This is a genomic window from Mesorhizobium waimense, from assembly GCF_003601975.1.
Classification (GTDB): Bacteria; Pseudomonadota; Alphaproteobacteria; order Rhizobiales; family Rhizobiaceae; genus Mesorhizobium; species Mesorhizobium waimense.
Map to the genome: position 1 here is coordinate 170,091 of NZ_QZWZ01000008.1, position 54,113 is coordinate 224,203.

A 54,113-nucleotide genomic window follows, 5' to 3' on the forward strand; every position below is an offset into this window, starting at 1 on the left:
CGAAGTGGAGAAGGTGCTGACCCATGTCGCCATGCCGCTGGAACTCGACCTCTCCCATAAGCCGCATGTTATCCTGGTCGTCGGCGTCAACGGCACCGGCAAGACCACGACCATCGGCAAGCTGGCGGCAAAACTCACAGATGGCGGCCTGTCGGTGATGCTCGCCGCCGGCGACACGTTTCGCGCCGCGGCGATCGAGCAGCTCAAGATCTGGGGCGAGCGGACGAAGTCGCCGGTCATCGCCTCGAAAATCGGCGCCGATGCCGCCGGCCTCGCCTACGACGCCTTCGAGAAGGCCAAGGAAGCCGGCTCCGACGTGCTGATCATCGACACCGCCGGCCGGCTGCAGAACAAGGCCGAGCTGATGGCGGAGCTGGAAAAGATCGTCCGCGTGCTCGGCAAGCTCGATCCGGAGGCGCCGCACACCGTGCTGCAGACGGTCGACGCCACCACCGGCCAGAATGCTCTCAACCAGGTCGAGATCTTCCGCAATGTCGCCGGCGTCAACGGCCTGGTCATGACCAAGCTGGACGGCACGGCGCGTGGCGGTATTCTGGTGGCGATCGCGGCGAAGCACAAACTGCCGGTCTATTTCATTGGCGTCGGCGAACAGGTCGACGACCTCGAACCTTTCTCGGCAAGCGAATTCGCGAGGGCGATCGCTGGAGTGGCCTAACAAGCGTGATCTCGAAAGGCGCAAGCTTTTTGGATTGGATCACGCGCAAGAAGGAAGCCTATGAACCCGCCCATCCTCGAGCGCGACCCGTCGGATCCGCAGAAACAAAAGAAAGAAGCCGTCAACCCGGTGCTCAAGCTGGCGCTCGAGCTCGGCCCGCTGCTGGTGTTCTTCTTCGCCAATGCGCGCAGCGGATGGCTGGTGCAGAAATTTCCCGTGCTGGCCGAATTCGGCGGCCCGATCTTCGTCGCCACCGGCCTGTTCATGGCCGCGACCGCGATCGCGCTGATCGCCTCCTGGCTGCTCACCCGCACCCTGCCGATCATGCCGATGGTGTCGGGTGTCGTCGTCTTCATTTTCGGCGCGCTGACGCTCTATCTGCAGGACGACGTTTTCATCAAGATGAAGCCCACCATCGTCAACACGCTGTTCGGCGGCGTGCTGCTCGGCGGCCTGTTCTTCGGCCGGTCGCTGCTCGGCTACGTCTTCGATTCCGCCTTCAGCCTCGATGCCGAAGGCTGGAAAAAGCTCACCTTCCGCTGGGGGCTGTTCTTCCTGTTCCTGGCCCTCGTCAACGAAGTGGTGTGGCGGAATTTTTCGACCGACGCCTGGGTTACCTTCAAGGTCTGGGGCATCATGCCGATCACGCTTCTGTTCACCTTCAGCCAGATGCCGCTGATCCTGCGTCATTCGCTTGAGGACAAGACCGAAGAGAAGGCCGGCAAGTAGGGAGACCGGAATGGACTTCGTCACCACGCGCGACGAGCTGAGGACGATCTACAAGACGCCCCGGCCGACCGACGGTTCGATCCGCAAGGAACTCAGAGCGCTCGACGGTCACTGCCGCTCTTTCATCGGCAGGAGCCCTTTCGTGCTGATCGGTTCCTCCGACGGCGACGGCAATGCCGATGTGACGCCGAAGGGCGACAGACCGGGCTTCACCGCCGTGCTCGACGACAGGACCATCGCCATCCCCGACCGGCCCGGCAACAACCGGCTGGACACGCTGGAAAACATCATCCGCAATCCGTCTATCGGGCTGCTCTTTCTCATCCCCGGCATGAACGAGACGCTACGACTTAATGGCGATGCCCGCATCACCGTCGATGCCGGCTTGCGCGAACGCCTCGCGATCGACGGCAAGGCGCCGCAAAGCGTCGTCGTGGTGGCGGTCAAGGCCGCCTACATGCATTGCGCCAAGGCTTTCATGCGCTCCGATTTGTGGAAGCCCGAAACCTGGTACGACCGCGCCACGCTGCCGACGCTCGGCCAGATCATGCGCGACCAGCTGGCGCTGGCCGACACCGCGGGTGATATCGACCGCGAGCTGGACGAGGATTACCGCAAGACCCTGTGGTAGCATTTTGGGAACGACTCACCGTTCACCCGGCTCGCATCTCTTTGATCGAAGTCCTTGCCATCTCCGGCAGCCTGCGCGCCGCCTCCACCAATTCGGCCTTGCTCGCGGCACTGGCCGCGAACGCGCCTTCGGATTGCCGCGTCAGCCCCTATGACGGGCTTGGCCGGTTGCCGATCTTCAACCCCGACGATGAGGGCGAGCGCACGCCGTCGGAAGCATCGAGGCTGATCGACGCCGTCACCCGCGCCGACGGCGTCATCGTCTCCTGTCCTGAATATGCCCATGGCGTGCCGGGCGGGCTGAAGAACGCGCTCGACTGGCTGGTGTCGCGCGATGCCGCGGTCGACAAGCCGGCCATGCTGGTGCACGCCTCGCCGCGCTCGCTGTTTGCCCGCGCGGCCCTCTCCGAGATCATGCGCACGATGTCGTTCGCGCTCTTTGAGGATACCGCGCTCGAAATCGTCCTGATCGGCAAGAAGCCGCCGGAGATGGAGCAGGTCCTGGCCGAGCCGGCAAGCCGGCTGGCCATGCGCGAGGCGGTTTCGGCCTTCGCCGGCTTCATCCGCGCCCGCTGAACGACATGAGGCTCAAAACGTCTTGGCGCCGTTGACCATCAGCCGGACCATGTAGAGCGAAGTGGTGCCGGCGATGTAGAGGCAGTTGCGCTTGTTGCCGCCGAACACGCAATTGGCGGTCACTTCGGGCACCTTGACCTTGCCGATCAGCGTCCCGTCCGGATCGTAGCAATGGATACCGTCGGCCGCACTCGTCCAGATGCGTCCGTCCTCGTCGAGCCGGAAGCCGTCGAACATGCCGGAGGTGCAGTCGGCGAACACCTTGTCGCCGGAGACCTTCTTGCCGCCCTTGCCGACATTGAACACGCGCATATGCGCGGGGTTCTTCGCGCCATGCGTACGGCCGGTGTCGACGACATAGAGCTTGCTCTCGTCGAGCGAGAAGGCCAGCCCGTTGGGCCTGACCATGTCGGTGATCACGGCTTCGATCTCGCCGCTGTCGGGATCGACCCGGTAGACATTGCAAGCGCCGATCTCGCTCTCGGCCTTGTCACCCTCATAGTCGGTGTCGATGCCGTAGGTCGGATCGGTGAACCAGATCGAGCCGTCGGACTTCACCACCGCATCATTGGGCGAGTTCAGCCGCTTGCCGCGCCATTTGTCGGCGATGGTCGTGATGGAGCCGTCATGTTCGGTGCGGCTGACGCGGCGGCCCGAATGCTCGCAGGTTACCAGCCGGCCCTGCCGGTCGACCGTGTTGCCGTTGGAATTGCCGGAGGGCTGGCGGAAAACGCTGACATTGCCGTCGGTCTCGTCGTAACGCAGCATGCGGTTGTTGGGGATATCGGACCACACGATATAGCGGCCGGCGGCGAACCAGGCCGGCCCTTCCGCCCACTGGCAGCCGGTGAACAGCTTCTCCACTTGCGCGTTGGAGTTGAACAGCCGCGCGAAACGCGGATCGAGAATTTCATAGTAGTCTGCGGCGGCCATGCTTTCCTCCCGGCACTTGAGATCGGGCGCGATCAAGCCAGCCGCCGGCCGATCTGGCAAGATCGATGATCGCTGCTTCACCGCATCTTGAGGCCTCGAAGCAGGCGTGGCGCACCACCGCCTCGCCAAAATTGCGGGTAATAGCCGGTTAACCGGCTATGCGCTGCGCGCAATGGTGCATTGCAACATCTTCTTTTTGCAACGCACCATTACTATGTCATGCTTCGTATCGATCAAGGGAGGAACAACTCGCCGCCAGAACGCGGCACAAAAGGAACCTTGCTATGATCATCGACAGCCTCATGACTCGCGCTCGCCAGAGCATTGCCAAGCGCAAGCACTACAACCGCCTCGTCGCCGAAATCGACAGCTTCACCGCCCGCGATCTGGCCGACATGCGCGCCGACCGCTCGGAAATGCTCTACCAGATCCACAAGCAGATCTACGGCTGAACTTAGCATCACCTTCGTCATCCTAGGGCGTAGCGACGCAAAGTGGAGCGCAGACCCTAGGATCCATGCCGTGACCTTCGAGCACCTGCAACGGTGCTGAATCTCTGTCCGGTGTCACTCAGCGGGCGATTATTTTGGCCCGCTGCATTGCTTAGCTGATGTAACGGCATGGATCGAAGCCTAGCGGACGCCTCAGCCCGGTACCGCCAGCGCCTTTTCTATCTGTGGCAACAAGAGATCCCTCGCCGACTCCGCCGTCAGCGGACCGACATGCTTGTAGGCGATCTTGCCGTCCTTGCCGACGACGAAGGTCTCCGGCACGCCATAGACGCCCCAATCGATCGCCGCGCGTCCGGCTTCGTCGACACCGATCGCCTGGAACGGATTGCCGAGCTCGCCAAGAAAGCGGCGGGCATTTTCCGGTTCGTCCTTGTAGTTCAGCGCCGCCGTAACGAAGCGCTTGTCCTGTGACAGCGCCAACAGCACCGGATGCTCCTCGCGGCACGGCGCGCACCACGACGCAAAGACATTGACCAGCGTCACCTTGCCGGCGAACTGTTTTGAGTCGAGCCCAGCCAGGTTGGTGCCTTCGAGCGCCGGCAGATTGGTCTGCGGCGCCGGCAGGCCGATCAGCGCCGACGGCACTTCCGAAACATCGCGGCCGGACAGAAGCTGCAACAGGAACAGCCCCGCCAGGCCGAGGAAAATCACCAGCGGCAACAGCACGATCAGGCGGCGACGGGCCGGCGCCGGCATCCCGGTCTCGCTGCTCATGACTTGGCGCCTTTTTCCCGGGCACTTTTGTCGCCGGCGCCGTTGTCGGAGCGGCGGCGCACGCCGGCGGCCTCCAGCTCGGCAAGGTCGCGCTTGCGCCCGCGCTGGTCGATCAGGATCCAGCCGATCAGCCCGGCCAGAACGATCGCCGTGATGGCATAGGCGGCAGTCACATAGAGCGCATGCGCGCTCATGTAAGCTGCTCCGCGCGGGCGTCCAACCCAATCATGTCGCCGTGTTCGATCATGCCTTCCCTTAGCCTTGCCGCCCGGGCTTCGCAATCGGCCGCCGCGCCGCAGCCGCCTGCAGCCAAATGCCTCAATCGGTCCCATGGCGCAGCGCCAGCGCCGCCGCCACCGGCCCGAGCACCGCAAGAAACAGGGTCAGCGCGGCGAGAATGAGGAAGGGCTGCAGGAACGGATCAGGCTCCGTCACCGCGCCATAGCTGGCCGAGACGCCGAAGATCAGCACCGGAATGGTCAGCGGCAGCACCAGCACCGAGATCAGCAACCCGCCGCGCGGCAAGGCCACCGCCACGGCGGCACCCGCTGCACCGATGAAGGTAATTGCCGGCGTGCCGACCAGAAGGGTCAGCGTCGTGGCGCCGATACCGATCGGCTCCATGTTCATGAACAGGCCGAGCAGGGGTGCGGCAACCACCAGCGGCAGCACGCTGCCAGCCCAGTGCGCCAGGCATTTCACCAGCACCGTCAGCGCCAGCATGTGCCGGTCGTGGCCCAGCACCAGAAGATCGAGCGAGTCGTCCTCGCGATCGGCCTGGAACAGGCGATCGAGGCCGAGCAGGCAGGCGAGCAGGGCTGCGATCCACAGGATCGCCGGGCCGATGCGGGCCAGAAGATTGAGGTCCGGCCCGACGCCGAAGGGGATCGTCGCGATAACGGCGAGGAAGAAGATGACGCCGGTCAACGCGCCGCCGCCAGCGCGGATGGAGAGGCGGATGTCGCGGAGGAAGAGGGCTAGCATGGGCAAGCCATCCCTGAGGACAGACCACCCTCTGTCCAAGGATGGCGTTTCTTCACACCCCCCTCTGTCCTGCCGGACATCTCCCCCGCAAAGGGGGAGATTGGCAGTTCCGTTGATGGTGCCTTTCCTTCGACGTTGATGTTTGGCGAAAGCCGTGGCGACATCCGATCTCCCCCCTTGCGGGGGAGATGTCCGGCAGGACAGAGGGGGGTGGGACGGAGTGCCAGCATCACCCAGCCATCCCCATCACCAGCGCCTTCGCCCCATCCAGCCCCAATGGCAAATGCGTTGCTGCTAAGATGATCCCCCCTTTCCGACAGTGATCCGTCATCACCCCGCCAAACCGCGCCTCCGAAGCCTTGTCCAGCCCCGCCGTCGGCTCGTCGAGCAACCACAGCGGCCGCCGGCTCACCAGAAGCTTCGCGATAGAAGCCCGCCGCCTTTGCCCGGTCGAGAGATAGCCGAACGGCAAATGGCCGATGCCGCCGAGCCCTACGGTCTCCAGCGCCTCCTCCACGGAAAGCAGCGGCGCGCCGCAGAAATCACGCCAGAAGCGCAAATTCTCCGCCACGCTGAGCACCGTCTTCATCGCGTTCTGATGGCCAAGATAGTGACAGGCCGAAGCAATCGACGGGAAATCCTCGCCACCGCCCTCGATTCGTACCCGGCCTCCCGCCACCGGCAGCAGCCCGGCGATGACCCGGAGCAGCGTCGACTTGCCGGCACCGTTCGGTCCGGTGACGACCAGCGCCTCGCCCTTTTCGACGACAAAGCCGATGCCGGAAAAGACGGTCGCGCCGCCGCGTTCGCCGCCCAGATTTTCGGCGATCAGCCGCATTCGTTCCCCTTCGCCGAAAATCCAAGCGCGGCTTCGGCGCGCCGCAGCAAAAATGGCGATTCCGTGTCTAGAACTATTCCAGGAAATTCTCTATATCCGGGTCATCCGTGCCAGCGGTCGGCACGGGAACAGAATTAGCGCCGAACCAGCGCACGCGCCGCCTTGAACGGCTCGGGTTGGCTGGGAACGGACAGCGGAAATGGCCGTACCCGCACCTTTGCGCGTGATTGCATGCCATCGGAGTCCGTTCCCTTTCAGGCTGAACAGACAAGGACGGATCGCACGTGTCAAAATCCCTCGACAGTTTCAATTGCCGCCGCACCCTGACCGCAGGCGGCGCGGACTATGTCTATTTCGACCTCATCGAGGCCGAAAAGAACGGCCTTACCGGCATCGCCCTGCTGCCCTATTCGATGAAGGTGCTGCTGGAGAACTTGCTTCGCAACGAGGACGGCCGCTCCGTCACCAAGGAAAGCATCCAGGCTGTCGCCGGCTGGTTGACCGACAAGGGCACCGCCGGCGTAGAGATCGCCTATCGCCCGGCCCGCGTGCTGATGCAGGATTTCACCGGCGTTCCGGCGGTGGTCGACCTTGCCGCGATGCGCGACGCCATGGCCTCGCTTGGTGGCGATCCGCAGAAGATCAACCCGCTGGTGCCGGTCGACCTCGTCATCGACCATTCGGTCATTGTCGACGAGTTCGGCACGCCGATGGCCTTTGCCCGCAATGTCGAGCTCGAATATGAGCGCAACGAGGAACGCTACAAGTTCTTGAAATGGGGCCAGCAGGCGTTCCGCAATTTCCGCGTCGTGCCGCCCGGCACCGGCATCTGCCACCAGGTCAATCTCGAATATCTTGGCCAGGTCGTCTGGACCAACGCCGAGAACGGCGAAACCACCGCCTATCCCGACACCTGCGTCGGCACCGATTCGCACACCACCATGATCAACGGTCTCGGCGTGCTCGGCTGGGGCGTCGGCGGCATCGAGGCAGAAGCGGCGATGCTCGGCCAGCCCGTCTCCATGCTTTTGCCTGAGGTCATCGGCTTCCGTCTCACCGGCAGACTGAAGGAAGGCGTCACCGCCACCGACCTCGTGCTCACCGTCACCCAGATGCTGCGCAAGAAGGGCGTCGTCGGCAAGTTCGTCGAGTTCTTCGGCCCCGGCCTGTCCAATATGACGCTGGCCGACCGCGCCACCATCGGCAACATGGCGCCGGAATATGGCGCCACCTGCGGCTTCTTCCCGGTCGACAGCGAAACCATCCGTTATCTCACCATGTCCGGCCGCGAGGAAAACCGCATCGCGCTGGTCGAGGCCTATTCCAAGGCGCAAGGCCTGTGGCGCGATAGCGGCTCGGCCGATCCGGTCTTCACCGACCTGCTCGAGCTCGACCTCGGCGAGGTCGTACCGTCAATGGCCGGCCCCAAGCGTCCGGAAGGCCGCGTCGCGCTCGAAGGCATTCCGGCCGGCTTCGCCAAGGCGATGGAGACCGAATACAAGAAGGCCGCCGAAATCTCCAAGCGCTATGCCGTCGAAGGCACTTCGCACGATCTCGGCCATGGCGACGTCGTCATCGCCGCCATCACCTCCTGCACCAACACCTCGAACCCGAGCGTGCTGATCGGCGCCGGTCTTCTGGCGCGCAACGCCAACCGGCTCGGCCTCAAGCAGAAGCCTTGGGTCAAGACCTCGCTGGCCCCCGGCAGCCAGGTGGTCGCCGAATATCTGGAAAAGTCCGGCCTGCAGAAGGAGCTCGACCAGATCGGCTTCAACCTTGTCGGCTTCGGCTGCACCACCTGCATCGGCAATTCCGGCCCGTTGCCGGCGCCGATCTCCAAGACCATCAACGACAAAGGCTTGATCGCTGCCGCGGTCCTGTCCGGCAACCGCAATTTCGAAGGCCGCGTCTCGCCCGATGTGCAGGCGAACTACCTGGCATCGCCGCCGCTGGTCGTTGCCCATGCGCTGGCCGGCACGGTGACCAAGGATCTGACCACCGAGCCGCTCGGCGAGGACAAGAACGGCGAGCCGGTCTATCTCAAGGACATCTGGCCGAGCTCGGCCGAGATCCAGGAGTTCATCGAAAAGAACGTCACGCGCGAGCTGTTCGCCCGCAAATATGCCGACGTCTTCAAGGGCGACGAGTACTGGCAGAAGGTCAAGGCGCCGGAAGGCCAGACCTATGCCTGGGACGACAATTCGACCTATGTGCAGAACCCGCCCTATTTCGCCGGCATGACGTCGGGCTTCGGCAAGATCGGCGACATCAAGGGCGCGCGCGTGCTTGGCCTGTTCGGCGACAAGATCACCACTGACCACATTTCGCCGGCAGGCTCCATCAAGGCGGCCTCGCCGGCGGGAAAATACCTGACCGACCATGGCGTCGGCGTTGCCGACTTCAACCAGTACGGCACGCGCCGCGGCAACCATGAGGTGATGATGCGCGGCACCTTCGCCAACATCCGCATCCGCAACCACATGCTGGGCGAGAACGGCCGCGAGGGCGGCTACACGATCCACTACCCGTCGAAGGAAGAGGCGTCGATCTACGACGCCGCGATGGAGTACAAGAAGGACGGCGTGCCGCTGGTCATCTTCGCCGGCGTCGAATACGGCAACGGTTCGTCGCGCGACTGGGCGGCCAAGGGAACGAACCTCCTTGGTGTCCGCGCGGTCATCGCCCAGTCCTTCGAGCGCATCCACCGCTCGAACCTTGTCGGCATGGGCGTCATCCCCTTCGTCTTCGAGGATGGCACGTCATGGGCCTCGCTCAACTTGAAGGGCGATGAGCTGGTCGAGATTGACGGCCTGGACGCCATCAAGCCGCGCCAGACGATGGTTGCCAAGGTCACCTATGGCGACGGCACGGTGAAGAACGTGCCGATCATCTGCCGCATCGATACGTTGGACGAACTCGACTATTTCAAGAACGGCGGCATCTTGCAGTACGTGCTGCGCGATCTCGCGGCATAGGAAGGGAATAAGGCAGTAGGCGGTAGGGAATAGAGCCCCCTACTGCCTACTGCCTACTGCCTACTGCCTACTGCCTACTGCCGTTACTGCCTACTGCACTCGGCGCGCCAAAGCGCGCCGTCGCGGCCAGAAGCACGCCGAGCATCAGGCCGTTCAGGATGTGCCAAAGGAAATGCGTGCCGAGCGGGAAGCTGCCGCAGACCAGCGGATCGGCCATCCGGCAGATAACCGAGACGACGAAGATCGCCAAGGCCGCCAGATTGTAGCGGCCGGCGCCGCTGCCGCTTAACGCTGTCCATGCGCCGAGGAAGGCTAGCGCCAGGAAGGGCGCCAGATAGCCGGTCGTGCCGTTAGACGCCTGCCGCAGCCAGTCCGGCACCGCCCATGTCAGCAGCCCGGCGACGGCGTAGAAGGCGACGAAGATGGCGATCGCCTTGCCCCATCTGATGCCGAGGAAGCGACGCAGCGTGAACAGCGTGTAAGCGAGCGTGAAACCGACGATCGGCAGCACGTCGGCCCAGATCGTGGCTCGGATGGCGAAGGTATGGAACAGCATCGAACCGATGCCGATCGCCACCACCCACCAGGCCAGCACTTCGGCGAAAGTGCCGGTGCCGTGCCGGCGCACCTCACGCACACCCCACAGACCGGCGGCGAGAAACGCAAGATTTGTCAAAGCATTGACCGGTTCGGCCCAAAGTTCCGGGCCTGTCCGTTCACAATAAAGATCGACCGGCGTCAGGAGAGTTTGCCACATGCTGATGCCGCCGCCTCCTATCGAACCGGGCCGCAAAGTGCAGACGCCTCTCCTATTGCGGGCTTGCCTTCGGTTGCAACCTTAAAAATTTCACCGCAACGTGACTTCCCGTTGACTGTCGCTTCTGCCACATATTTTAGCAATCACAACAAGGCCGGCGTCACCGGCGGGAAATTGGAACGGCCATGGCATTTCAAGGACCATTGCGGCTTGCGGCCCTGGCGCTGGCCCTGTCGGCGTTTGCCGGCAACGGGCTTGCGGAAGAGTCGGACAAGCCGCTCGGCGTGGTCGAGCTTTTCACCAGCCAGGGCTGCAACTCCTGTCCGCCGGCCGACGCGTTCTTCGCCGAACTCGCCGCCAAGGAAAACATCATCGCGCTCGCCTATCATGTCGACTACTGGGACTATCTCGGTTGGCAGGACACGCTGAGCCGCAAGGAGAACACCGAGCGGCAATATGACTATATGCGCGCCTTCGGCAGCCGTTCGGTCTACACGCCGCAAGCCGTCATCAACGGCCGCAGCCATGTCAATGGCGCCAGCCGCAAGGAAGTCGACGGCACGCTTGCCCGCCTGCAGAAGACCGGCGAAGGCATGCGGGTCGCCATCAAGGTCAGCCGCACCAGCGACCGCGTCATGATCGACACCGGCGACGCCGGCAGTGGCCCCACCGATGCCCATGTCGTCATCGTCTATTTCAATGCGCCTCAGACGATCGATATCGCCAAGGGCGAAAACGGCGGTCGCAGCATGACCTACTGGAACGCCGTCTCCGGCATCCAGACCGCCGGCATGTGGCACGGCAAGGCGCAACGCTACGAATTGCCGATGACCGAGATCTCCAAGAAAGGCGGCTGCGCGGTGCTGCTGCAGTCGGTCGGCAAGGACGGTACGCCCGGACCGATCCTGGGCGCGGCCTTCATCCGCAAGCCGTAACCGGCTGCAGAACCGGTCCTGGCTTCGTCATCCTGGGGCGAAGCAGGAGCGAAGCTCGGTCGCGGAGACCCCAGGATCCATGCCGTGACACCTGGCACGAAAGCGGTCCAGGATCGAGCGCTCGTCCTCTCAGGCTGATCCGCTTGAACAGGTGCAATCCCCGGGCAGTCCATCGGACGACTATTCTGACAGGCGGCGCCCTTCGGCAGCGTCCACGGCATGGATCCCAGGGTCTGCGCTTCGCTTCGCCCTGGGATGACAAAGGTATGGCAGTGCCATGATCCAACCAGCCAATAAAAAACCGGCGTCAGCTTGCTTCTGACGCCGGTCATTTAGGTTTTGGGATCGTCGCACCCGATTCTTCCGAGGGAAAAACCGAGGTTGGTTCGATCCGACGCAGACCCGTGGGCGGGGGGCTTGGGGTTTACGAGCCGGTGCCGGACCGAACCGTCTCAGGCAACGCCGGTAAACTCGTCGGACATTGGGGCATGAGCGCGGATAAAATAAGGCAGGAATGTGGCGAAGCATCACCAATTCCAACAGGCGTTTGACAAATGTGACTGGACGTGACGGAAACGGCTTGGCTCCGGCTTGCTTAGCCGGGGCCTTGCAATTCGGCAGCGAACACGCCAACTTCTGCAAGCAAAGATTCATTCGAAGGATCGAGGCATGACCGATCGGGGCGGCAGTGGGACGGAGGATGGGGACGCATCCGCAATATTGATCCCGCTGCATGAGGCAAGACGCGAACGCCTCGACCAGCCGGTGCGCTTCGACCGGCGCGAACTGGACCAGATCCTGAAGCTTTACGGGCGCATGGTCGCCGCCAATGAATGGCGCGACTACGCCATCGACCATCTCTCCGACCGCGCCGTCTTCTCCGTCTTCCGCCGCGCCAGCGAGGTGCCGCTGTTCCAGATCGTCAAGGATCCGAAGCTGGCGCGACGGCAGGGCGCGTTCGCCGTCATCGCCGCCGGCGGCCGCATCCTCAAGCGCAGCCAGGAACTCGGCCGCGTGCTCGGCGTCTTCGACAGCAAGCTGAGGGTGGTCGAAGCTTAACTATTTGATTTTTGCCGGAATTTCCGCTCCGGCAGCGAGGCCGGATCGGGCGGGAGCTGCGCTCCGCCATTCATCGACAGCTGCATGAACACCGTATCCAGCCAGCGTCCGTGCTTGTAGCCGGAGCCTTCCAGGCGGCCCGAATGGCGAAAGCTGAGCTTCTCATGCAGCCGTACCGAGGCGCTGTCGGCATGACCGTCGCCGATGACCGCGATGATCTGGCGAAACCCGGCAACGCGCGCCGCCTCGATCAGCGCTTCCATCAAGAGCCGCCCGACGCCCTGGCCCTTGGCCTCCGGAGCGACATAGACGGAATCCTCGACGACGAAGCGATAGGCCGGGCGCGGCCGGAACGGGCCGGCATAGGCATAGCCGAGCACGGCGCCGTTCCTTTCCGCCACCAGATAGGGAAAGCCGGCCGCCATCAGCGTGTCGAATCGGCTGCCCATTTCGGCGCGACCGGGTGGCTCCAGCTCGTAGCTCGCGGTGCCATGGGTCACCGCATCGGCGTAGATTTCCGTGATTCTGTCGAGGTCGGCCGAATTGGCGGCCCGTATCGTGATGCTGCTCATAATTTATGCAAATCGTTCATGTGCCTTCCTTTAAGCAAAGGCCGACACAAAAGAAAAGGGCGGCCGTTGGGCCGCCCTACCGAACTCGCTGGTCCAGTCAGACCATGATCCCGAAAAGTGGAAACCGGTTTTCGGAAAAGATCATGGTCCAAACGAATGCATTAGCGACGGTCACCCATGAACTGCAGCAGGAACATGAACAGGTTGATGAAATCGAGATAGAGCGTCAGCGCGCCCATAATAGCCTTGCGGCCGGCGACATCGGCGGCGTCGCCCTCGAAATACATCTCCTTGATCTTCTGCGTGTCATAGGCGGTGAGGCCCGAAAAGATCAGCACGCCGATCGCCGAAACGGCGAAAGACAGAGCCGACGACTGCAGGAAGATGTTGATTACCATCGCGATGATCAGGCCGAACAGGCCCATGATCAGGAACGAGCCTATCGCGGTCAGGTCGCGCTTGGTCGTGTAGCCATAGAGCGACAGCGCGCCGAAGGCCGCGGCCGTGGCGAAGAAGGTCTGCGATATGCTGGCCGTCGTGTAGACCAGGAAGATCGACGACAGCGACAGGCCGACGAGGCCGGCATAGACCCAGAACGTCGTCTGCGCGGCCGACACGCTCATCGACTGGACGCGGAACGACAGGAACAACACCGCGGCCAGCGGGGCCAGCATGACGACCCAGCGCAGCGGCGACCCGAAGATCGCGTAGCCGAAGGAGGTCAACATCTCGCCGCTCGGCAGCGTTGCAACCGCCGAGGCCGGATCGGTGGTGGTGGCCAGCATGATCGTGCCGACAGCGGCGAGGCCTGTGATGAGCAGTCCAAGCCCCATCAGATTGTAGACCTTGATCATATACGCGCGCAGGCCCTGATCGATATCGACGGCGGCGCCGGCTACGGCGCGCGTCTGGTAGTTGCGAATGGGATCAGCCATTGGAATCCTCTTTTGCTTCTGCCCCGTCGGTCCGGTGTCGGGCTCAACCGAGCCCAGGCGCCGCTGGCGGGGCTCCAGCATGCCTGCGGCGGAATATGATGGTTCTTGGCGACAAGAACAAGACCGTAACCGAGCGTAATGCTTCGTGAAGCAGCCGAATCGCGCATTATCAGCCGTCCCAACCGCAACATTAACGAGATTTAATCGAAAGTGGGCCGTTTCGGGCTCTGCTGATCAGAGATTTCGCAGCACCGGCGCCGCCTTGTGCCCCAGCACCCGCCAGGTTCCGGCAAGGCCGATGCCGACCGTGATGACCAACGCAAAGCCTATGGTTGCCATCGCGACTTCCGGCATGAAATGCGACGGCAGGGTCATGATGCGCGCAACGACGAACCACGCCGCGACGCCGCCTGCCGCCAGCGCGAAGACCGCGGTGGCAAGGCCGATCAGCATATATTCCAGCGAGAATGCCGTGATCAGCGTTCTCCTCGTAGCACCCAGCGTCTTCAGCACCACAGCGTCGTGGATGCGTGCCCGGTTGCCGGCGGCGAGCGCGCCGGCCAGCACCAGCACGGAAGCGATCAACGCCACGCCGGCCGCGGCCCGGATCGCCGTGCCGAGCTGGCCGACCAGCCGGTTGACGATGTCTAGCGCGTCCTTGACCCTCACCGTCGTTACCGCCGGGAACGCGCGGGTGACCGCATTGAGCAGGCGGGCGTCGTCCGCCGCCGATGCATTCTTCTCGGTCAGCGTCGCCAGCCAGCCATGCGGCGCACCTGCAAACGTGTTGGGCGAAAACACCATGACGAAATTGATGCCCATGGTTTCCCACTCTACCTGACGGAAATTGGCGATCTTTGCCGTCACGTTGCGCCCCAGCACATTGACTGTGATGGTGTCGCCGAGCTTCAGCCCGATCTCCTTGCCTTCCTCGGCCGAGAACGACACCAGCGGCTCGCCGGCATAGTCTTGCGGCCACCATGAACCTTCCGTCAGCGTCGCATTCGCAGGCTGGCGGTCGTCATAGGTCAGCCCGCGATCGCCGCGCAGCACCCAGGCGCCTTCCGCCGGCACCTTCACTTTTTCGACATCGACGCCGTTCAGCGCCATCACCCGTCCGCGCAGCATCGGCACCTTGACCAGCGTCCCTTGAGGCGCCTGACTGCCGACCAGCGCCGAGAAGGCATCGACGTCGCTGCTCTGGATGTCGACGAAGAAGAAGTTCGGCGCCCTTTCCGGCAGGCTGCCGGAGATCTGCCGCCTAAGATTGCCGTCGATCAGGGCCAGCGTCACCAGCAGCGTCAGCCCGAGGCCGAGCGACAGCACCACCGAGGGGGTGAGCGCCCCCGGCCTATGGATATTGCCGATGGCAAGCCTGAGCGCTACCGAGCCGACCCTCGGGCTCTTTTTGGCGGCCCACTGCACCAGCCCACCGACCAGGCGCAGCACCAGGAAGGCAAAAATCGTGGCGCCGACGAAGATCGTGGCGATGCGGCGGTCACCGGAAAACAGGATGGCCAAGGCCGCCAAAGCGAGCGCGATGCCGATCGCTGCTGCGACATAGGGCAGGCGCGGAAAGCCGCGGCTCTCGAATCCCATCTCGCGAAACAATGCCGTCGCCGGCACGTCGCGGGCGCGGCCGAGCGGCAACAGCGCGAAAGCCAACGTCACCAGCAGGCCGAACAGCGCCGCCATGGCAAGCGCGCCGGGATAGAAGCCGCCCTCCGCCGGCACCGGGATCACCGACCGAAGGGCTGCACTTGCCGCGAACGGCATCAGCGCGCCGAGAATGAGGCCAAGCGCGATGCCGAGACCGGCGATCAGCAGGATCTGCACCAGGTAGACGGCAAAGACGAAACCACCCGAGGCGCCCAGGCTCTTGAAAGTGGCGATGACGCCGCGCTTGCCGTCGAGATAGGCGCGCACCGCGTTCGCCACGCCGACGCCGCCGACCACCAGCGCCGTCAGCCCGACCAGCGTCAGGAACTGCGAGAAGCGCTCGATGTTGGAGGAGAGTGCGGGTGCGGCGTTGGAGCGGGTGCGGATCGACCAGCCGGACTGCGGAAAGTCTGCTGCGGCCTGGTCCTGGATCGCCTTGATATCAGCCTCGCTGGCGCCGGCGGGCAGGCGGATCTTGTAGGCGTGCTCGACCAGGCTGCCCGGCTGGATCAGGCCGGATGCCGTGAGCCCTTCGGTCGACACCAGCAGCCGCGGCGCGAAACCGAATCCGTCTGACACCGCATCCGGCTCGCTGGTGAGCCTGGCGCGCAGTTCGAATGTGGCGCTGCCGAGCTTCAGCCGGTCGCCGACCTTGAGGTTCAACCGGTCGAACAGCAGGTCGGGTGCCGCGGCGCCGAAAACGCCGGATTTCTCGCCGAACAGGTCCTGCCTCGATAGCTGCGGCTCAGTCTCCAACGCGCCATAGAGCGGATAGGCGTCGTCAACCGCCTTGGCCTCGACCAGCGACTGGTCGGAGCCGTCCTCGAGCCGCGCCATCGAGCGCATGCTGGCGCTGCGCGAAACGGCGCCGAGCCGATCGACGAAACCAAGTTCGGCCGGCGTCGCGTCGCGCTGGTTGAGCTGGAAGCGCAGATCGCCGCCAAGCAGCGTCTGGCCCTGATCGGCAACGCCGGCGGTGATTGCCTGCGCCACCGAATTGACACCGCCGATTGCCGCGACGCCGAGCGCGATGCAGGCAAGGAAGATCAGGAAGCCGGACAGCCCGCCGCGCATTTCGCGCAGCGAGAAGCGGACGGCGAGCTTCAGCGTCTGCGACAGCGGCATCAGGCCGTCACCTTCAGCGGCCTCAGTGTGTCCTCGATCCGTCCCGAGCGCATCGAGACTTGGCGCGAGCAGCGTGCCGCCAGCGCCGGATCATGCGTGACCAGCACCAGCGTCATGCCGCGCTCGGCCGCCTTGGCGAACAAAAGGTCGGCGACCTGCCGGCCCGTCGCCTGGTCGAGATTGCCGGTCGGCTCGTCGGCGACAAGGATGCGCGGCGAAGGCGCCAGCGCCCGCGCTATCGCCACGCGCTGCTGCTCGCCGCCGGACAATTCACCAGGATAGTGGGTGACGCGGTCGCTGAGGCCCACAGCGGCGAGTTCCCGCGCCGCCACCCCGAACGGATCGGCATGGCCGGCGAGTTCGAGCGGCACCGCGACATTTTCGAGCGCCGTCATGTTGGGGATGAGATGGAAGGACTGAAAGACGATGCCAATGTTTCGTCCACGAAACGATGCGATCTGGTCCTCGCTTTTGCCGTTGAGCAGCTCGCCGGCGATTCGGACCGTACCCGAATCGACCCTTTCCAACCCTGCCAGAACCATCAGCAGCGTCGACTTTCCGGATCCTGAAGGGCCGACGATGCCGGTCGCCTCGCCGGCGGCGACATCGAGGCTAACGCCCTTCAGCACATGGACCGAGGACGCGCCTTCACCGAGCGTCAGCGATACGTCTTTCAGCACGATGACGGCTTCTGTCACAATGAAAGCGTCCTATATGGGATGGTATAGGGGACGAAGTTTGCCTTCGCCAAAAAACTGTTTCGCTCATATGGGGCTTGCCGCATGGCTTTCAAACACACTCTTGCCGCAGCCCTCGTTCTTTTGGCTGCGATCAGCGGTGCGATTTCGTCGGCGCGTGCCGAGACCTTCACCATCGTCGGTTTCGGCGACAGCCTGATGGCGGGCTTCGGCCTTGGCCCCGGCGAAGGTTTTACCGACAGGCTGCAGGCTGCACTTCGCGCCAAGGGCCATGACGTGGCCGTCGCCAATGCCGGCGTTTCCGGCGATACGACAAGCGGCGGCCTGGCGCGGCTCGACTGGTCGGTGCCCGACGGCACGCAGCTGGTCATCCTCGAGCTCGGCGCCAACGACATGCTGCGCGGTGTCTCGCCCGGCATTACCGAAAAGAACCTGGATGAGATGCTGGCCAAGCTCAAACAGCGCAAGATCGCCGTGCTTCTGGCCGGCATGCGCGCCGCCCCCAATCTCGGCGCCGACTACCAGAATGCCTTCGACGCGATCTATCCGAAGCTGGCGGCGAAATACGGCGTGCCTCTCTATCCGTTCTTTCTCGACGGCGTCGCCGGCCAGGCCGGACTGCGGCTGGAGGACGGCCTGCATCCCAACGCCAAGGGTGTCGAAAAGATGGTCGAGCGCATCCTGCCGACGGCCGAAAAGGCCATTGCGTGGGCGGGCGGTGCGTCGTGAGGCTGGAAAGTCACGGTTGCCGCTGGGGAAACCTCGGAGCCAACAAACCGCTTGCCCCGTTTGAATATCGATGATTCGCTAGGGGCGTGAGTTCGATTCGAGGACAGGAGGCTTTCCATGCCACGTCTTTTCACCGCCCTCGAAATTCCGCGTGATGCCGCCCTTTCGCTGTCCCTGCTCAGGGGCGGCCTGCCAGGGGCCCGTTGGATCGACGTCGAAAACTACCATCTGACGCTGCGCTTCATCGGCGATGTCGAGGGCCATGTCGCCGACGAGATCGCCAACGCGCTCGACCGGGTCCACCGCCCCTCCTTCCCGATAGCCTTGTCCGGCGTCGGTGCCTTCGGCCAGAAAAAGCCGCATGCAGCGTGGGCCGGCGTTTCCGCCTCGCCGGATCTTACCGCCCTGCAAGCCGAAATCGACCGCATCTGCCAGCGGCTCGGCCTGCCGGCGGACCCACGCAAGTTCATGCCGCACGTGACGCTGGCGCGCTTACGCAATTCGAGCCCGCTCGACGTCGCCCAGTATCTTTCAGCGCGCGGCAATTTTTCGACGCTGCCCTTCCGCGTTGGCCGCTTCGTGCTGATGTCGTCGCGCGATTCGGTCGGCGGCGGCCCCTATATCGTCGAGGAAGCCTGGCCGCTGTCGGGCGCCGACACGCGCACTTCCAGCCGCGTCGCCAGCGCCTCCGACGCCTCGCGGATCATGCGGTAGACGGACGCAAACGCTTCCGGCCCGTCATAGTAAGGATCCGGCACATCGCGACCGCTTCCGCTCGCAAACTCCAGGTAAAGGTGAATGCGGTCGTTCGCGGCGGCAGGCGCCAGCGCCCTGAGATCGCGGACATTCTGCCGGTCCATGCCGAGGATCAGGTCGAACCGGGCAAAATCCTCCAGCCTAACCTTGCGCGCCATCTGTCCGGAAATGTCGATGCCGTGGCGGGCGGCGATCGCGATCGAACGCGGGTCGGGGGCGGAGCCCACTTCCCAGCCGCTGGTCGCGGCTGAATCGAGCACCATATCCAGGTCCCCTGCTCGCTCGCTCCAAACGGCGCGAAAAACGCCCTCGGCCAGTGGCGAGCGGCAGATGTTGCCAAGGCAGACGAACAGAATGGATTTTATGGGCTTTGCGCTCATCGATCCGGCGCTATGCTGAGGGTCATTTTTCGAGATAGCACAGGACGAGAAGATGACGAGAGAAAAACTAGGCAAGGACGCCATCGTGGCGGCCCTGGCCGAACTGGGCGGCTGGTCGCTGGCCGCAGATGGTGCCTCCATCAGGCGCGCTTTCACCTTCAAGAACTTCTCCGAGGCCTTCGCCTTCATGACCCGCGTCGCTTTGGCGGCGGAGAAGATGGATCATCATCCGGACTGGTCGAACGTCTACAAGACCGTCGACGTCACGCTGAACACGCACGATGCCGGCGGCGTCACTGCGCTCGATATCGAGCTGGCGAAGAAGATGAACCGCTATTTCGGCACCTGAACGCCATTGTGTTGTGGTACCCGCGGCAGGGCCGGAATGCCAAATCGGCGCCGGCATCTTGCAGCAGGGTTCGGCTTTCACCACATTTTTACTCGCAGCCGCGCGTTGAATGATACGCAGCCGCCTGCAAGGAGAGATTGATGGCGCAAGATTCCGGTTTTGATTTCTTCGGCTTTGGCGACAAGCTGGCCGGCGAGGGCGAAGTGCGCGAGAAATTCTGGCGCACCGCCAAGAAGGCCGCCCGGCACATCCCGTTCATGGAGGACGTGGTGGCAGCGTATTACTGCGCCATGGACAAGAACACGCCAATGCGCGCCAAGGGCATCCTGGTGGCGGCGCTCGGCTACTTCGTGCTGCCGGTGGACTTCATCCCCGATTTCGTCTTGGGCCTCGGCTTCACCGACGATATCGCCGTGCTGACGGCCGCAATCACCGCCGTCAGCGCACACATCACCCCGGCGCACCGGCAGGCCGCGAAGCAGGTGATTGCCGACAAGAGCTGAGCCGGCACAGCACACGCAGGGGTGGTTTGAAAAGACAAACTCTTGCCGCTTTCGTGGCCTCCAAGTCGAGACAGGGACGTCGCGCTGCTGCTTTTCGAGCAGCAGTGCGGTGATGGCGGCGGTTTCCTGGGGTGTGGATCCTTTTCTTGAGGAAAATTCACCGTTTGGTAACCCAGATTAAATCAAAATGAAGCGACGGGCAGGACGCCAGACCGGCCTGCCGCCGCACCAGTTGGAATACGGGAAAAACGATGCGCGGATTGATTGTTACAGTTTCCAGCCTGGTCCTGGTGGCCCTGGCCGCGCCGGCGCTGGCGCAGTCGGCGACCAAGATCGGCCAGCACAATGCCTGGGGCACCTACAGCTACCAGGCATCCGGCGGCAAGGTCTGCTACGTGCTCACCGTGCCGACCGACAAGCAGCCGCCGACGCTCGACCATGGCGACATGTTCTTCTTCGTCAGCCAGCGCCCGGGACAGCAAGTGTCCTACGAGCCGCAATTTATCGCCGGCTACAATTTCCAGGAAGGCTCCAAGGCCACCGTCACGATCGACACGAAGTCGTTCTCGATGTTCACCCGCGGCAAGTCGGCCTGGGTCGAGAACGCCGCCGAGGAGCCTGTGCTGATCGCCGCCATGAAGACCGGCACCGACATGAAGGTGTCGGCCAAGTCCGGCCGCGGCAACACCACGACCTATGTCTTCTCGCTGAAGGGCATTTCGGCCGCGCTGGCCTCGATCGCCAAGTGCAAATAGGCGCGGCTCCCCTTCTCCCCCTGTGGGGTCCGAAGAGCGGGGCGAGACCCGTGGCTCGCCCCGGGGTGGTGGCCGAGCGAAGCTCGGTCGGATGAGGGGTGTTCCAGCTTGGCGGAACGCTCCGCCAGGACGCTGACTGACTGACAGCGGCGATACCCAGCCGGCAAACGCCTCATTTCTTCCAACACCCCTCATCCGTCTCGGCGCTGCGCGCCGATCCACCTTCCCCCACAGGGGGGAAGGAAAGCCAACCCCCGCATGACTCCGCCCTGAACCTGTGCTATGCGCCGCGCTTCATTTCGGGCACGATGCTGAAATCGGCCGCAAACCGCTTATATTGGCGCAACCATGACCCTTTCGTTCGATCTTACCGCCGAAGGCGCGCGTGACGCGTTGCGCGCCGGCGCCGTGCCCGAAAAACCGTCGCTGATCGGCCTGACGCGGGCCGAGCTCGGCGAGGCCCTCGTTGCGTCTGGCATCGTGCCGGAGCGGCAGGCGAAGATGCGCGCCCAGCAGCTCTGGCACTGGATGTATGTGCGCGGCGTCTCCGACTTTTCCGGCATGTTCAACATCTCCAAGGATCTGCGCGCCGAGCTGGACAAGCACTTCACAGTGGCCCGGCCCCAAATCGTCGAGGAGCAGATTTCCGCCGACGGCACCCGCAAATGGCTGTTCCGCTTCCCGCCGCGCGGCGCCGGCCGGCCGGTCGAGATCGAAACCGTCTATATCCCCGAAGAGGGCCGCGGCACGCTCTGCATCTCCTCGCAGGTCGGCTGCACGCTGACCTGCTCCTTCTGCCACACCGGCACGCAGAAGCTGGTGCGCAATCTGACTGCCGAGGAAATCCTCGCCCAGTTGCTCACCGCACGCGACCGACTCGGCGATTTCCCTGACCGCGACACGCCCGACGGCGCCATCGTGCCGGCCGAGGGCAGAAAAGTGTCCAACATCGTCATGATGGGCATGGGCGAGCCGCTCTACAATTTCGAGGCGGTGAAGAAGGCGCTGCTGATCGCCTCCGACGGCGACGGGCTTTCCCTGTCGAAAAGACGCATCACGCTCTCGACATCCGGCGTCGTGCCCGAAATCTTCCGCACCGGCGAGGAGATCGGCGTCATGCTGGCGATCTCGCTGCATGCCACCAATGACGATCTGCGCGACTTGCTTGTGCCGATCAACAAGAAGTACCCGCTGAAGGAACTGATCGCCGCCTGCCGCGCCTATCCGGGCCTCTCCAACGCCAAGCGCATCACCTTCGAATATGTGATGCTGAAGGACGTCAACGATTCCATCGACGACGCCAAGGGGCTGATCAAGCTGCTCAAGGGCATCCCGGCCAAGATCAATCTGATCCCGTTCAACCCGTGGCCGGGCACCAACTATCAGTGCTCCGACTGGGAGACGATCGAGAAATTCGCCGACTACATCAACAATGCCGGCTATGCCTCGCCGATCCGCACCCCGCGCGGCCGGGATATCCTGGCCGCCTGCGGCCAGCTCAAGTCGGACTCGGAACGCATGCGCAAGGTAGACCGGCTGGCGCTGGAAGCCATGATGATCGCGGGGCACGGCGAGGCTTGAATCGTCTCTTTGCGTACCTCATCCGCTTCGCCGTCATCCTGTTCGGCTATGCCGTCGCCGCGCTGGCCGCGAGCGCCTTCCTCAACATCCTGTTCCTGGCCACTCTCGGCTATGCGCCAGACCATGCCCACCCGACGGCGACGGCCTCGCTCTATTTTTCTATTCCGTTCGTGGCGCTGTTCGTCGCCTATTTCGGCTTCATGCCGGCAGCGATCGTCATCCTGATCTCCGAGATCCTGGGGCGGCGCGACTGGCTGTTCTACGCGCTTGCCGGCGGCGTGGTTGCCGCGGTTTTCCTCGGCTTCGTCCATCAGAATGCCGATGCCAATTTCGACGTCACCGAGCCACGTGCCATCGCTGCCGTTATCGGCTGCGGCATGGTGGGCGGCATCTTCTACTGGTTCGCTGCCGGCCGCTGGGCCGGAAGCTGGTGGAAGAGCGATGCGCCTACTTCGCCTGGGCCGTCAGGATCTTGAGCGCGAAGGCCGAGAACACCCCGGCAAACAGATAGTCGACCACCCGCGTGACGCGCGGGCTGGCCTTCATCGCCGTCGAGAATTTTTCCGCCGCAAACACCATCGGCGCTGTCACCGGGATCGACAGCACGATGAACACCACACCAAGGAAGAACAGTTTGCCCGGTGCGTTCGGATCGTGCGCCGAGACGAACTGCGGCAAAAACGTCATGAAGAACAGGATGATCTTCGGGTTGAGCAGATTGACGCCGAGCCCCGCCGCCCAGCTGCGGAACAGCGAGATTTGTGGGCCGCTCTTCTTCTCCGGCGAAAACGCCGAGCCCTTGGCGAGCGCCTGCCAGGCCAGGAACACCAGATAGCCGGCGCCAAAAATCTTGAGCACGAAGAAAGCCATTGGCGAGGCGACGATCAGCGCCGAGATGCCAACCACCACCAGCGTGGTGTGGACCAGCGTGCCGCACAGCGCACCCGCCATTGAGGCAAAGCCGGTGGCGCGACCCTGGCTCAGTGTCCGCGAAACGAACAGCGTCATGTCGGGTCCCGGGGTGATCGCCAGGATGACGGTGGCGATGGCAAACTGGATCAGCGTCGTGGTGTCGGGAATGAAGGACATGGCCGGTCTCAAGGCAGCAAAAGACGGCGCAGCCATAACGCATGCGCCCTGTCCTTGCCAGCTTCTGGCCGATGCAGCATCTGGTCCAGGCACCGTTCATCTCTTGCGCAGGCCGGAAACGCCGTGATACCTCGCCCGCCGAGAACTCCTGTCGCGGAACCGCCAAATGTCAAAAGCAAAAAACGTCAAGAAAGTCGTGCTCGCCTATTCCGGCGGCCTCGATACCTCCATCATCCTGAAATGGCTGCAGACCGAGCTCGGCGCCGAAGTCGTCACCTTCACCGCCGACCTCGGCCAGGGTGGCGAGCTGGAGCCGGCGCGCCGCAAGGCCGAGATGATGGGCATCAAGGACATTCGCGTCGTCGATGTGCGTGAGGAATTCGTCGCCGACTTCGTCTTCCCGATGTTCCGCGCCAATGCCGTCTATGAAGGCACCTATCTGCTCGGCACCTCGATCGCCCGGCCGCTGATCTCCAAGCATCTGGTCGAGATCGCCAAAGAGACCGGCGCCGATGCGATTGCGCACGGCGCCACCGGCAAGGGCAACGACCAGGTCCGTTTCGAGCTGTCGGCCTATGCGCTGAACCCCGACATCAAGGTCATCGCGCCGTGGCGCGACTGGTCGTTCAAGTCGCGCACCGACCTGATCAACTTCGCCGAGCAGCACCAGATCCCGGTGCCGAAGGACAAGAAGGGCGACGCACCGTTCTCGGTCGACGCCAACCTCCTGCACTCTTCTTCCGAGGGCAAGGTGCTGGAAGACCCGTGGAGCGAGCCGCCGGAATTCGTCCACCAGCGCACCGTCTCGCCGATGGATGCGCCGGATAAGGTCACCGAAATCGAGATCGAATTCCTCAAGGGCGATCCGATTGCGCTGAACGGCAAGAAGCTGTCGCCGGCGACCATGCTGGCCGCCCTCAATGATCTCGGCCGCGACAACGGCATCGGCCGGCTCGACCTGGTCGAGAACCGTTTCGTCGGCATGAAATCGCGCGGCGTCTACGAGACCCCCGGTGGCACTATCCTGATCGCGGCGCATCGCGCCATCGAGTCGATCACGCTCGACCGCGGTGCCGCCCACCTCAAGGACGAGTTCATGCCGCGCTATGCCGAGCTGATCTACAACGGCTTCTGGTTCGCGCCCGAGCGGCTGATGCTGCAGGCGATGATCGACAAGAGCCAGGAAGACGTCGAAGGCACGGTGCGGCTGAAGCTTTACAAGGGCAATGTCATGGTCACCGGCCGCAAGTCGAAGAAGACGCTCTATTCCGACGCGCTGGTCACCTTCGAGGACGACCGCGGCGCCTACGACCAGAAGGACGCCGCCGGCTTCATCCGCCTCAACGCGCTGAGGCTGCGCACACTTGCCGCGCGCAACCGCAAGGGCTGATATTCAAACCCGCCAAGCGCAAAAAACCCGGCGTTTCGCCGGGTTTTTCATGGCCTTCTGTCGAATAGAGATGTCTATCAATCGCCATCGATCGCCGTGGCGATACGGGCGATAGCCTGTTGGTAGACGCTCGCGGAATTCCAGCCGGCAATGGCGCCCATATTCGCGCTCGCGCTCGCACCCGCCTGCCAGCCATGAGCCTTGAGGAAGTTGGCGGTGGAAGCCAGCGCAGTGGCCTTGTCGCGCAGATTTCCGTTGCCGACGCCATACTGCAAGACATTTCCGGGCAGGAACTGCGTATGGCCAATCTCGCCATGCGCAGCGCCGACCGACGAGGCGCTCAACGCGCCGCGATCGACCAGCTTCAGGGCTGCAATGGCATGCGGATAAAAGAACCCCGGGCGGCGGCAATCATAGGCAAGCGTTAAAATGGCAGAGACCGTATTCTGCTTGCCCAAGGAGGAACCGAAGCCGGTCTCCATGCCCCAGATGGCGAGCAACACACCCGGCGACACGCCGTAGGTCGCTTCGATCTTGTTAAACAGCGCCGCGTTCGACTTCTTCAGCGAACGGCCCTTGGAAATGATCGCGGCCCCACCGCGACGCTTCATGAACTCTTCGACAGAGCCACTGAAAGCCTTATGGATGGCGCGGTCGACGCTGATCGTCTTTGTTGCGTAGGTGGCACCGGCCAGAGCGGCCAGACCCTTCGAGCCGACACCGTTGGCCTGGGCCTCCCCGACAAATTCCTGCTTCCAGGCCTCGAAGCCAGCGCCGTTCTTGCCGCAGCTGGCCGCCTGCGCGCCCGTCGCCAGCGCAAGCACCGCCACCAGCGCGGCCGCAAAGATTCTTCCCTTGGCAAAAAATGCCATGCTTTTCTCCTGATTGCCTGAGTCACGACCCGGTTGCGAATTTGCCAGTGAAACGCGCAATTGTCACCGTCCCCCGCGCCGCACTGGCCAATGCCGCGCAATTTGCCTACGATCAAGTACTTATTGTGACGGGGGTCTTGCATTCATGGATGACGTTGACGTCGTGATCATCGGCGCCGGCTCCGCTGGGCTCGCCGCGGCCAAGACCATTCGCGCCGCCGGCCTTTCCTTCAAGCTGCTGGAAGCGATGGGCCGCGTCGGCGGTCGCGCCTGGACCAGCGACCAGCATTTCGGCGTCCCGTTCGACATCGGCTGCGCCTGGCTGCATGCCGCCGACCGCAATCCCTATTTTCCCGAGGCCGAGGCAGCCGGCTGGACGCTTCACCATCACGACATGAATGTCGATCATCTCTATTACCGCCAGCGCAAGGCAAGCGAGGTCGAAGAGGCCGAGATGAAGGCGGCCGATGCGCGGCTGTTCGAACTGCTGGCCGCGCACCAGGTGGAAGAGGGCGACGACGACCGCCTTTCGGCGCTGCTCGCCAAGGGACATGCGCCGCGCGCCGCCGCCACCTTCGCCGGGCCGATGGATTTTGGTGCCGACGAGGACGAAATATCGATCCGCGATTTCCAGGCCGCCGCCGATCTCGATCCCAATTATTTCAGCAAGGAAGGGTTTGGCGCCCTGGTGACGCATTTCGGGGCAGACGTGCCGGTGGAACTGTCGACGCCGGTGCGAAAAATCCTTTGGGACGTGCCGGGCGTCGCCTGCGTCACCGATCGCGGCACCATCCGCGCCAGGGCGGTCATCGTTACAGCCTCGCCTGCGGTGCTCGCCTTCGAGGAGATCGAATTCTCGCCGGCGCTTCCCGATACGCATTTTGGCGCCTTCTTCGATCTGCCGATGGGCATGCTGACCAAGCTGCCGGTCGAGATCCGTGGCACCAGGCTCGGGCTGCAGCCCTTCGATGATCTCTTGATCGAGCGGCTGGCCAGGCACGACATCTATTTCCTGTGCTTTCCCTTCGATCTCGACCTGATGGTCGGTTTCGTCGGCGGCGACTTCGCCTGGGAGATGTCGGCTGCCGGTGAGGCAGCCGGCATCGACTTCGTCGTCGACCGGCTGTGCAACATCTTCGGTGCGGACACGCGCAAGCATGTCGCACGCGCCATGATGACCAATTGGGGCGGCGAGCGCTTCGTGCGCGGCGCCTATGCGGCGGCCCGCCCGGGCCGTTCGGAAGCGCGCGCGACGCTGATGCAGCCGGTGGCGGAAAAGATCTTCTTCGCCGGCGAGCACCTCGCCGGTCCGCTCATCCAGACCTGCGGCGGCGCGCGCCTGTCGGGAGAGAGCGTGGCACGGCAGGTCGCCGCCTTGCTTGCGATTGGATAGCGGCGGCTGGGGCGGCGGCTCGCGTTTGGGCGGCCGGCGATCCCGCCCTATATGCTGGCTCTGATGATTTGAGAGCACAATGAAGCTGTTCGACTGCCCGCATTGCGGCCACCGCCTCTATTTCGAGAACGCCCAGTGCCTGAGCTGCGCCAGCCTCGTCCTCTATGATCCCGAGCAGGCAAGCTTTACCTTGTCTGGTATCGACGGCGTCTTCCAATGCACAAATGCCGATGAATGCGCCTGCAACTGGCGGGCGGAGCCGGGCCAGGCCTTCTGCCGCGCCTGCGCGCTGAACCAGCTGATCCCGGACCTCTCGGTCGACGGCAACCGCCGGCGCTGGATCCGCGTCGAGGCGGCCAAGAAGCGCGCCATCTATTCGCTGCTCGCCTTCGGCCTGCCGACCGCACCAAAGCACAACCCCGGCGACGAGGCCGGCCTTGCCTTCGACTTCCTTGCCGATCCGATCGGCGGCGGCCCCGGCGGCGAGCGCATCCTGACCGGCCACGACAACGGCCTGATCACGCTGAACGTCGCCGAGGCGGATTTGGCCGAACGCGAGAGGCGGCGCGTCGAAATGGGCGAGAATTACCGCACGCTGCTCGGCCATTTCCGCCACGAGCTCGGCCACTATTACTGGGACCGTCTGATCCGTGACGACCCGCAAAGGCTTGCAGCCTTCCGGGCATTGTTCGGCGACGACCGCCCGGACTATGAACAGGCGCTGCAGACCTACTATGCCACGGGTGCTGCGCCCGACTGGCAGCAGGGCCACATCTCGGCCTATGCGACGTCGCACCCCTGGGAAGACTGGGCCGAGACCTTCGCGCACTATCTGCACATCACCGACACGCTGGAGATGGTGCATGCGCTGAATTTTCCGCTTGGCCGGCTGGAGACGGTTGACGCCGAGGCCCTGCCGCGCGGCGATACCGGCGGCGAACTGCAGGCAGCGCCGTCCGAGCCCGCCACCGTGCCCGAGCCCTTCGACAAGATCCTCGCCCGATGGCTGGTCCTGTCGGAGGCGTCCAACTCGATCAACCGTTGCATGGGTCTGCCTGATCTCTACCCCTTCGTCATTTCCGACGTGACGGCGCGGAAACTGGACTTCGTCCACGCGCTTTTGACCGGGTTGCCGAAAGAAAAGGGAACAATTCGTGAGCCGGCAGGGGCATTTTAGCCGGAACGCATAAGGCCTTGTTTCGTTTCCGTTCGCGAGGGAGTTCGAAGAACGGAGAGAAATCATGAAAGCCATACTGTTTCCGGCCATCGCCGGGGCGCTCGTCGCCATGTCGGGCGCGGCCCTGGCCGAAACCGCCGTTTCGGCTGTCACCGATCTCAATGTGCGGGCCGGTCCCGGCCCGCAATATCCCGTGATCGGCGTGCTGGCCGCCGGCCAGTCGGCAACACTCCAAGGCTGCATTGCAAACAGCAAATGGTGCACGATCGCCGAGGCCAATGGCCAGGGCTGGGTCTATTCGGATTATGTAACGGCCGATTTCGGCGGCAATCAGGTGGTGCTGACGCGCCGGCCGGTTGACGCCGATATCGCGGTTGTGACGCCGCCGAGTGACGATATCTATACGGATACCTATACCAGCGCCATTGTCGCGGCCGAACCGATCGACCCGATCGCAAGGCCGCCGGCCGAAGTCGGCACCTACGTCACGACGCACCGGCTCGAACCTGTGTATCTCGACGGCGAGGTGGTGACGGGCGCGACCTTGCCCGACACGGTCGAGCTGCGCGAAATCCCTGACTACGACTACCGCTACGTCTATGTGAACAACCAGCCGGCGCTGGTCGACCCCGGCACGCGGCGCATCGTCTACGTCATGCGTGACTAGAACAATTCCAGGTCAGGAATTGCGTAAAACGGTTCAGCGATTGTAACGATTGCTGAACCGCCCCAAGGGTCAGTGAAACGCCGCCAACAGGCGGTCCGCTCCTTTTTCAGGCCCATGCGCGGCCCGATGAGGATGATTGCGCGCAGAGCCTCGATCCCATAGATCAAGCGTCACGAATGCGTTCGGGCAGGGGAACCGCGTGATCATCGACAATGCCGCTTTCGAGCGTTTCCGGCGCTCGCCGAACGACAAGACGACCTTGCTCCGCCTCCTGCTCGGAAGCACCATCGTTGTGCTGTTCTGGGTCGTGTCGACCTTGGCGGTGCTGCTCGGCGGCACCTATGTCTTTGTCGTCTCCCAGGCCCGGCTGGGCATCAGCCCGCCGGCCAGTGGGCCAGTGCAGGCTTTCCTGGCATCGCCCTCCGGAATTCTCACCGCGCTGCTCTCCTTCGCCGGCATCTGGATCGGTCTGTGGGTTGCCATGCGCTGGGTCCACGGCGAGCCGCTGTCGGCGCTCGTCGGAGCCAGCCGCCGTATTTCGCGCCAAGGATTCCTCAAGGGCCTGGCGGCAGTTCTGATCACCTCGCTGCTCTCCGAGGTCATGCTCTATTGGCTGCAGCCCGAGATCGCGCGCGGCGCGATCAGCCTGTCGTCCTGGCTGCTGTTCCTCGCCCCGATCATCGTGCTGGCCTTTCTGCAGACATCCTCCGAGGAGGCGCTGTTTCGCGGCTATCTGCTGAGAGGCCTGGCAAACCGGTTTCGCAGCCCGCTCGTCTGGACGCTGCTGCCGGTATTGCTGTTCACATCGTTGCATTGGAGCGCGGCCTCGTCGCTCGCCATCAATGCCTGCGTGCTGGTCTCGATCGCCACCTTCGCGCTGGTGCTGACGCTTCTGGTCTATGCGACCGGCAATCTGGGTGCTGCCTTTGGCGCCCATCTCGGCAACAACCTGACCGGATTCCTGCTGATTTCGCACCAGGCAGGCTACAATTCCTTTGCGCTGTTCAACGCCAAGCCGTTGGAAGGCCCCGGCTGGACAAATTCGGACGCGGTCCTGATCGCCGCGATCGGCATCGTCAGCAGCCTGTTGACGGTGTTGCTTCTGTTGCATCCGCGCTCGCCGCTGAAGGTCGGGCCGGAGTAATGCGCATCACGCTGGTGGTCAGGGGCGCCATCCCCTGCAAGGGCTATGGCGGCACCCAGCGCCAGGTCGAGTGGCTGGCGAGCGAACTCGCCCGCCTCGGCCACCGGGTGGTGCTGATCGCCGACCCCGGCTCCAGCCATCCGCTGTGCGAAGTACGGCATGCGTCGTCGGCGCAGCAATGCCGGGCCGCCATCCCCACCGACACCGACATTGTCCATTTCAACAGCTGGTTTATCGAGGTTCCCTTTCCGACCCTCAACACCGAGCACGGCTATACTCCAAGCGAGCCCAGACGGCAGAAGAACTGGAGTTTCGTCAGCGCCAGCCATGCCCGCAACCACGGTCGCGAGACCTTCGTCCATAACGGCTTTCCGACCGAGGCCTATCGGCTGACCGAAATCAAGACCGATCGTCTGATGTTCCTTGCCGGCATCGCGCGCGCCGGCAAGAACCTGAACCGAGCCGTCGACCTGGCGAAGAAGTTTGATTTCCCCCTCGATATTGCTGGCGGCTCGCGCTGGCGGCTGCTCACGCGCAGCCAGGTGCGGCGTGAGCGCGTCTTCTTCAAGAGCCTTTCCAGCCGCTACCGCTTCCATGGCATCGTCGATGGCGACGAAAAGCTGCGCCTGCTGGGCGAGGCGAAGGCCTTTCTCAATCCGATCGCCTGGGAGGAGCCGTTCGGCATGGCTTCGATCGAGGCGATGCTGTGCGGAACGCCGGTGCTGACGACACCGCGCGGCGCGCTGCCTGAGATCGTCGACGCCGACACCGGGCGCTTCTTCGACACCGACGCGGAGTTTGGCGCAGCCCTTGCCGCCGTCGCCGACCTGCCCCCGCAACGCTGCCGCGACTCAGCCGCCGCCCGCTTTCCGATCGCCCGGACCGCCAAGGGTTACCTCGACCTTTATGCGCGCATCCTCGACGGAGAGGTGCTGCCGTGAGCTTAGCGTTTCGACGCTCGTCTCGGCCCAGACCTTGACTCCGCGCCCGATTTCCTGTCTACACGCCGCGAATTCCGCGACGAGTATCCCTCCGAGCAAGCCGACCAGGACGCCGAAACCTCTTTGAGGCAAGTGCTGTAAATCGATCCTGGAGGCCAACACCCGGCAGCGCAGTGCGCCCCCGGGTGGCTTTTGGCTTTGGCTTTTGCTTGGACACTTGGCGCGAACGCATTACCTCTCGGGTCGAGTGAACCGAGATCGAAGGACGCAAGATGTTTGAATCGCTTCAGGAGCGCCTTGGCTCCATCCTGAACGGCCTGACCGGCCGCGGTGCCCTGTCGGAGGCGGATGTCTCGGCCGCACTTCGCGAGGTGCGCCGCGCGCTGCTCGAGGCCGACGTGGCGCTGGAAGTGGTGCGCTCCTTCACCGACAAGGTGCGCGAGAAGGCGGTCGGCGCCGCCGTGGTGAAGTCGATCAAGCCCGGCCAGATGGTCGTCAAGATCGTCCATGACGAGCTGGTTGAGATGCTTGGCGCCGAGGGCGTCGCCGTCGACCTCAACGCGCCCGCGCCCGTCGTCGTCATGATGGTTGGCCTACAGGGTTCCGGCAAGACGACGACTTCGGCCAAGATCGCCAAGCGGCTGACCGAGCGGCAGAACAAGAAGGTTCTGATGGCCTCGCTCGACACGCGGCGCCCCGCCGCGCAGGAGCAGCTGCGCCAGCTCGGCGAGCAGGTGAAGGTGGCGACGCTGCCCGTCATCGCCGGCCAGAACCCGGTCGACATTGCGCGGCGCGCCGTGCAGGCGGCAAAGCTCGGCGGCCATGACGTCGTCATCCTCGACACCGCCGGCCGCACCCATATCGACGAGCCGCTGATGGTCGAGATGGCCGACATCAAGAAGGTGTCGAGCCCGCACGAGATCCTGCTGGTCGCCGACTCGCTGACCGGCCAGGACGCCGTCAATCTGGCCAAGAGTTTCGACGAGCGCGTCGGCATCACCGGCCTGGTGCTGACACGCATGGACGGCGACGGCCGCGGCGGCGCGGCCCTTTCCATGCGCGCCGTCACCGGCAAGCCGATCAAGCTGATCGGCACCGGCGAAAAGATGGATGGGCTGGAGGAATTCCACCCCAAGCGCATCGCCGACCGCATCCTCGGCATGGGCGACATTGTCAGCCTGGTCGAAAAGGCCGCCGAGAACATCGACGCCGAGCAGGCGGCGGCGATGGCCAAGAAGATGCAGTCGGGCAAGTTCGACCTGAACGACCTCGCCGGCCAGCTTCAGCAGATGTCGAAGATGGGTGGCATGGGCGGCATCATGGGCATGATGCCGGGCATGGGCAAGATGAAGGACCAGATGGCCGCGGCCGGCCTCGACGACAAGATGTTCGGCCGTCAGCTCGCCATCATCTCGTCGATGACCAAGGCCGAGCGCGCCAACCCCGATATCCTGAAACATTCTCGCAAGAAGCGCATCGCCGCCGGTTCCGGCACCGACGCGGCCGAGATCAACAAGCTGCTGAAAATGCATCGCGGCATGGCCGACATGATGAAGGCGATGGGGGGCAAGGGCAAAGGCGGTGGCCTGATGCGCGGCATGATGGGTGGCCTCGCCTCGAAAATGGGCCTCGGCGGCATGATGCCCGGAGGCCCCGGGGGCATGATGGGCGGCGGCATGCCGGACCTCTCCAAGATGGATCCCAAGCAGCTCGAAGCCTTGCAGAAGCAGGCGCAGGCGGCCGGCCTCGGCGGCATGAAGGGCTTGCCCGGTGGCCTCCCCGGCGGCAGTGGCCTGCCCGGACTGCCCGGCGGCATGAAGCTGCCCGGCCTTCCCGGCCTGGGCGGCGGCGGGCTGCCCGGCCTTGGGAAGAAGAAGTGAGGGCGTCATGAACGAAGACAAGGACATGGCCGACGCACGCACGATTCTCGCCGGCTATCGCGCTTCGATCGACAATATCGACGCTGCCCTCATCCATATGCTGGCCGAGCGCTTCCGCTGCACCAAGGCGGTCGGCGTGCTGAAGGCAGAGCACGGCCTGCCGCCGGCCGATCCGGCGCGCGAGCAGCAGCAGATCGCCCGCCTTCGCCAACTGGCCAAGGATGCGCATCTCGATCCCGATTTCGCGGAAAAATTCCTCAACTTCGTCGTCCGCGAAGTGATCCGTCACCACGAACAGATCGCCGCTGCCAACGGCGTGACGAAAACCGGCTGAAGACCAGCCTCAACAGATCAACGAAATCAGAGCTTTTAGGAGAAAAGAAATGGCACTGAAGATCAGACTGGCCCGTGCGGGCTCGAAGAAGCGTCCCTACTACCACGTCGTCGTCGCCGACGCCCGTTCGCCGCGCGACGGCCGTTTCATCGAGTCGCTCGGCTCGTGGAACCCGCTGCTGCCCAAGGACGGCGAGCGCGTCAAGGTCGACGCCGACCGCGTCAAGCATTGGCTGTCGCACGGCGCCCAGCCGACCGACCGCGTGCTGCGCTTCCTCGACGAGGCCGGGCTCGCCAAGCGCGACGCCCGTTCCAACCCGAAGAAGGCCGAGCCCGGCAAGAAGGCGCAGGAGCGCGCCGCCCTGCTGAAGAAGGCGCAGGACGATGCCGCCGCCGCTGTTGCTGCCGCGGCCGCCGCACCGGCCGAGGCGGAAGCCGCCACCGCCGAGTAATCCGGCTCAATTTGCTTATGAGAACGGCGGGCCATGGCCCGCCGTTCTCTTTTCGGGCCATGCCCGTGCGGAAGGCCGCCCGCTCAATAGCCGTCCGGGCATCGGGCGATATAGACGCGCCCGTAGCGGTCCCGGTAGCGGCAGCGGTCCGGTTCGTTGGCCCGGCCGATCAACGCACCGGCGACGGCGCCGACCGCACCACCGACGACAGCGCCTTCCACCGGATCATTTGCCACGGCAGCACCGATGGCGGCGCCACCCAAGCCGCCGACCGCGGCACCCTTTTCCGTTTGCGAACAGGCCCCTAGCGGAACCAGCAGCGCCAGCAAAAGCAAGGTTTTTTTCATCGTCGTTCCTCTCCAAGGGAAGACCATCTTCACCCACCCTTGGGTCGATAACGCACGGAAGCGTGATTTGATCCGCCTGGGAATCGATGAGCCGATCGCCTTACTTTTCGACGGCTCGCTTCAGATTGAGGAGACCGGCCTCAAAATCCCTGCCGATCAGGCTGTCGAAATTCATGAACAGGCCCATCAGCTTGGCTATGAACGGCCGGCCGCCGCGCATCGCCCAGGTGACGGTCGTGTTCTCGCCCGACGGCGTCAGGGTGAAGTCGACGGTGTTGTTGGCCCTGAACGGCTTTTCGAAATCGAGCTTCAGCGCCACCAGCGACGACGGAACCGAATTGGTGATCTCCATGCGGCCGACCCCGGCCTTGCTGTTGCCTTGCCAGGCATAGGCGGCGCCCTTGCCGATTTCCGCACCGGAGAGCGTGCGTTTCATCTCCGGGTCGAGCTTTTCGTAGGGCGACCAGGCGGGCCAGCGCCTGAAATCATTGATCAGCGGAAAGATCGCGTCGGCGGGCGCCTTGATGCCGGCCGAGCGGCTGACGACGAAGTCGTTGGGCCGTGTCGCCGCATAGAGGAGCACGCGGCGATGACGGCGACGAGAAAGATGAGGATGGTGGCAAGCATTGTCCTATCCCTTCAATGGCTTAGTTGGCGAACAGCGCGCGCACCCTGGGGTCGCGCAGGAACAGGCCGCCCCACAGGATGACGCCGAGATAGACGCCGAACAGAATATGCGAAAACAGCGGGCTGCCTATGCGCATATGGGTGGCGACGGCGCCGCCCATATAGGCAGTGAGCAGGATGGCGCCGAGCACCGAGGTGCGTGGCAACGCATAGAGCGCGGTCGAAACCAGCCCGATGATGCCGAGCAGGCGCGCGGCATTGGCATCGGCCGGCCAGCCAAGCTGCGTCATGGTCTGGGTGACGATATCCAGCGGCGGCAGTTTGATGACGCCGTCGAAGATCATGAACAGCACGATGATCGTGCTGAGCGCACGGCCGGTCCACAAGGCGCCGGATGAGACGGGCGCGGTTTGCGATACGGACATTGATGTTCCCTCCTGATGTTTCGAACCCCTTTTCGCGAGGGTCGAGCCAAGGACGCGGCAGAGGGCGGCAATCCGACACGTGCCGGAGTCTTTAAGGCATCCGGGCGCGATAGCATCCGGTAAGCCCTTGCCAAACCTAGAGCAATTCCAGGAAAAGTGCGCAGCGGTTTTCCGTCCGGAATTGCGTAAAAACAAAGAGTTAGAGAGGTTACAGCGATTCTATCAATCGCTGAACCTCTCTCTAGGAAAAATAGAACCTTTCGGCCGCAATCATCTTCGGCGGTGTCTCGCCGAGCGCCTCGAACACCGAGATCTCGCAGACGCGGCAGAGGCCGTCCAGTGCAAGGTCGTTGGGCTGGGTGCCGAACGGATCCTCGAGTTCCTCCGAAAGCGCGTCGAGGCCGAAGAAAGTGTAGGCGATCAGCGCCGTGAACAGCGGTGTCGCCCAGCCGGCGGCGGAGGCCAGCCCGAAGGGCAAAAGCAGGCAGAAGATGTAGGCGGTCCGCTGCAGCAGCAGCGTATAGGCAAAGGGCAGCGGCGTCCCGGCGATGCGCTCGCAGCCGGCCTGCGCGGCGGCGATCTCCGACAGCCGTTCATCGAGGATGCGATAACCGATCGTGTCGATCGCGCCGGCCTTGCGGAGTGCTGCGATACGTCCGCCCATCCGCCGCACCATGGCGTCCGGCGCGTTGGCAGCCTGGACGGCGCTTTCAATCTCGTCGCCGATGAAGGTGCGGGCTTCTGCCGTGGCATCGACCCGTCTCAGCAGGCCACGCAGGAAGTGGCAGAAGGCCGCCGCTTCCATCAATAGGCCGCGCAGCTCGGTGCGGTCCTCGATCAGCCCGGTCGAGGCACGCGCCAGGTTGCGGATGTCGAAGACCAGCTGCCCCCACAGCTTGCGCGCCTCCCACCAGCGGTCGTAGGCGGCGTTGTTGCGAAAACCGAGATAGATCGACAACGCGACGCCAAGCAGAGCGAATGGCGCCGTGCCGGCATTGCCGAAGTCGAGCTTCAATGCCCTGACGACGACCACCACCAGCGCGCCATAGGCGGCAAAGCCAAAGATCTGCGGCAGAATGCGCGGCACCACCGAGCCGCGCATGATGAAGAACAGGTGCAGGAACCCCGGACGCGGGCGAACGATCATAAAAAACCCTTTCACGGACCGGCGCCGGCCCTGAGCCCGTCTATTGTGAGACGGCACTGGTGCGCAAGCTCAGCCGTCAACGACATCGCCATGTCGCCTTGCGAGGCCCATGTCGTCTTGCGAGGGAAGGGCGGTGCGCGTTATCGAAGTCCGCGAAAGTATCTGATGAAGGGGTGCAGGCGCTCGACGACCGCCTGTTGCACAAGATCCGGAAAGCAATCAATGGCTGGCGAGACCGACCTGAAAAAACTGCTGGCGACGATGACGCCGGAACTGCTTGCCGGCTTCCATGTCTTCGTCACCTTGCCGCCCGGTATGCCGGTTCCCGGTACGCTCGAACCTGTAATGATGTTTCGCGAGCGCGAGGGCACGACGCTGATCGTGCTGGAAGACGAAGCAAAGGCAGCCGGCCTGGACGCCGTTTTCCCGTGCCGCATGATCACGCTGAACATCCATTCGTCGCTGGAGGCGGTTGGCTTCCTCGCCGCCATCACCGCGCAGCTGGCCAGTGCTGGCATGGGCGTCAATCCGGTCTCGGCCTTTTATCACGATCACCTGTTCGTGCCGGCAGAGCTGGCGGAGGAAGCGATGGAGCTGTTGCGCCAGCTGGCGGAGGAAAGCCGGCTGTGACGCCGGAACCTGCTGCTACTTGAGACGCCAGTGCTGCCCCTCACCCCTGCCGGGACCGCGGCCCTTCGCCACCGCTCCGGGTATTCGTCGTTCGGAAAACCAAGCAGTTGGCTTCCCGTCCGCTTCGCGGAGCACTTCTCACCCCCCGTGAACGGGGAGAAGAGAGCCTCCGGCCAAAGGCCGAGCCCGCGACCGCGGGCCGCCGGTCGTCCGGCGCCCCCCGCGGAGGGCCCGCCGCGGCAGCGGCGATACGGCCCGTGAGCGAAAACTAAGCCGCCTTCTTCTTCGGCTGAATCAGGCTGCGCTCGACCAGCAGTTCGGCGATCTGCACCGCGTTCAAAGCCGCGCCCTTGCGCAGATTGTCGGAGACGATCCACATCGACAGGCCGTTGTCGATGGTCGAATCCTCGCGGATGCGCGAGATGAAGGTGGCGTCCTCGCCGGCCGATTCGAGCGGCGTGATATAGCCGCCGTCTTCGCGCTTGTCCAAGACCTGGCAGCCCGGCGCCTCGCGCAGGATGTCGCGCGCCTCGTCTGCGGTGATCGGCTTTTCGAACTCGATGTTGACCGCCTCCGAATGGCCGATGAACACCGGCACGCGCACGCAGGTCGCCGTCAGCTTGATCTTGGGGTCGAGCATCTTCTTGGTCTCGGCCACCATCTTCCACTCTTCCTTGGTGAAACCGTCGTCGAGGAAGACGTCGATATGCGGGATGACGTTGAAAGCGATGCGCTTGGTGAACTTCTTGACGTCGACCTGGTCGGCGACAAACACGGCACGCGTTTGCGTGAACAGCTCGTCCATGCCTTCCTTGCCGGCGCCCGACACCGACTGGTAGGTGGCGACGACGACGCGCTTGATGGTGGCAAAGTCATGCAGTGGCTTCAGCGCCACCACCAGCTGCGCCGTCGAGCAGTTCGGATTGGCGATGATGTTCTTGCGCGTAAACAGCGAGATCGCATCCGGGTTCACTTCCGGCACGATCAGCGGCACGTCCTGGTCGTAGCGGAACGCCGACGAATTATCGATGACGACGCAACCCTGCTTGCCGATCTTCGGCGACCATTCCTTGGAGACGTTGCCGCCGGCCGACATGATGCAGATATCGGTATCGGAAAAGTCATACTGGTCGAGCGACTTGACCTTCAGCGTGCGGTCGCCGAACGACACTTCCGTGCCCTGGCTGCGCCGCGAGGCCAGTGCCACCACTTCGCTCACCGGAAAGCCGCGCTCTTCCAGTATGTTCAGCATTTCCCGGCCCACATTGCCCGTGGCGCCGACGATCGCAACCTTGAAACTCATAAAGATCTCCTGTCCCTCTCCGCTCGGTTTTTGGAGAAAACCCGCCGGCCGATGCGGGTTTCAACCCCCGGGCCGGACCCGGGAGAGGGTGGTTAGGCCAAGGGAATCAGACCGTTTTAGTGGTCGTTTTGGCCATGGTTTTGCTGGAACGTGGGGACGCGCCGACGCGCCCGGCCAGATGATTGTGGCCAGGGAAGTCGAATGCAAGAAGAGCCATCAAAAGGCCGCGCATCGAAATGATCCCGTTCGATGCCGGCTTTTACGCGGTTTGCAAAAAGAGTCAATCGCGACGCGCAATCGCTGTTCCCCTGTACAATGGCGGCGGCGCGAAGTACGAACGGCGCCAATGTCCGGCTCATTGAGCGCCTCAGCGGCCGCCGGCGAAAAAGCCCCTCGCCGGGCTACAGAAGACTCCGGATTCCGAAAGAGATAGATGTCCAGTTTCCAAGGTATTGTTCCTGCGCTTGCACAGGCGCTGGAAAAACGCGGCTATGCCGAGCTGACGCCGGTGCAGAAGGCGGTCCTCGCCCCCGAGCTCGGCGAGGCCGACGCGCTGGTTTCGGCGCAGACCGGTTCCGGCAAGACCGTCGCCTTCGGCCTCGCCCTGGCGCCGACCCTTCTCGAAGGCGCGGAGCGCTTTGCCCAGGCCGCGGCACCGCTGGCGTTGGCCGTGGCGCCGACGCGCGAACTCGCTTTGCAGGTGACGCGCGAATTGCAATGGCTCTACGAGCTGACCGGCGCGACGGTCGCGTCCTGCGTCGGCGGCATGGACATGCGCACGGAACGGCGCGCGCTGGAGCGCGGCGCCCACATCGTTGTCGGGACGCCGGGTCGGCTGCGCGACCACATCACTCGGCATGCGCTCGACATGTCGGCGCTGAAGGCCGTCGTTCTCGACGAGGCCGACGAGATGCTCGATCTCGGTTTTCGCGAGGATCTCGAATTCATCCTCGACGCGGCCCCGGCCGAGCGCCGCACGCTGATGTTTTCGGCAACGGTGCCGCGATCCATCGCCACGCTGGCGCAAGGCTACCAGCGCGATGCGGTGCGCATCTCGGCCGCCGGCGAGGAAAAGCAGCATCTCGACATCGAATACCGGGCGCTGAACGTCGCCCAGGCCGATCGGGAAAACGCCATCATCAACGTGCTGCGCTATTATGAGGCGAAGAACGCACTGGTGTTCTGCAACACCCGCGCCGCCGTCAACCATCTGACCGCGCGCTTCAACAACCGCAATTTCTCGGTCGTGGCGCTGTCCGGCGAGCTCAGCCAGAACGAGCGCAGCCATGCCTTGCAGGCGATGCGCGACGGCCGCGCCAAGGTGTGCATCGCCACCGACGTGGCGGCGCGCGGCATCGACCTGCCCAATCTCGAACTAGTGATCCACGCCGATCTGCCAACCAATCCGGAGACGCTGCTGCACCGGAGCGGACGAACCGGACGTGCCGGGCGCAAGGGCGTCAGCGCGCTGATCGTGCCCAACAGCGCCCGCAAGCGCACCGAGCGGCTTTTGCAGAATGCCGGACTCAAGGCGACATGGGCGAGCCCGCCCTCGGCCGACGATGTGATCCAGCGCGACGACGAGCGCATTCTTGCCGATCCGGCTTTCGACGAGCCCGTGAAGGATGACGAGCGCGCTTTCATCGACGCGCTTCTCGCCCGGCATGGCGCCGAACAGGTGGCGGCCGCCTTCGTGCGCCAGTGTCGTGCCAGCCGCTCGGCGCCCGAGGATCTCATGGACGTCGCACCGTTCACGCCGTCGGGTGAAAAGTTTGCCCGCCGCGACGAGGCGCCTAGCCGCCGTGACGATTTCGGCGCCAGCGTCTGGTTCTCGCTGTCGGTCGGCCGCCGGCAGAATGCCGAGCCGCGCTGGCTGATCCCGATGCTGTGCCGCACCGGCAACATCTCCAAGCGCGAGATCGGCGCCATCAAGATGCAGCCGGAAGAAACCTTCGTTCAGATCGCCGCCGACTGGGCCGACCGGTTCCTGACCGCGATCGGCCCCGACAGGAAACTGCAGAACAACATCGTGGTGAAGCGGCTGGACGGCACGCCCGATCTTTCTCGCGCCGGTTACCAGCCGCCGCAACCCGACAAGAAGCCGCATCGCGGCAAGCGGGCATTCGACCAGAACGCGCCCCAAGCTGCTCACAAGCCGAAATTCGAGAAACGCGCCGCGCTGTCGGAGCGCCCTCCATTCGAGGCAACGCCCTGGGCCGGGAAAGCAGGCAAGCCGAAATTCGACAAGGCCGGACCGGCAAAGCACAAGAAATCGAAAAAAAGGCCAAGCTAATCGCCCGGCTTGCTATAGCAGCCGCCCGTTTCACGCATGCCCCTTGCGGTCCGCCGCAACTTTGAACAGTCTGGGCATGCGCGGCAATGGGGGACAGGGCAATGCGCGGCGAAGTTCTTCATTATGACGAAGACCAGGGTTTTGGTTTCATCGCCGGGGCGGACGGCAACCGCTACAGTTTCGCGCGCGAGGACATGCGCCGCGACGCCTCGGTGGCCAAGGGCGCGCTTGTCGAATTCCAGCCGGGCGGTGGCCAGGCGCGCAATGTCTATTCGATCCGTGCCCAGACGTCGGCGGCTCCAGCCGGTACCGCTGCTGCCACCACATCACCTCAGGCCAGCAGCAAGCCGGCGGCCGCGCCTCAAACGCAGCATTTCGGCCGTCTTGCCGAGACCGAGACCGGCGGCTCCACCGGATTGTGGAGCTATTTCTGGCGGGCGGTGACGGAAAACTATTTCAACTTCGCCGGCCGCGCCCGCCGCAAGGAATTCTGGGCCTTCTGCCTGTTCTGGATGGTCTGCTTGATCGTGATCTTCGGTATCGGCGCCGGCGCCGACGCGGCCATGGGCAATCTGGACGCCGGCACCGACCTGCCGGCGATGGCGATGGGGCTTTCCATCACTTTCGTCCTGGCAACGTTCGTGCCGTGGATCGGGCTGATCGTGCGCCGCCTGCACGATATCGGCCTGACCGGCTGGCTTGCCGTGCTGTTTTTCATCCCGACCGTCGGCGGCCTGGCCACGCTGGTCTTCGCGCTGATCCCGACCCAAGGACAAGAAAACCGGTGGGGCCCGGTGCCGGCTGGCGTCCGGATTTAACCGGAGCGTGCATATTGCCATCTACGGCAACTTTAGATAGTGCTGAGACGACGCAATGCAGGGGGCAAGGCGACGCGCGGCACGGTGTACCACTACGACGAAGATCAGGACTACGGCTACGTCGACGGAGTGGACGGCAAGCGCTATATCTTCGGGCGCGGGGATCTGAGGCAGGACGTGTCGCTTGCCAGGGGCACACTCGTCGAGTTCCGGGCGGATGATGGGACGGCGCACGATATCGTCGCCGCATCCACGCCAAGACGCGATCGGTCGAAACGTCCTGTTCACTCTGCTGAACGTCGGCCGGCCCAATCCATAGGCTTATGGGCCTATTTCGGGCGCGCGATGATCGCGGACTACGGCAATTTCAACGGACACGCCCGCCGCAAGGAGTTCTGGGCGTTCTATAACTGCTCGATCGTCGTGCTCGTCGCGCTGTCCGGTTTCGGCATTCTTCTTAACCTCGCGATAAGCGGTTTTGGAAATGCTCCGAGGACCTCGATCGGGTACGTTCCTGCTCTGCTTTTCGTACTGGCAATGATTCTGCCGTTGATCGCGCTTATCGTGCGTCGTCTGCACAACATTGGCTTGCCTTGGTTTGCTTTACGCCAGCCTTGGGTGGCGTAGCGTTTCTCGTCGTCGGGACTGATTCCGTCTCAATTTGGCGAAAATCGCTGGGGGCCGGTGCCGGTCGTCGTCAGGATTTAGCGGCCGCCGCCAGCGCCTCGCCCGACAACCTGAGGAAAATCTTCTGGCCGTGACGCTCGACGCCGAGCTGCGCATAGAAGCGCAGCGCGCCCTCGTTCCAGTCCTCGGTGGTGAGGTCGATGCGGCCGATGCCCTCGCTCAGGCAATGACTGGCGAGAAAGCCGATCAACGCCCGGCCGACGCCTGCATTGCGGGCATGGTCGCGCACGAACAGATCCTTCAGGAAAAGCAGTCGCTCAAGGTCAATGCCCGGATGCGCGATGGCGACCGATGCCAGGCCGGCAACCTCGCCATCGACGAAAGCCAGCGCGAAATGCTGATAGGCCGGGCTTTCCTCGCCGAGCCATTTTCGCGCAGCAGCCATGGCGCGCTCGCTGTCGAGCGGCGGCTGCCGGTAATGCACCGCCATCTCGCAGAGCATGACGCCAAGAGCCACCGCATCGCCGGTCGTCGCCCAGCGGACGTCGACCGCCATGGGATCAGCTCAGGAACTTGGTGATGATCGCGTCGCCCATCTCGACGGTGCCGACCTCGCTCATGCCCTCGGACATGATGTCCTTGGTGCGCAAGCCCTGGTCGAGCACGGCGGCGATGGCACCTTCGAGCTTGTCGGCCTCGGCCACCATGCCGAAGGAATAGCGCAGGCACATGGCGAAGGAAGCGATCATGGCGATCGGGTTGGCGATGCCCTGGCCGGCGATGTCGGGCGCCGAGCCATGCACCGGCTCGTAGAGCGCCTTGCGCTTCTTGGTCTTCACGTCCGGCGCGCCGAGCGAGGCCGACGGCAGCATGCCGATCGAGCCGGTCAGCATGGCGGCGATGTCGGACAGCATGTCGCCGAACAGATTGTCGGTGACGATGACGTCGAACTGTTTTGGCCAGCGCACCAGCTGCATGCCGCCGGCATCGGCCAGCATGTGGTCGAGCTTGACGTCGGCGTATTTGGCCTTGTGCGTCTGGGTAACGACCTCGTTCCACAACACGCCCGACTTCATCACATTGCGCTTTTCCATCGAGGTGACGTGGTTCTTGCGGGTCCGCGCCAGCTCGAAAGCGACGCCGGAGATGCGCTCGATCTCGAACGTGTCGTAGACCTGCGTGTCAATGCCACGCTTCTGGCCGTTGCCGAGATCGATGATCTGCTTCGGCTCGCCGAAATAGACGCCGCCGGTGAGCTCGCGCACGATGAGGATATCGAGACCCTCGACCACCTCCTGCTTGAGCGAGGAGGATGCGGCCAGCGCCGGATAGCAGATGGCCGGACGCAGATTGGCGAACAGCTCCATGTCCTTGCGCAGGCGCAGCAGCCCGGCCTCGGGGCGCACCTCGTAAGGCACCTTGTCCCATTTCGGCCCGCCGACGGCGCCGAACAGCACCGCGTCGGCCGCCATCGCCTTTTCCATGTCGGCATCGGAGATCGCCGCGCCATGCGCATCATAGGCGCAGCCGCCGACCAGCCCTTCGTCGGTGGCAAAGCCGCTGCCCAGCTTTGCATTCATGGCCGCGATCAACTTCTTCACCTCGGCCATCGCCTCGGGGCCGATGCCGTCACCGGCGAGCAGGAGAAGATTTTTCGAAGCCATGGAGAACCGTCCCAATCCTGTTTGGAGAAACCGCGGCCTTGCTAAACGCCAAGCGGTCGGCGCGCAAGCCTGCACGTGGGACGCGCCTTCAACGATGCGAGAGGATATTGACCAGCCTGCCGAACGGATCGCGCACATAAAAGCGCCGCACGCCCCAGGGCTCGTCGGCCGGACCGTATTCGATGGCGAAGCCGGCGGTCTTCATGGCATCAAGCGCGGCACCGACATCGTCGACCTCGATCGACAGGTCCGGCACAGGCGTGCCCGAACCGCCCTGGGCCATGAAGCTGATCTGCACGGTCATCGTCTCTTGCGAGCCGTAGGTGGCGATCCAGCCTAGATCCATGAGCACTTCGAGGCCGAGCACATCCTGATAGAAGCGCTTTGCCGCCGCGATGTCCTGCGTTTCTATGTTTGCAACGATACGCCGGACTTTCATCGGTTCAGCCCGTGCGCCGCAGCGCCGTAACTTCGATCTCGATCTTCATTTCCGGCTTGTTGAGCTGACAGACGATCATCGTCGCTGCCGGCCTGATCTCGCCGAAGGCCTCGCCGAGGATCGGGAAGACGGTATCCACGAAGGCCTGGTCGGTGATGTAGTAATGCGCCCGCACCACGTCGGCCATCTCGAAGCCGCCGTCCTGCAAGGCCTTGGCAATCGTCGCCAGGCAATTGCGCGTCTGCGCCTCGACCGTCTCGGGCATCGTCATGGTCGCATAGTCGTAGCCGGTGGTTCCGGACACAAAGCACCAGTCGCCCTGCACCACCGCGCGCGAATAGCCGGCGGTTTTTTCGAAGGGCGAGCCGGTGGAGATCAGTTTGCGCATGGGGCCTCGCAGTGGTTGCGGCATCTTGCAAGGATAGGGCAGGGCTGACCATGGGCCAGAGGCAGCCGATTGTTGTTAGGACCTGGGAGCGCCGACTTGGGAGATTGGCCGAGCCCCCGCGTCTTCGTCATCCTATGGCGAAGCAAGGAGCGAAGCGACGCGGCGCAGACCAAAGGATCCATGCCATGACATTCGTGCTACTCGCCGTTGCAGAATTCTGCTCCGTCGCGCCCGTCGGCGACGGTCACGGCATGGATCCTCGGGTCAAGCCCGAGGATGACGATGGCGCGGTGGTCGCCGCTGCGTCAGAAAATCCTAGTTCCCCAGCGCCTTGTCCAGCGCTTCCTTCACATCGGCCGGCCACGTCGTCACCGGCGGCCAGGCGTCCGGCTCAGGCTTGTCGCCCTGGCGGGCGAAATAGAGCGTTTGCTTGGCCGGATCGACCGCCATGAAGCCGTCATTGCCGCCGCAATCATGCGGCACGCAGCCGCTGGCGTAGAAGGCGCCGGAAGCCGTCTTTTCCGTGCCGCCGCCGACCAGCAGGCTGGTCGCCATGTCGGGCATGGTGTCGCCGAGCAGTTTCTGCGCCGCCTTGTAGACGGCCTCATTGTGGAAGGCGTCGATGATGTTCTGGTATTTGGAAGGGTCGACGTCTTTCCAGTCGGTGCCGGGTTCCGGCATGTAGCTCAGATTGCCCGAGGTGGTCAGCCCGTCCGTGGGCGACCATTGCAGCGCCGGCCTCGATTCTCCCGGCAAGAGATAGGGCACGAAATAGATGGCATTGTCAGAGACCGCCGCCGGCGGCGCACCGCATTCGTCCTGCTCGACCGTGGTGGTCTGGACGGTGCCACCTTCCGGCTTCCACACGATCACCTTGGCCGGGCCGCATTGGTTGCCGCCGTCGCCGACATCGACCAGCGCCACGTTGACGCCGCCGACCTTGACGACCTTGTCGAAGTAGACATCGTAGTTGCTCGCCAGCGGCTTGCCGTCATAGGCCAGCACCTTTTCGCCGTCCTGTTCCGGCTGCGTGATGGTCAGTTGGCCGCCCTCGAACGGGATCGGCGCCTGCTTGTCGTCGTCGGCGGGCGCCGCATCGGTGGTGCTCGACGATCCCTGATCGGCCGCGCCCTGGTCGGTTGCCGGCTGGTCGCCCGCTGCCGGAGTCTGTCGCGCGGCGGGCGTCTGCGTCTGGGCATGAATGGCTGTCGTGGGCAGACACACCAACACCAGCGCCGAGGCGCCGGCCAGAAGCGAGCGTGTCATGAGCGTCCTCCGTTCACCGCCATGCCGGCCATTGGCGCCGCTTCGCCAGCCGCTCAGATCCGGCCGTTCAGGCCCAGGGGCGCTGCTCGGCGTTCTTCTTCTCGAACGAGTCGATGGCGCCGGCCTTCTCCATGGTCAGACCAATATCGTCGAGGCCATTGAGCAGGCAGTGGCGCTTGAAGTCGTCGAGGTCGAAGGTGACCACGCCGCCATCCGGGCCGCGGATCTCCTTGGCCTCGAGATCGACCGACACCGTTGCGTTGGAACCGCGCGAGGCATCGTCCATCAGCTTCTCCAGATCTTCCGGGCTGACGGTGATCGGCAAGATGCCGTTCTTGAAGCAATTGTTGTAGAAAATGTCGGCGAACGAGGTCGAGATGACGCAGCGAATGCCGAAATCGAGCAGCGCCCACGGCGCGTGCTCACGGCTCGAGCCACAGCCGAAATTGTCGCCGGCGACCAGGATCTGCGCCTTGCGGTAGGCCGGCTTGTTGAGCACGAAGTCCGGGTTTTCCGAGCCGTCGTCCTTGTAGCGCATTTCGGCGAACAGCCCGCTGCCGAGCCCGGTGCGCTTGATCGTCTTCAGATAATCCTTGGGGATGATCATGTCGGTGTCGACATTGACGATCGGCATCGGAGCGGCAACGCCGGTGAGCTTGGTGAATTTTTCCATGGGTCTGGCCGTCTTCTTTTCGCTGCGGGGGATTTGCTGGCGCCCGGTTTACACAAAGCCGCGGGCAAATAAAAGGCAGCTGTTTGCGCGCGCCCTTGGCCGCCGATCACAAGATCGGCAGGCAAAGGCTTCAAAACCGGCCGCCCGTGGTGCACCTTGGCGGCATGACAACAGCTTCAAAAGTCCTCTACGCCAGCGAGCAGACGCTCGACGTCGCCGAATTCCGCCGCGTGCTGGTGGAATCCGGCCTCGGCGAAACGCGCCCCGTCGACGACGAGGCCCGGTTGAAGAAAATGCTTTCCGGCGCGAACCTGGTGCTGACGGCGCGTCTCGACGTAGAAGGCAAGCCGCTGCTCGGCGTCGCCCGCGGCCTCACCGACTTTGCCTGGGTCTGCTACATTTCCGAACTCGCCGTCTCCCAATCGGCGCAAGGGCTCGGCATCGGCAAGGGCCTGATGGACGAGGCGCGCCGGCAGCTCGGACCATCCGTCGCCATCAGCCTGATCTCCATGCCCGACGCCGTCGGCTTCTATGAACGCATCGGCATGAAGCGCATGCCGGACGCCTTCTGGTTCGGCCGCAAGGGCTGAGGCTTTATGCGGACGCAATCGCCTCGCCGGCGGCACGCGACTCAACCATCTGCCATGGCGGCTACGCGAAAGCTGCGGCCGATCATTCGGATGGCTGGGCGCGGGTGCTGGGCTGGCTACAGGGGTATGTTGACGCGGGAAGATTGGCGGCGGCTTAGGATATCAAAGCGAGCGTAGCGATCCTTCGCGCCCCCCTCTGTCCTGCCAGCATCAAAGAGGACGGACGCGCTCAAATCACATTCAATTCCCTGAACGCCCTTCCCTCCGCCACCCGGCCATACCCAAAGGCCGAGCAGTCCACCGTCCTGTACCCGCCATGCACGATCAGTTCGGCCAGTGCCTTGCCGACCGCCGGCGCCTGCTGCAGGCCGTGGCCCGAGAATCCATTGGCAAAAAGAAAGTTCCCGACCTCCGGGTGCGGGCCGATCACTGCGTTCTGGTCGAGCGTGTTGTAATCATAGTGCCCTGCCCAGGCGCGTGTCGGCTTGATCGCCTCGAAGGCCGGGATGCGGGTCGCCAGCACCGGCCAGATCACCTCTTCGAACAGCGGCCAGTCCGGATCGAAATCCTTGGGATCGGCCGGGCCTTCACCTTCCTCCGGCTCGGCGCCGCCGGTGAGATAGACCGCGCCTTCCGGCCGGACATAGATGCCGCTCGGATCGACCAGCAGCGGCATGTCGGCATATTTCTCGCGTGCCTCGAACACGAAGACGTTGCGCTTGCGTGGCTCGACCGGCAGCACCAGCCCGGCCATATCTGCCACTTTGCCGGCATTCGGACCTGCGGCATTGACGACGATCCCGGCCTCCAACTTCTCGCCATCGTCCAGGGTCACGCTCACAACACGGTCGCCCTGCCGCTCGATGCCGGTGACATTCGCGGTGATGAAATCGATCCTTTTGTCGCGCAACGCCTTGCGGAACAGCATCAGCATGGCATGCGCGTCGAACCAGCCCTCGCCGGTGCGGCCATAGGCGCCGGCGGTGATGCCTTCGGCCGACAGCCAGGGGAAGCGACGCGTAAGCTGATCGGCATCCTCGAGCACGATATCGGCGCCCTCGGCCATCTGCGCCTCATGGTTGGCCTTCAGGATCGGCAGCCCGTTCTCGCCGGCCAGGATCAGATAGCCGCCCTCGCGAAAGCCGATATCGGCATCGGCGCCAAAAGTCTCCTTCAGCCGCCGGAACAGCTCCAGCGTGAACTGCGACAGCCGGATGTTTTCGGGGATCGAGAATTGCTGCCGTATCGAGGCCAGGGATAGCGTCGTCGCCGCATGGGCGAATTGCGGGTCGCGCTCGATCAGCGCGATCGAGCCGGAAAAGCCTTCCTCGCGTAGATAGTAGGCGACCGAGGAGCCGACGATGGCTCCGCCGATGATGACGATGTCGTAGCGCACTCTTTCGCCTCTCCCGTTCTGAGCATGATCCCGAAAAGTGGGCGCCGGTTTTCGGAAAAGATCGTGTTCCAATCAAACAACCGGCAAAGTGATCTCGAAGCGCGTGCCGCTTTCGGAGTCAATCAGCCTCATCGTGCCATCATGCACTTTCAGGAGGGCCAGCACGATGCCCAGCCCCATCCCTGTGCCGCCGGACTCGCGGCGCGTGGTGAAGAACGGCTCGAAGATGCGCGCTCGGTTGCTCGGCGAAATGCCGGCGCCGTCATCGCTGACAAGCACCGTCGCCTTGCCGTCCGCGCTGGTCGCCGAGAGCGAAACCTGGCTCGCCCCGTGGCGCGCCGAATTGTCGATCAGATTGGCAAGCACGATGGCCGCGTTTTCACCGGAGATGCTGAGGCCGATGTCGCCGCCCGCCTCGACGCGGACCGCCAGCCTGTTTTCGACCGGCAGCAGCGCCAGCGCCGCACCGATCGAGGTGGTATCGCCGCTGGGGGCAAGGTTTTCGGCGCGCGCCAGATCGAGCAGGCGGCGTACCAGCAGATTGAGCCGTCCTGCATCGGTGACGATATTGTTCGAAAACCGCCGCCGCTCGGCCTCGTCCATGGCAGCACCGGAATCGCGTAAAAGCTCCGCCGCGCCCTGGATCGCCGTCAGTGGCGATTTGAGCTCATGCGAGACATGAGTGGCAAAGGTCTGGATGCTGTCGGAACGCGCCTGCAGCTTCTCGGCCATGTCGAGGAAGGCCGTAGAAAGCTCGGCCATCTCGCGCGTGCCGTGATGGTCGAGTGGCTTGATCGCCGTGCGGTCGCCGGCGGCGATGCGCTTCGTCCGTTCGATCAGCCCGTAGATCGGCCGGCTGACGGTGCGCAGGAAGACCAGCCCGATCAGCAGCGTGCCGCCGACAATGGCGATCGCCGCCAGGGTCACCTTGCCGCGCTCGCCATAGAGATGCTTGACGATGTTGTTCGGCGTCCGCGACAGATAGACCACGCCGGCGACCTTGCCGTCGACAGCGACCGGCATGGCGACGAAGACGCGCACCTTGGTGCCGCGGCTGACCGAATAGAGCGGCGGCGCCGGCTCCTCGGGGATCCGCAGCCTGAGCGCGCTGGCGTAGCGGCCGGCGAGCGCCTCACGCACCTCTTGAACCGCGCCCAGCGACTGGCCGACCTCTTCGCGCCCGGCAATGACGACGCCTTGGGGATCGAGCAGCCGGAAGCCGGCCAGCGTGGTTTTCTGCGTTTCCGAGAGGATACCTGACAGGCGCGCGCCGATTGCCGCGAAGGCTGGTTCGACGACGGCGATCGTAGCCGCCGGGCGGGTCGGCAGGACAGTGTCCGAGGCGAGGTCGAGACGCGGTTCGATCGGCCGGTAGGGCGAACTTGAATTGGCGGTCCGGCTCTCGGCGTCGCTTCCCTGTGCAGGCATCGGCACACCGAGTTTCCCTGGTGGAATGCCGGCCTCGCGCACATCCTGCGCATAAACAGCGGCAAGCACGGCGCCTTGCGCGATCAGTTCGGCCTCGGTCTGGCGGATCAGCTGGTTCTCGTAAAGCCGAAAGAAGAACAGGCCGACCAGCGGCAGCGCCATCACCACGACCAGGATGGCGATGACGACCGTGGCAAGGCGCGGACGCCATTTGTCGGAGGTCACGCTCCGCACCGGCCGAGCCGGAAGCCGACGCCGTGCACGGTCTCGATCGCATCGCTGCAACCGGCCGCCGCCAGCTTGGCGCGAAGGTTGCGGATATGGCTGTCGACGGTGCGATCGGCGACATGGATGTTGGCAGCGTAGGCGTTGGCCATCACCGCATCGCGGGCGAGCACATGCGAGGGCCGCGCGAGGAAGCCTTTTAGGATCGCGAACTCTATTCCCGTCAGCGCCAACTCCTTTCCCTCAAAGCTGGCGCTGTGGCTGGCCGGCACCAGCACCAGCCTGCCATGCGAGAATTGCCGCTCGTCGCTCTCGGCCGGCGCCTGGCGGGCGCGCCGCAAAATGACGTTGACCCGCGCCACCAGCTCGCGCGGGCTGAACGGCTTGGTGACATAGTCGTCGCCGCCCATCTCCAGCCCCAGGATGCGGTCGATCTCTTCATCCCGCGCCGACAGGAACAGCACTGGCACGTCGGATCGCTGCCTGAGCCTGCGGCAGACCTCTAGCCCGTCCATCTCCGGCATGCCGATGTCGAGCACGACGAGATCCGGCGCGCGGCGTTCGATGGCCTGCAAGGCGGCCGCACCGTCGGATACAGAAACCGTCTTCATCCCCGCCTTTTCCAGCGCGAAGCAGATGATCTCGCGGATATGCGGATCGTCGTCGGCGACGAGGATGTTATGCGGCATCGATCAGCGGCTCGGCACGTAAGGTTCGGAACGCTGAGGAACCACGAGCGGGCCTCTTTTGTCGAGAGTGCGTAAAAGCCGCCAGTCGCGAAAACTCCAGGCCCGCCAGTTTTTCTGGACGGCGCGATAGTGGTCGCCGGTCGCGAGGTCGACCACGTCGGTGGCCAATGTTCCCCTCTTATGCTCGAAGAACCGATCGAGGGCCGGTAGGGCAACTGGGCCAAGCGAGCGGACATATTCGAGATCGAGCGGAACGCCTTGCCCGGTCATTTCAAGGGAATGGTCGACATTGTAGTTGGCGATCAGCGCTGCGAAATTGATGAAACAGCAGGCATAAAGCGTCGCCGATAACGTCAGAAGATTGGCGGACAGCAGCCATTCGCTGGATTTTCGCAGCGCAATGCGGGCGATGATGAGCGCAAGGCCCGCCGCCACCAGCCCCATCCAGACGAAAGCGGCGATGCGCAGATAGGTCAGCGCGTAGATGCCGACATAGAGGTCGAGCCGCAGAATCGAGGAGATGACCAGCACGATGTTCTGCGCCACCCAGGCATAGACCAGCCGGCGGATCAGCGGATCGTTGGAGGTTTCGCTGCCCGGCCGCAGCGCCGCCAGCACGAAGCCGGCGGCGAGTAGCGCGGTGACGATCAATGGATAGGCACCGCGATGCGCGTAGGCGGCGTAGGTCAACCCGTCGGGAAGCACGACGCCGCCCCAGAGATAGGTGGCGTCGAGCGCGGTCTGCAGCGCAAACAGGATGTTGAACACGATGAGTGCGCGCAGGATCGCGCCTTTGCCGAAGACGATGTCTTCGATCGTGGTGACGGCTTTTGGCGGCGGCGGCGCAACGGCAGGCACGGTCAACGCCAAACGCGGTATCCGGCGAAGAAAGCGCGGCAGGCGCGGGCGCAAAAAGGCCCAGACGCCGGCAAGCACCAGCAGCCAGAAGATCAGCCGTGCCAGCTGGACGAGATCGAGCAGCGCGAACAGGTCGATCAGCGTGAACCAGTATTCGATGACCGGATTGGCGGCACCGAACAGGGCAAGGAACACCGCGCCAAGCGCCAGCGGCATCACCCAGACGGCGATTGCCGCGAGCCGGATGCGCCGCCGGCCAAGCCGCCGTGCCGCCTTGCGCCAGCGGAAGAAGTCGCGAATGAGCCGGTACGGTGCGGAGAGCAGGAAGACTGAGAGCTGGCCGGCGATGCGGGCAAGGCTGGTACGCAGCCGTCCAGCGAGCGAAAGCGCGAACACCGCCAGGGCCACAAGAGTGATCGAGACCGACAAGGGGCTGACGTTCTCGACCAGCGGCAGCAGCGCGACGAACAGGGCGGCCGGCTTGAGCCAGAGCCTGGCGTCGCTGAAGGCCGAAGGATGCACGGCCACGACCGCACCGGCGATCAGGATGGCGAACAGCAAGAAATTGATGCCGGCGGGCTGGCCATAGAAGAAAAAATCCGCCAGCCCGACCAGCAGCACGGCGATGCCGAAGCGGCTGCAATAGCTCGGGACGAGGAAAGCCGTCATGAGCGAATGGTCCTCGCTTCTGTCGCCCGGCCGGGATGTCTCGGCCGCGATCTCGGGATGAAGGGCAGCAGGCTCGCAGTCGGGCGGACCTTTGGCGGATCGACGAGCCACCAGCCTTCGCTGCGCAGCCGATACGGCAGGGACCAACGGAGATTTGTTCGCTCTTGCATGCCGCCTGTCTCGCAAGCCGGCAGGGAAGGGGCACGGCGGTTTGGAGGAGGTTTTCCGCAGTTCCGTGCAGTTTTCGTGCAGGGCTTGCCTCGTTCCGCCACAGGCGGCATAGATCGGGCATGAGTGAAACCTACCGCCCGCGCCGCTTTACATTCCCGGCTCGAACGACAAGGCGCTGGCCAAGATCGCTTCGCTCGCTTGCGACGCCGTCATCATCGACCTCGAAGACGCCGTCGCGCCGGCCGACAAGCTTGCGGCGCGCGAGAAGCTGGCGGGCATCTTTGCCAACCGCCCGAACCGGCGCTGCGAAATGATCGTGCGCGTCAATGCGCTGTCCAGCGAATGGGGCGCCGACGATGTGCTGGCGACCGCGAAAGTCGAGGCCGACGGCATCCTCTTGCCCAAGGTGGTGACGCCGCGCGACGTGCTCGAGGCCGGCGATGTGCTCGACGACAATTTTGCCCCGGATACGGTCAAGATCTGGGCGATGATCGAGACGCCGAAAGCCTTGCTCAACATCGGCGCCATTGCCGAACTGGGCCGCGACCCAGCCTCGCGGCTTGCTTGTTTCGTTGCCGGAACGAATGATCTGATCAAAGAGACCGGCATCCTGGCCACGCCGGACCGGCGCTATCTCATGCCCTGGCTGATGCAGATGGTGCTGGCGGCGCGCGCTGGCGGTCTCGATATTCTCGACGGCGTCTCCAACGATTTTCGCGATTCTGATGCCTTGGCCCGTGAATGCACGGAAGCAGCCGCCATGGGATTCGACGGCAAGTCGCTCATCCACCCGGCCCAGATCGAAGGGGCGAACCGCGCCTTTGCACCGTCCGCAGAGGCAGTGGCCGCGGCGCGCGCGGTGAAGGACGCCTTCGCGCTTGCCGAAAATGCCGGCAAAGGGGTGATCGCGCTGAACGGCAAAATGGTCGAGCGGCTGCATCTGGCGCAGGCCGAAAAACTGCTGGCGAAGGCGGCCGCCATCGGCGCATGATGCCCACGTAGAGCGCGGGCTATAGGTACTCACGACAGGACTTGAAAATGAAACTCTACCGCTTTCTGTCCGCTCCGGACGATGCCAGCTTCTGCCACAAGGTGACGGCGGCGCTGAACAAGGGCTGGCACCTGTTCGGGTCGCCGACCTACGCCTACGACAAGAAGACCAAGACCATGCGTTGCGGCCAGGCGGTGGTGAAGGATATCGAGGGTCAGGAATACGGCCCCGACACCAAGCTCAGCGACTGGTAGGGTTTGCCAAGCTGCGACGCAGGGTGTGTTGAAATTCAGGTCAGGCTGCGCCGAGGATGGTGGTTTCCGAGAACCGGAGCGGAGCGTACTTGAAGTACGTGAGCACACCGGAAGCGCAGGGAACCGCCGTTCGCAGGCCGGCATCACCTGAATATCGACACAGCCTACTCGGCCGCCTCTTCGATACGCTCCATATCATCGTCCGACAGGCCGAAATGGTGGCCGATCTCGTGGATCAGCACGTGGGTGACGATGTCGCCTAGCGTCTCCTCGTTCTCGGCCCAGTAGTCGAGGATGGCGCGGCGGTAGAGCGTGATGCGGTTCGGCCCCTCGCCGGTCTGCGGGTTCCAGCGCTCGGCGATGCCGCGTCCCTCGAACAGGCCGAGCAGGTCGAACGGCGTTTCCAAGGACAGATCGTCCATGATCTCGTCGGTCGGAAAGTCGGCGATCTGGATGACGATCTCGCCGGTCAGCTTGCGGAAATCCTCCGGCAGATG

Annotated in this window: 60 protein-coding genes (2 of these 60 cut by a window edge); 31 read left to right on the forward strand and 29 right to left on the reverse strand. The window is 64.0% G+C overall.

Features of this window, described 5'->3' with window-relative positions; genetic code table 11:
* The 4 genes in view from ftsY to D3227_RS12870 are tightly spaced (at most 60 nt apart) and all read left to right on the forward strand, a layout consistent with a single transcriptional unit that may run on beyond the window.
* Positions 1–676, forward strand: the 3' end of a protein-coding gene (ftsY, locus tag D3227_RS12855; protein WP_120014475.1) for a signal recognition particle-docking protein FtsY. It extends 1,223 nt beyond the left edge of the window; only the last 676 of its 1,899 coding nucleotides appear in the window; its start codon lies off the left edge, out of view; the stop codon is at positions 674–676.
* 60 nt (positions 677–736) lie between these two features.
* Entirely contained in the window at positions 737–1,405 is a 669-nt protein-coding gene (locus D3227_RS12860; protein WP_006202673.1) for a septation protein A, read from the forward strand.
* A 10-nt stretch (positions 1,406–1,415) separates the two neighbouring features.
* Positions 1,416–2,036 carry a pyridoxamine 5'-phosphate oxidase family protein gene (locus D3227_RS12865; protein WP_120014476.1) on the forward strand — a complete coding sequence of 207 codons (621 nt, stop codon included), beginning with the start codon at positions 1,416–1,418 and terminating at the stop codon, positions 2,034–2,036.
* A gap of 41 nt (positions 2,037–2,077) precedes the next feature.
* Positions 2,078–2,611 (forward strand): NADPH-dependent FMN reductase, encoded by a 534-nt coding sequence (locus D3227_RS12870; RefSeq protein WP_120014477.1) that lies wholly within the window; start codon positions 2,078–2,080, stop codon positions 2,609–2,611.
* A gap of 12 nt (positions 2,612–2,623) precedes the next feature.
* Here the strand turns inward: D3227_RS12870 and D3227_RS12875 are convergent, their stop codons facing one another.
* Positions 2,624–3,544 (reverse strand): SMP-30/gluconolactonase/LRE family protein, encoded by a 921-nt coding sequence (locus D3227_RS12875; protein ID WP_120014568.1) that lies wholly within the window; start codon positions 3,542–3,544, stop codon positions 2,624–2,626.
* 284 nt (positions 3,545–3,828) lie between these two features.
* On the opposite strand from D3227_RS12875, the gene D3227_RS12880 reads away from it, so the two are divergent.
* Complete coding sequence (locus D3227_RS12880; RefSeq protein WP_006202677.1) at positions 3,829–3,996, forward strand: hypothetical protein; 168 nt, start codon at positions 3,829–3,831, stop codon at positions 3,994–3,996.
* Between the two features lie 192 nt (positions 3,997–4,188).
* Here the strand turns inward: D3227_RS12880 and D3227_RS12885 are convergent, their stop codons facing one another.
* The 4 genes from D3227_RS12885 to ccmA form a co-directional block, all read right to left on the reverse strand.
* A complete protein-coding gene (locus tag D3227_RS12885) occupies positions 4,189–4,770 on the reverse strand; it encodes a DsbE family thiol:disulfide interchange protein (RefSeq protein ID WP_120014478.1) in 582 nt (193 codons plus the stop codon).
* Positions 4,767–4,964: a heme exporter protein CcmD gene (ccmD, locus tag D3227_RS12890; protein WP_120014479.1), complete on the reverse strand. Its 198-nt coding sequence runs from the start codon at positions 4,962–4,964 to the stop codon at positions 4,767–4,769. The genes D3227_RS12885 and ccmD overlap by 4 nt, the downstream gene beginning before the upstream one ends.
* Positions 4,965–5,088: 124 nt before the next feature.
* Positions 5,089–5,754: a heme exporter protein CcmB gene (gene ccmB, locus D3227_RS12895; protein ID WP_120014480.1), complete on the reverse strand. Its 666-nt coding sequence runs from the start codon at positions 5,752–5,754 to the stop codon at positions 5,089–5,091.
* A 229-nt stretch (positions 5,755–5,983) separates the two neighbouring features.
* Positions 5,984–6,592 carry a heme ABC exporter ATP-binding protein CcmA gene (gene ccmA, locus D3227_RS12905; protein ID WP_120014482.1) on the reverse strand — a complete coding sequence of 203 codons (609 nt, stop codon included), beginning with the start codon at positions 6,590–6,592 and terminating at the stop codon, positions 5,984–5,986.
* Positions 6,593–6,876: 284 nt separating this feature from the next.
* Between ccmA and acnA the strand changes: the two genes are divergently transcribed.
* Positions 6,877–9,567, forward strand: a complete 2,691-nt coding sequence (acnA, locus tag D3227_RS12910; RefSeq protein WP_120014483.1) for an aconitate hydratase AcnA — start codon at positions 6,877–6,879, stop codon at positions 9,565–9,567.
* A 67-nt stretch (positions 9,568–9,634) separates the two neighbouring features.
* Here acnA and D3227_RS12915 read toward each other — a convergent pair whose 3' ends face one another.
* Positions 9,635–10,324 (reverse strand): ceramidase domain-containing protein, encoded by a 690-nt coding sequence (locus tag D3227_RS12915; RefSeq protein ID WP_120014484.1) that lies wholly within the window; start codon positions 10,322–10,324, stop codon positions 9,635–9,637.
* A gap of 185 nt (positions 10,325–10,509) precedes the next feature.
* Between D3227_RS12915 and D3227_RS12920 the strand changes: the two genes are divergently transcribed.
* Together D3227_RS12920 and D3227_RS12925 are read left to right on the forward strand one after the other, a co-directional pair.
* Positions 10,510–11,259: a DUF1223 domain-containing protein gene (locus tag D3227_RS12920; RefSeq protein WP_120014485.1), complete on the forward strand. Its 750-nt coding sequence runs from the start codon at positions 10,510–10,512 to the stop codon at positions 11,257–11,259.
* Positions 11,260–11,928: 669 nt separating this feature from the next.
* Positions 11,929–12,318 (forward strand): DUF2794 domain-containing protein, encoded by a 390-nt coding sequence (locus D3227_RS12925; RefSeq protein ID WP_120014486.1) that lies wholly within the window; start codon positions 11,929–11,931, stop codon positions 12,316–12,318.
* On the opposite strand, the gene D3227_RS12930 is transcribed toward D3227_RS12925, so the two are convergent.
* The 4 genes from D3227_RS12930 to D3227_RS12945 all read right to left on the reverse strand — a co-directional run bounded on the left by D3227_RS12930 (position 12,315) and on the right by D3227_RS12945 (position 17,307).
* Positions 12,315–12,890: a GNAT family N-acetyltransferase gene (locus D3227_RS12930; protein WP_120014487.1), complete on the reverse strand. Its 576-nt coding sequence runs from the start codon at positions 12,888–12,890 to the stop codon at positions 12,315–12,317. The genes D3227_RS12925 and D3227_RS12930 overlap by 4 nt on opposite strands.
* Before the next feature lie 161 nt (positions 12,891–13,051).
* Positions 13,052–13,825, reverse strand: a complete 774-nt coding sequence (locus D3227_RS12935; RefSeq protein ID WP_120014488.1) for a Bax inhibitor-1/YccA family protein — start codon at positions 13,823–13,825, stop codon at positions 13,052–13,054.
* Between the two features lie 234 nt (positions 13,826–14,059).
* The gene (locus tag D3227_RS12940) at positions 14,060–16,609 is read right to left on the reverse strand and encodes an ABC transporter permease (protein WP_120014489.1); all 2,550 of its coding nucleotides are present in this window, start codon (positions 16,607–16,609) and stop codon (positions 14,060–14,062) included.
* The gene (locus D3227_RS12945) at positions 16,609–17,307 is read right to left on the reverse strand and encodes an ABC transporter ATP-binding protein (RefSeq protein ID WP_120014490.1); all 699 of its coding nucleotides are present in this window, start codon (positions 17,305–17,307) and stop codon (positions 16,609–16,611) included. The genes D3227_RS12940 and D3227_RS12945 overlap by 1 nt, the downstream gene beginning before the upstream one ends.
* Positions 17,308–17,391: 84 nt before the next feature.
* Between D3227_RS12945 and D3227_RS12950 the strand changes: the two genes are divergently transcribed.
* Entirely contained in the window at positions 17,392–18,036 is a 645-nt protein-coding gene (locus D3227_RS12950; RefSeq protein ID WP_120014491.1) for an arylesterase, read from the forward strand.
* Between the two features lie 117 nt (positions 18,037–18,153).
* Positions 18,154–18,750 (forward strand): RNA 2',3'-cyclic phosphodiesterase, encoded by a 597-nt coding sequence (gene thpR / locus D3227_RS12955; RefSeq protein ID WP_120014492.1) that lies wholly within the window; start codon positions 18,154–18,156, stop codon positions 18,748–18,750.
* Here thpR and D3227_RS12960 read toward each other — a convergent pair.
* Positions 18,654–19,172 (reverse strand): low molecular weight protein-tyrosine-phosphatase, encoded by a 519-nt coding sequence (locus D3227_RS12960; RefSeq protein WP_120014493.1) that lies wholly within the window; start codon positions 19,170–19,172, stop codon positions 18,654–18,656. The genes thpR and D3227_RS12960 overlap by 97 nt on opposite strands.
* A gap of 52 nt (positions 19,173–19,224) precedes the next feature.
* On the opposite strand from D3227_RS12960, the gene D3227_RS12965 reads away from it, so the two are divergent.
* The 5 genes from D3227_RS12965 (at position 19,225) to D3227_RS12985 (ending at position 22,836) form a co-directional block, all read left to right on the forward strand.
* Entirely contained in the window at positions 19,225–19,521 is a 297-nt protein-coding gene (locus D3227_RS12965; protein WP_120014494.1) for a 4a-hydroxytetrahydrobiopterin dehydratase, read from the forward strand.
* Positions 19,522–19,661: 140 nt separating this feature from the next.
* A complete protein-coding gene (locus D3227_RS12970; RefSeq protein ID WP_120014495.1) occupies positions 19,662–20,024 on the forward strand; it encodes a YkvA family protein in 363 nt (120 codons plus the stop codon).
* 251 nt (positions 20,025–20,275) lie between these two features.
* Positions 20,276–20,779, forward strand: coding sequence for an invasion associated locus B family protein (locus D3227_RS12975; RefSeq protein WP_120014496.1), 504 nt, complete (start codon positions 20,276–20,278; stop codon positions 20,777–20,779).
* Positions 20,780–21,127: 348 nt separating this feature from the next.
* Positions 21,128–22,360, forward strand: a complete 1,233-nt coding sequence (gene rlmN, locus D3227_RS12980; protein ID WP_120014497.1) for a dual-specificity RNA methyltransferase RlmN — start codon at positions 21,128–21,130, stop codon at positions 22,358–22,360.
* Positions 22,357–22,836 carry a hypothetical protein gene (locus D3227_RS12985; RefSeq protein WP_120014498.1) on the forward strand — a complete coding sequence of 160 codons (480 nt, stop codon included), beginning with the start codon at positions 22,357–22,359 and terminating at the stop codon, positions 22,834–22,836. Before rlmN ends, D3227_RS12985 begins: the two co-directional genes overlap by 4 nt.
* Here D3227_RS12985 and D3227_RS12990 read toward each other — a convergent pair.
* Positions 22,808–23,449, reverse strand: coding sequence for a LysE family translocator (locus D3227_RS12990; RefSeq protein ID WP_120014499.1), 642 nt, complete (start codon positions 23,447–23,449; stop codon positions 22,808–22,810). The two genes, D3227_RS12985 and D3227_RS12990, sit on opposite strands and share 29 nt — an antisense overlap.
* A gap of 166 nt (positions 23,450–23,615) precedes the next feature.
* Here D3227_RS12990 and D3227_RS12995 point away from each other — a divergent pair, with 166 nt between their 5' ends.
* Positions 23,616–24,839: an argininosuccinate synthase gene (locus tag D3227_RS12995; RefSeq protein ID WP_120014500.1), complete on the forward strand. Its 1,224-nt coding sequence runs from the start codon at positions 23,616–23,618 to the stop codon at positions 24,837–24,839.
* 77 nt (positions 24,840–24,916) lie between these two features.
* On the opposite strand, the gene D3227_RS13000 is transcribed toward D3227_RS12995, so the two are convergent.
* Positions 24,917–25,711, reverse strand: coding sequence for a lytic murein transglycosylase (locus D3227_RS13000; protein WP_120014569.1), 795 nt, complete (start codon positions 25,709–25,711; stop codon positions 24,917–24,919).
* 145 nt (positions 25,712–25,856) lie between these two features.
* On the opposite strand from D3227_RS13000, the gene D3227_RS13005 reads away from it, so the two are divergent.
* From D3227_RS13005 to rpsP, 8 genes are all read left to right on the forward strand, one after another.
* Positions 25,857–27,104 (forward strand): flavin monoamine oxidase family protein, encoded by a 1,248-nt coding sequence (locus D3227_RS13005; protein WP_120014501.1) that lies wholly within the window; start codon positions 25,857–25,859, stop codon positions 27,102–27,104.
* Positions 27,105–27,183: 79 nt separating this feature from the next.
* On the forward strand, positions 27,184–28,281 hold the full coding sequence (locus D3227_RS13010; protein ID WP_120014502.1) for a zinc-binding metallopeptidase family protein: 1,098 nt from the start codon (positions 27,184–27,186) through the stop codon (positions 28,279–28,281).
* A gap of 64 nt (positions 28,282–28,345) precedes the next feature.
* A complete protein-coding gene (locus tag D3227_RS13015; RefSeq protein WP_120014503.1) occupies positions 28,346–28,948 on the forward strand; it encodes a DUF1236 domain-containing protein in 603 nt (200 codons plus the stop codon).
* A 199-nt stretch (positions 28,949–29,147) separates the two neighbouring features.
* Positions 29,148–30,092 (forward strand): CPBP family intramembrane glutamic endopeptidase, encoded by a 945-nt coding sequence (locus D3227_RS13020; RefSeq protein ID WP_120014504.1) that lies wholly within the window; start codon positions 29,148–29,150, stop codon positions 30,090–30,092.
* Positions 30,092–31,033, forward strand: a complete 942-nt coding sequence (locus D3227_RS13025) for a glycosyltransferase (protein ID WP_120014505.1) — start codon at positions 30,092–30,094, stop codon at positions 31,031–31,033. The genes D3227_RS13020 and D3227_RS13025 overlap by 1 nt, the downstream gene beginning before the upstream one ends.
* Before the next feature lie 272 nt (positions 31,034–31,305).
* Positions 31,306–32,913: a signal recognition particle protein gene (gene ffh, locus D3227_RS13030; protein ID WP_120014506.1), complete on the forward strand. Its 1,608-nt coding sequence runs from the start codon at positions 31,306–31,308 to the stop codon at positions 32,911–32,913.
* A gap of 7 nt (positions 32,914–32,920) precedes the next feature.
* On the forward strand, positions 32,921–33,247 hold the full coding sequence (locus D3227_RS13035; protein WP_120014507.1) for a chorismate mutase: 327 nt from the start codon (positions 32,921–32,923) through the stop codon (positions 33,245–33,247).
* 49 nt (positions 33,248–33,296) lie between these two features.
* Positions 33,297–33,698, forward strand: coding sequence for a 30S ribosomal protein S16 (rpsP, locus tag D3227_RS13040; protein WP_006202710.1), 402 nt, complete (start codon positions 33,297–33,299; stop codon positions 33,696–33,698).
* Between the two features lie 83 nt (positions 33,699–33,781).
* Here the strand turns inward: rpsP and D3227_RS13045 are convergent, their stop codons facing one another.
* The 4 genes from D3227_RS13045 to D3227_RS13065 all read right to left on the reverse strand — a co-directional run bounded on the left by D3227_RS13045 (position 33,782) and on the right by D3227_RS13065 (position 36,244).
* Entirely contained in the window at positions 33,782–34,045 is a 264-nt protein-coding gene (locus D3227_RS13045; protein ID WP_120014508.1) for a glycine zipper domain-containing protein, read from the reverse strand.
* Between the two features lie 100 nt (positions 34,046–34,145).
* Entirely contained in the window at positions 34,146–34,628 is a 483-nt protein-coding gene (locus tag D3227_RS13050; RefSeq protein ID WP_167480680.1) for an SRPBCC family protein, read from the reverse strand.
* Positions 34,629–34,692: 64 nt separating this feature from the next.
* A complete protein-coding gene (locus D3227_RS13055) occupies positions 34,693–35,097 on the reverse strand; it encodes a DoxX family protein (protein WP_120014509.1) in 405 nt (134 codons plus the stop codon).
* Between the two features lie 241 nt (positions 35,098–35,338).
* Positions 35,339–36,244 (reverse strand): bestrophin family protein, encoded by a 906-nt coding sequence (locus D3227_RS13065; protein ID WP_120014511.1) that lies wholly within the window; start codon positions 36,242–36,244, stop codon positions 35,339–35,341.
* 222 nt (positions 36,245–36,466) lie between these two features.
* Here D3227_RS13065 and D3227_RS13070 point away from each other — a divergent pair, with 222 nt between their 5' ends.
* Entirely contained in the window at positions 36,467–36,874 is a 408-nt protein-coding gene (locus D3227_RS13070; RefSeq protein WP_120014512.1) for an ACT domain-containing protein, read from the forward strand.
* 268 nt (positions 36,875–37,142) lie between these two features.
* Here D3227_RS13070 and D3227_RS13075 read toward each other — a convergent pair whose 3' ends face one another.
* Positions 37,143–38,177, reverse strand: a complete 1,035-nt coding sequence (locus tag D3227_RS13075; RefSeq protein WP_120014513.1) for an aspartate-semialdehyde dehydrogenase — start codon at positions 38,175–38,177, stop codon at positions 37,143–37,145.
* Between the two features lie 433 nt (positions 38,178–38,610).
* Here D3227_RS13075 and D3227_RS13080 point away from each other — a divergent pair, with 433 nt between their 5' ends.
* The 3 genes from D3227_RS13080 (at position 38,611) to D3227_RS13090 (ending at position 41,915) form a co-directional block, all read left to right on the forward strand.
* On the forward strand, positions 38,611–40,470 hold the full coding sequence (locus D3227_RS13080) for a DEAD/DEAH box helicase (protein ID WP_120014514.1): 1,860 nt from the start codon (positions 38,611–38,613) through the stop codon (positions 40,468–40,470).
* A 101-nt stretch (positions 40,471–40,571) separates the two neighbouring features.
* A complete protein-coding gene (locus tag D3227_RS13085; RefSeq protein ID WP_120014515.1) occupies positions 40,572–41,288 on the forward strand; it encodes a DUF805 domain-containing protein in 717 nt (238 codons plus the stop codon).
* 84 nt (positions 41,289–41,372) lie between these two features.
* Positions 41,373–41,915: a DUF805 domain-containing protein gene (locus tag D3227_RS13090; RefSeq protein WP_245451740.1), complete on the forward strand. Its 543-nt coding sequence runs from the start codon at positions 41,373–41,375 to the stop codon at positions 41,913–41,915.
* Between the two features lie 70 nt (positions 41,916–41,985).
* Here the strand turns inward: D3227_RS13090 and D3227_RS13095 are convergent, their stop codons facing one another.
* The 6 genes from D3227_RS13095 to leuD all read right to left on the reverse strand — a co-directional run bounded on the left by D3227_RS13095 (position 41,986) and on the right by leuD (position 46,345).
* Positions 41,986–42,471, reverse strand: coding sequence for a GNAT family N-acetyltransferase (locus D3227_RS13095; RefSeq protein ID WP_120014516.1), 486 nt, complete (start codon positions 42,469–42,471; stop codon positions 41,986–41,988).
* A gap of 4 nt (positions 42,472–42,475) precedes the next feature.
* Complete coding sequence (leuB, locus tag D3227_RS13100; RefSeq protein ID WP_120014517.1) at positions 42,476–43,579, reverse strand: 3-isopropylmalate dehydrogenase; 1,104 nt, start codon at positions 43,577–43,579, stop codon at positions 42,476–42,478.
* An 88-nt stretch (positions 43,580–43,667) separates the two neighbouring features.
* The gene (locus D3227_RS13105) at positions 43,668–44,018 is read right to left on the reverse strand and encodes a VOC family protein (RefSeq protein ID WP_120014518.1); all 351 of its coding nucleotides are present in this window, start codon (positions 44,016–44,018) and stop codon (positions 43,668–43,670) included.
* Positions 44,019–44,022: 4 nt separating this feature from the next.
* Positions 44,023–44,406: a RidA family protein gene (locus D3227_RS13110; protein ID WP_120014519.1), complete on the reverse strand. Its 384-nt coding sequence runs from the start codon at positions 44,404–44,406 to the stop codon at positions 44,023–44,025.
* A 315-nt stretch (positions 44,407–44,721) separates the two neighbouring features.
* Positions 44,722–45,672 (reverse strand): hypothetical protein, encoded by a 951-nt coding sequence (locus tag D3227_RS13115; protein ID WP_120014520.1) that lies wholly within the window; start codon positions 45,670–45,672, stop codon positions 44,722–44,724.
* 67 nt (positions 45,673–45,739) lie between these two features.
* Positions 45,740–46,345: a 3-isopropylmalate dehydratase small subunit gene (leuD, locus tag D3227_RS13120; RefSeq protein WP_120014521.1), complete on the reverse strand. Its 606-nt coding sequence runs from the start codon at positions 46,343–46,345 to the stop codon at positions 45,740–45,742.
* A 164-nt stretch (positions 46,346–46,509) separates the two neighbouring features.
* Between leuD and D3227_RS13125 the strand changes: the two genes are divergently transcribed.
* Positions 46,510–46,935, forward strand: a complete 426-nt coding sequence (locus D3227_RS13125; protein ID WP_120014570.1) for a GNAT family N-acetyltransferase — start codon at positions 46,510–46,512, stop codon at positions 46,933–46,935.
* Between the two features lie 229 nt (positions 46,936–47,164).
* Here the strand turns inward: D3227_RS13125 and D3227_RS13135 are convergent, their stop codons facing one another.
* The 4 genes from D3227_RS13135 to D3227_RS13150 all read right to left on the reverse strand — a co-directional run bounded on the left by D3227_RS13135 (position 47,165) and on the right by D3227_RS13150 (position 52,200).
* The gene (locus D3227_RS13135; protein ID WP_120014522.1) at positions 47,165–48,331 is read right to left on the reverse strand and encodes an NAD(P)/FAD-dependent oxidoreductase; all 1,167 of its coding nucleotides are present in this window, start codon (positions 48,329–48,331) and stop codon (positions 47,165–47,167) included.
* A 72-nt stretch (positions 48,332–48,403) separates the two neighbouring features.
* Entirely contained in the window at positions 48,404–49,921 is a 1,518-nt protein-coding gene (locus D3227_RS13140) for an ATP-binding protein (protein WP_245451744.1), read from the reverse strand.
* Between the two features lie 59 nt (positions 49,922–49,980).
* The gene (locus D3227_RS13145) at positions 49,981–50,673 is read right to left on the reverse strand and encodes a response regulator transcription factor (protein WP_120014524.1); all 693 of its coding nucleotides are present in this window, start codon (positions 50,671–50,673) and stop codon (positions 49,981–49,983) included.
* 3 nt (positions 50,674–50,676) lie between these two features.
* Positions 50,677–52,200, reverse strand: coding sequence for a DUF4153 domain-containing protein (locus D3227_RS13150; protein WP_120014525.1), 1,524 nt, complete (start codon positions 52,198–52,200; stop codon positions 50,677–50,679).
* A 355-nt stretch (positions 52,201–52,555) separates the two neighbouring features.
* Here D3227_RS13150 and D3227_RS13155 point away from each other — a divergent pair, with 355 nt between their 5' ends.
* Complete coding sequence (locus tag D3227_RS13155) at positions 52,556–53,362, forward strand: HpcH/HpaI aldolase/citrate lyase family protein (protein WP_245451745.1); 807 nt, start codon at positions 52,556–52,558, stop codon at positions 53,360–53,362.
* 47 nt (positions 53,363–53,409) lie between these two features.
* The gene (locus D3227_RS13160) at positions 53,410–53,616 is read left to right on the forward strand and encodes a DUF1737 domain-containing protein (protein ID WP_120014527.1); all 207 of its coding nucleotides are present in this window, start codon (positions 53,410–53,412) and stop codon (positions 53,614–53,616) included.
* 164 nt (positions 53,617–53,780) lie between these two features.
* Here the strand turns inward: D3227_RS13160 and D3227_RS13165 are convergent, their stop codons facing one another.
* Positions 53,781–54,113, reverse strand: partial view of a metallopeptidase family protein gene (locus tag D3227_RS13165; RefSeq protein ID WP_120014571.1) — the 3' portion only. The gene runs 90 nt beyond the window's last position; the window shows 333 of its 423 coding nt (coding positions 91–423); its start codon lies beyond the right edge, outside the window — the gene reads right to left on this strand; the stop codon is at positions 53,781–53,783.

What these genes read in the sequence shown, in the direction of transcription:
- D3227_RS12860 (WP_006202673.1), top strand. Translation starts at nt 737, where the DNA reads ATGAACCCGCCCATCCTCGAGCGCGACCCGTCGGATCCGCAGAAACAA.
- D3227_RS12865 (WP_120014476.1), top strand. Translation starts at nt 1,416, where the DNA reads ATGGACTTCGTCACCACGCGCGACGAGCTGAGGACGATCTACAAGACG.
- D3227_RS12875 (WP_120014568.1), bottom strand. Translation starts at nt 3,544, where the DNA reads ATGGCCGCCGCAGACTACTATGAAATTCTCGATCCGCGTTTCGCGCGG.
- D3227_RS12880 (WP_006202677.1), top strand. Translation starts at nt 3,829, where the DNA reads ATGATCATCGACAGCCTCATGACTCGCGCTCGCCAGAGCATTGCCAAG.
- D3227_RS12885 (WP_120014478.1), bottom strand. Translation starts at nt 4,770, where the DNA reads ATGAGCAGCGAGACCGGGATGCCGGCGCCGGCCCGTCGCCGCCTGATC.
- ccmD (WP_120014479.1), bottom strand. Translation starts at nt 4,964, where the DNA reads ATGAGCGCGCATGCGCTCTATGTGACTGCCGCCTATGCCATCACGGCG.
- ccmB (WP_120014480.1), bottom strand. Translation starts at nt 5,754, where the DNA reads ATGCTAGCCCTCTTCCTCCGCGACATCCGCCTCTCCATCCGCGCTGGC.
- ccmA (WP_120014482.1), bottom strand. Translation starts at nt 6,592, where the DNA reads ATGCGGCTGATCGCCGAAAATCTGGGCGGCGAACGCGGCGGCGCGACC.
- D3227_RS12915 (WP_120014484.1), bottom strand. Translation starts at nt 10,324, where the DNA reads ATGTGGCAAACTCTCCTGACGCCGGTCGATCTTTATTGTGAACGGACA.
- D3227_RS12920 (WP_120014485.1), top strand. Translation starts at nt 10,510, where the DNA reads ATGGCATTTCAAGGACCATTGCGGCTTGCGGCCCTGGCGCTGGCCCTG.
- D3227_RS12925 (WP_120014486.1), top strand. Translation starts at nt 11,929, where the DNA reads ATGACCGATCGGGGCGGCAGTGGGACGGAGGATGGGGACGCATCCGCA.
- D3227_RS12930 (WP_120014487.1), bottom strand. Translation starts at nt 12,890, where the DNA reads ATGAGCAGCATCACGATACGGGCCGCCAATTCGGCCGACCTCGACAGA.
- D3227_RS12935 (WP_120014488.1), bottom strand. Translation starts at nt 13,825, where the DNA reads ATGGCTGATCCCATTCGCAACTACCAGACGCGCGCCGTAGCCGGCGCC.
- D3227_RS12940 (WP_120014489.1), bottom strand. Translation starts at nt 16,609, where the DNA reads ATGCCGCTGTCGCAGACGCTGAAGCTCGCCGTCCGCTTCTCGCTGCGC.
- D3227_RS12950 (WP_120014491.1), top strand. Translation starts at nt 17,392, where the DNA reads ATGGCTTTCAAACACACTCTTGCCGCAGCCCTCGTTCTTTTGGCTGCG.
- thpR (WP_120014492.1), top strand. Translation starts at nt 18,154, where the DNA reads ATGCCACGTCTTTTCACCGCCCTCGAAATTCCGCGTGATGCCGCCCTT.
- D3227_RS12960 (WP_120014493.1), bottom strand. Translation starts at nt 19,172, where the DNA reads ATGAGCGCAAAGCCCATAAAATCCATTCTGTTCGTCTGCCTTGGCAAC.
- D3227_RS12965 (WP_120014494.1), top strand. Translation starts at nt 19,225, where the DNA reads ATGACGAGAGAAAAACTAGGCAAGGACGCCATCGTGGCGGCCCTGGCC.
- D3227_RS12970 (WP_120014495.1), top strand. Translation starts at nt 19,662, where the DNA reads ATGGCGCAAGATTCCGGTTTTGATTTCTTCGGCTTTGGCGACAAGCTG.
- D3227_RS12975 (WP_120014496.1), top strand. Translation starts at nt 20,276, where the DNA reads ATGCGCGGATTGATTGTTACAGTTTCCAGCCTGGTCCTGGTGGCCCTG.
- rlmN (WP_120014497.1), top strand. Translation starts at nt 21,128, where the DNA reads ATGACCCTTTCGTTCGATCTTACCGCCGAAGGCGCGCGTGACGCGTTG.
- D3227_RS12990 (WP_120014499.1), bottom strand. Translation starts at nt 23,449, where the DNA reads ATGTCCTTCATTCCCGACACCACGACGCTGATCCAGTTTGCCATCGCC.
- D3227_RS12995 (WP_120014500.1), top strand. Translation starts at nt 23,616, where the DNA reads ATGTCAAAAGCAAAAAACGTCAAGAAAGTCGTGCTCGCCTATTCCGGC.
- D3227_RS13000 (WP_120014569.1), bottom strand. Translation starts at nt 25,711, where the DNA reads ATGGCATTTTTTGCCAAGGGAAGAATCTTTGCGGCCGCGCTGGTGGCG.
- D3227_RS13005 (WP_120014501.1), top strand. Translation starts at nt 25,857, where the DNA reads ATGGATGACGTTGACGTCGTGATCATCGGCGCCGGCTCCGCTGGGCTC.
- D3227_RS13010 (WP_120014502.1), top strand. Translation starts at nt 27,184, where the DNA reads ATGAAGCTGTTCGACTGCCCGCATTGCGGCCACCGCCTCTATTTCGAG.
- D3227_RS13015 (WP_120014503.1), top strand. Translation starts at nt 28,346, where the DNA reads ATGAAAGCCATACTGTTTCCGGCCATCGCCGGGGCGCTCGTCGCCATG.
- D3227_RS13025 (WP_120014505.1), top strand. Translation starts at nt 30,092, where the DNA reads ATGCGCATCACGCTGGTGGTCAGGGGCGCCATCCCCTGCAAGGGCTAT.
- ffh (WP_120014506.1), top strand. Translation starts at nt 31,306, where the DNA reads ATGTTTGAATCGCTTCAGGAGCGCCTTGGCTCCATCCTGAACGGCCTG.
- D3227_RS13035 (WP_120014507.1), top strand. Translation starts at nt 32,921, where the DNA reads ATGAACGAAGACAAGGACATGGCCGACGCACGCACGATTCTCGCCGGC.
- rpsP (WP_006202710.1), top strand. Translation starts at nt 33,297, where the DNA reads ATGGCACTGAAGATCAGACTGGCCCGTGCGGGCTCGAAGAAGCGTCCC.
- D3227_RS13045 (WP_120014508.1), bottom strand. Translation starts at nt 34,045, where the DNA reads ATGAAAAAAACCTTGCTTTTGCTGGCGCTGCTGGTTCCGCTAGGGGCC.
- D3227_RS13055 (WP_120014509.1), bottom strand. Translation starts at nt 35,097, where the DNA reads ATGTCCGTATCGCAAACCGCGCCCGTCTCATCCGGCGCCTTGTGGACC.
- D3227_RS13065 (WP_120014511.1), bottom strand. Translation starts at nt 36,244, where the DNA reads ATGATCGTTCGCCCGCGTCCGGGGTTCCTGCACCTGTTCTTCATCATG.
- D3227_RS13070 (WP_120014512.1), top strand. Translation starts at nt 36,467, where the DNA reads ATGGCTGGCGAGACCGACCTGAAAAAACTGCTGGCGACGATGACGCCG.
- D3227_RS13075 (WP_120014513.1), bottom strand. Translation starts at nt 38,177, where the DNA reads ATGAGTTTCAAGGTTGCGATCGTCGGCGCCACGGGCAATGTGGGCCGG.
- D3227_RS13080 (WP_120014514.1), top strand. Translation starts at nt 38,611, where the DNA reads ATGTCCAGTTTCCAAGGTATTGTTCCTGCGCTTGCACAGGCGCTGGAA.
- D3227_RS13085 (WP_120014515.1), top strand. Translation starts at nt 40,572, where the DNA reads ATGCGCGGCGAAGTTCTTCATTATGACGAAGACCAGGGTTTTGGTTTC.
- D3227_RS13095 (WP_120014516.1), bottom strand. Translation starts at nt 42,471, where the DNA reads ATGGCGGTCGACGTCCGCTGGGCGACGACCGGCGATGCGGTGGCTCTT.
- leuB (WP_120014517.1), bottom strand. Translation starts at nt 43,579, where the DNA reads ATGGCTTCGAAAAATCTTCTCCTGCTCGCCGGTGACGGCATCGGCCCC.
- D3227_RS13105 (WP_120014518.1), bottom strand. Translation starts at nt 44,018, where the DNA reads ATGAAAGTCCGGCGTATCGTTGCAAACATAGAAACGCAGGACATCGCG.
- D3227_RS13110 (WP_120014519.1), bottom strand. Translation starts at nt 44,406, where the DNA reads ATGCGCAAACTGATCTCCACCGGCTCGCCCTTCGAAAAAACCGCCGGC.
- D3227_RS13115 (WP_120014520.1), bottom strand. Translation starts at nt 45,672, where the DNA reads ATGACACGCTCGCTTCTGGCCGGCGCCTCGGCGCTGGTGTTGGTGTGT.
- leuD (WP_120014521.1), bottom strand. Translation starts at nt 46,345, where the DNA reads ATGGAAAAATTCACCAAGCTCACCGGCGTTGCCGCTCCGATGCCGATC.
- D3227_RS13125 (WP_120014570.1), top strand. Translation starts at nt 46,510, where the DNA reads ATGACAACAGCTTCAAAAGTCCTCTACGCCAGCGAGCAGACGCTCGAC.
- D3227_RS13140 (WP_245451744.1), bottom strand. Translation starts at nt 49,921, where the DNA reads ATGGCGCTGCCGCTGGTCGGCCTGTTCTTCTTTCGGCTTTACGAGAAC.
- D3227_RS13145 (WP_120014524.1), bottom strand. Translation starts at nt 50,673, where the DNA reads ATGCCGCATAACATCCTCGTCGCCGACGACGATCCGCATATCCGCGAG.
- D3227_RS13150 (WP_120014525.1), bottom strand. Translation starts at nt 52,200, where the DNA reads ATGACGGCTTTCCTCGTCCCGAGCTATTGCAGCCGCTTCGGCATCGCC.
- D3227_RS13160 (WP_120014527.1), top strand. Translation starts at nt 53,410, where the DNA reads ATGAAACTCTACCGCTTTCTGTCCGCTCCGGACGATGCCAGCTTCTGC.